We start from the raw sequence: 57671 nt of genomic DNA on the forward strand, positions 1-57671 counted from the left end.
CAAACCTAGAAAAATGCAACAGACTCCACAATTTTTTGACTTGATCCAATTAGTACGGGCTTGATCCGCTTTTTTGCGGTCTGGCGGGGTAGGATGACAGACATGAATTATATAAAATTTAAATGGCAAATGGTGCATAACCTAATTCCCAACTCCTAAACCCTATAGCCTAATCCCTAGCCCCCTAACACCAAAAAAAGCCCAGATTTCTCTGAGCTTTTTGCGGTCTGGACGGGACTCGAACCCGCGACCCCATGCGTGACAGGCATGTATTCTAACCAACTGAACTACCAAACCGTTTTTACTTTTTCCGTTACCAGATCAGTAAATCGTGGTGCAAAACTAGTATTTTTATTTATCATTTCAATACCATTTAGATAAAAATATTATTTTATTTGTGACAAAAATGCGTCCTTTCAACTCAATAAAACTGATTTTGAATTAGTTGTACCCCAAAAAAATAATGAAAAAAATTAAGGATATAATAAATGAATTGGAAAAACTGGCTCCATCCGCCTACCAGGAGGATTACGACAATGCTAGGCTGATCGTCGGGGATGCCCATCAACTTGTGGAGGGCATACTTATCACCCTGGATATTACCGAGGCGGTGGTGGAAGAGGCTATCACTAAAAAATGTAATCTCATTGTGGCCCACCACCCCATCGTCTTTAAAGGGCTTAAAAAACTCACTGGAAGCAATTATGTAGAAAGAACGGTTGCCTTGGCCTTAAAAAATGACATCGCTTTATATGCCATTCATACCAATCTGGATCATGTAGAAAAGGGGGTAAACTGGAAAATAGCAGAGAAACTAGGACTTCAGAACATTCGTATACTGGCACCAAAAGCGCAAATCTTACAAAAATTAACGACTTTCGTACCCACCGACCACGCCCTGGCTGTAAGGCAGGCCCTCTTTGCTGCCGGAGCTGGAGAAGTTGGAAAATACAGTCATTGCAGTTTCAGTACCCAGGGAGTCGGCACTTTCCTACCCGGCGAAGATAGTAATCCTGTAATCGGCAAACAGGGAAGCCTGGAGCATGTTAACGAAATCAGGATTGAAGTAATATTCCCATCCCATATGTCCTCCAAGATATTAGGCGCACTTCAGCTGGCCCATCCCTATGAAGAGGTTGCCTACTATCTACAGAATGTCGAAAACCTCCATCAGCAGGTCGGAGCCGGGGCCGTAGGACAATTACCCGTGCCCATGGATGCAGTCTCCTTTATGGCTCACCTTAAAAAGAGTATGGACCTTCAAACTTTCAAGCATACACCCATAATTTCTGACAAAATACAGACCGTGGCATTATGCGGAGGTGCCGGCAGCTTTTTGCTCCCTAAAGCCAAAGCGGTGCAGGCCGACGTATTTATTACCGCCGATTATAAATATCACGAGTTTTTCGACGCCGAAAAGGACTTGATGATCTGTGATATTGGACATTATGAGAGCGAAGTATTTACGAAAGATTTACTTCATGACTATTTATCGGGAATTTTTAGTAATTTTGCACTCTGTTTATCGGAGACCAATACCAATCCGGTTCATTACTATTCGTAACGAGCGGAACGAATTGGCTACTTCAATAAATGCAATTCAACTATCCGGCGGAACAGTTCCTCGGTAGTTCGGCTGTAAGTTCACATCATAACAGGCATTGAAACAAGTCCATTAAAGACATACATGGAAAATACAATCGCACAAAAATTAGACGCTCTCCTGAAACTTCAGGAAATTGACTCAAGTCTTGACGAAATTCGTAAAACCCGCGGGGATCTCCCAGAAGAAGTAAGAGACCTCGAAGATGAGATCGCCGGGATTGAGACTCGTCTGGCGAAGTTTAAAGGTGAAATTGGCAACCTCAATAGCGAAATTGACAGTTTCAAAAATGCTCAGAAAGACGGTGAGAAACTCATCAAAAAGTACAAAGAGCAGCAGATGAATGTTCGTAACAACCGTGAATACGACGCCATCACCAAAGAAATTGAACTTCAAGAGCTGGATATGCAGCTTGCTGAAAAGAAAATAAATGAGGCCCGGGCCCGGATTCGCTTGATCGAAGAAGATCTGAACCGTGCCGAAACTTCCCTAAAGGATCGGAATGACGACCTTAAAGCCAAGAAAGATGAGCTGGACTTGATAACAAGTGAAAGCGAAGCTGACGAAAAAGATTTATTGACAAGCCGTGAAAAGCATATTAAAAAAATCGAAGAGCGTCTTCTGAAGTCTTACCAACGAATAAGAGGAAACTCAATCAATGGCCTGGCAGTTGTTAATGTCTCTCGTGGAGCCTGCGGAGGTTGCTTTAGCATCGTGCCCCCCCAGCGCCAGGCGGACATTCGCGAAAGGAAGAAACTAATCGTTTGTGAACACTGTGGCCGTATTCTGGCCGATGTGGAAAGTGTGGAGCCTGTAACAGGAAGACGCTAAAAGCACGATTTTTGAAATATTTTGGAAGGTTGCCTACATATGGGCAACCTTTTTTGCATTGTAAATGAGTAGGCCATGAAACCATACCTTAGTCGCCCTAGTCTGGGCTTGCTAATAATGCTAATCCTCGAATTTCTAAGTCCGGCAAGCGCAGAAGCGAAGGCTATATCAACCACCGTAGCTTTCACCCCTGAACTTCAAAAAGCCTATTTCGAAATTCAAAAATTAAGGCTTCAGGGGGCAAGGGAAATTATAGAGCGCAACAAACAAACGGATCCCAATAATACCTTTGTTACCTATCTGGAAAATTATGCTGACCTTCATTATCTCCTGATATCCGAAGACAAACAAGCCTTTAAATCGATGCTGGCTCAGCAAGAAAAACGTCTGGAACATATTGACCAACTGCCAGACAATTCCCCTTACAAACGTTTCTTTCAAGCTGAGATTCGGGTTCATTGGGCATTTGCCAAGCTTAAATTTGGTAGCCAGGTCAGTGGAGCCTGGGAGGTTATTAAGGCCTATCGACTCCTGGAAGAAAATCGAAAACGTTTCCCGGATTTCCTCCCTACTCTTAAAACTTTAGGTCTTTTACATATATTAATTGGATCGGTACCCGATCAATATGGGTGGGTGACCCGGATTCTAGGTCTTAACGGAAGTACGCAGCAAGGTTTAGCTGAGATACAGACCGTCATTCGCCAGGAACCACTTTTTCGCCAAGAGGCTCAACTCATCAATATTCTGATTCACGCATACACCCTCACACTCCCCCCGTCGCTTCTTAACCAACTCTTATCACTGACGGAGGAACAGCCTGACAACTTACTGTTGCATTTCTTTGCCACGACCACACTTATCAAGGAAGCCAGGGGCAGCCAGGCTTCTAAGGTACTCGCTCAGGCGCCTACTGGAAAGGCTTACATCTCCTTTCCGTTTCTCGAGTATTTGCGTGGCGAGCTGGCCCTCCAGAAAGGACAGTATGCAGTGGCTAAAAATGCGTATAGCCAATTCCTAACTCGGTATAAAGGTTTTAATTATATTAAGGATGCGAATTTCAAACTGTTCATCGCCGACTGGCTAACGGACCAGGAAAATCCGGAGAGATACCTCCTAAAGGTACGTTCAACTGGCTCAGCTGTGATTGAAGCCGATCAGTTTGCTTTACGCATGGCCGGTGATTATGAAAAAGGTATCCTCACCACCGAGAACAAGGTTCTCTTTAAGGCTCGCTATGCCTCTGACGGCGGCTATTTCCAGGACGCCTGGGATATCCTGGCTCCTATAAAGGAAAATAACTTTTCCAGCGCGGAGGCCAGGGTGGAGTATCTGTACAGAAAAGGCCGTATACTCCAAAAGACAGGTCAGAATAGCCAGGCCATCCCCTATTATCAAAGGGCCATAGCAGCAGCCACAGAACAATCGGCGGGGCTGGGAGCCTCATCGGCCCTACAGCTTGGCTATATTTACATGGGCAATAAGGATAAAAAACAAGCAACAATTTACTTTAAAAAGGCCCTATCCTACAAAAAGCATGACTATAAAAACAGTATAGACAACAAGGCCCGAGCCTCCTTAACGGCCATGAAAGAATAGGGAGCTATTTCTTGCCCCACTTCTGACGGGCGATAAATATTTAGCTCCGAAGATAAAAAAATAACTGCGATTCCGACAAGACTTAGGTTTGTGACTGGCGTCCTAGTGTATGTCTATCACCTAACTGCACACTGCCATGTCGGATGACTATAATAGTGCTCGAAGAATTCTTAGTTGGGCAGAGGAAGACCGTCCCCGAGAGAAATTACTGCTAAAGGGTCGTACTATCCTTTCCGATGCCGAGTTGATTGCCATACTCATAGGCTCTGGCACCCGGGAGCAGTCGGCAGTAGATGTAGCCAAAGTACTGATGCATGGTGTAGGCAATAATCTGAACCAGTTGGCTAAACTTGGGGTAAAGGAATTAATGAAAGTAAAGGGAATTGGAGAGGCCCGTGCCATTACCATTGTAGCAGCCTTGGAACTAGGCCGTCGCCGCAGCGAAAGCCTAAGCCCATTTCGACATAAGCTTTCAGAATCTCAGAAGGTATATGAGCATATACGCCCTTTTCTGTTGGATAAGGTGGTAGAAGAATTTTGGGTAATTCTACTTAATAGAGCCAATGAGGCGATTCAAACTTGCCAGATCAGCATCGGCGGCGTTGCGGGAACAGTGGCAGACACCAGAATGATCTTTAAACTAGCCTTAGAAAATCTGGCCAGCTCAATCATTCTGGTACACAACCACCCTTCAGGCCAGCTCACTGCCAGCAATGCCGACCTTAAGGTAACAGAACAGATTGCTCATGCGGGCAAAATTATAGATATTCCCGTTTTAGATCACGTGATATTTACGGAGAAGGGCTATCTCAGTTTCCGGGATGAGGGTCTCCTATAACGCCAAAAATCCGCTTCTTGTCTACCATTCCGTTCAAATCACTATAGGGAATTTCCAGGGCTATAGCCCCCCGGACATAAGCGGCAATTTCATATGGATTGTAGTATAGCCTGATTCCTTTCTGAGTGAAGGTAAAATTAGCCGGAAGAAAAAAGGAATGATTCACCAAAAAGTAACCCGCTTCCTCTAAATTTTCTTGAGGACCTAGTTTCTCCAATTTTCTAAATTCACTCTCCACCAGTTTTAAAAGGGCTGTAGAATCTGTCACAAAAGCATAACCATCGATTAATTTTCCTGTCGAGCGATCGAAAATATAGTCCGACTGAAAAGTATTGGGATGAGCGCCTCCGGTATAGGCATAATGTTCCATAACATAGAAAAGAAATTGAGGCGTTGTCATCACCGTATCCCCTTTTATGCCTACCTCCCAGCAACCAGGTGCATCTGGGTATTCACTCTTTAAATCCCGGTAATTCTTATTAAACAATTCATATGCTGCTTCCGCCGAAGACTTGCTAAGGGTATCTTCCAGATCACCTCCGGCATCGCTCAAGATATTATCTATCACCTTTCTCTCTAACGTTTTTTTAATCAGAGAATTAACCGAATCCTTTCCTTCGGGGACCCAGTAGGCAAGTTCAACGCGTGCCCCGCCAGTCGTGTCGCAAATACCCCACTCCTCACTAGCAAATGATCCTTTTAGCTTGGCCTGACCACTGGACAACTGCCCCTGCTCATCCGATCCTCCTCCACAGCCAGTCATTGCAAGACCTAACGCTAATACTCCTCCACATCCTAACCCTAACCACTTTTTCATATCTGTAAATTTGCATTTTATATCCCTGGCTTTACAAACTCATCAGCTCTTTGAAGCGGATCGCTTGCCGCCGGGAAATCTCTATCTTGTCACCACCTTGCAAAGTAACTAGTAATCCGCCACTAAACCATGGTTCTATCTTTTCTATCCAGTTTAAATTTATAATATGCTTTCTATTGGCTCTGAAATATATATTCGAATCCAGGCGCTCCTCTAAATTATTCAGGGATTTAAGCACCAGCGGTTTCTGATCATCAAAGTGAAGCCGGACGTAATTACCCATAGACTCAAAAAGGCGAATTTTATCCAGTTTAACAAACCAACATTTCTCGCCATCTTTTACAAAGACCTGATCATTTATGCCCAAAACCTTATTAGCCCTTTCGTTCGTTTCTGAAGGCACTTCCGTGGGAACCTGGTTCTCTTCCAGTCTATTGATAGCGTCCCGGAGCCGGTCCTGGTCTATGGGCTTCAATAAATAATCCAAGGCATTGAATTCAAAGGCCTTGATTGCATACTCATCATATGCCGTGGTAAAAATAACCTCCGGAGCCTTGCCTTCAATGGCCGTTAACAATTCAAAGCCATTTTTACCTGGCATCTGTATATCTAAAAAAAGAAGCTCCGGTTGAAGAGACTCGATTAGCGGTAGTGCTTCGTCGGCATTAGCCGCCTCGCCAATAATTTCAATCTTATCAAAAGGTTCCAATAATCTTTTTAACTCATTTCGAGCGAGACGTTCATCATCCACAATCAATGTTCTCATGGCTAGGTAGGTTTATATAAAGGGTTGTTGTATATATGCGTTCAATTTGATGAAAATAAGTATCAATTACCAGCAGAATCACTTAAAAAATCTTCAGAGCGAACCGGAATTCTAATTTCGGCTCGAACTACTCCTTCAACCTCTTGAAATATTTTGAAAGAGGCTTCCTTACCATACAGTATAGAAAGTCTTTCGGCGGTATTTTTTAGTCCTACGCCTCCCGAATCGGTACCACCTAATTCCCCGGAATTTCGGATCACGATCAACAGGTGATCCTCCTCTATATCGGTAATAATTTCCACGAAACCACCTCCTACTTCCTTGCTCACCCCATGTTTTATACCATTTTCTACCAATGTTTGTAACATCATAGGCGGGATCTGCCAATAGGACGCCTGCGGATTGGCATTGAGCCTATAATCTAATCGCTCTTCATAGCGAACTTTTTCCAACTCCAGATAATCGATCACCGTTTTTAATTCTTCCTGAAGATCCACCGTCTTACGTCGATCTGCAAGTAAGGAATTTCTTAAGATGTTAGAAAGTTTGGTAATACTCGATTGTGCCCGATTAGGATCTTCAAATACCAGCGCACGAATGCTATTAAGCGCATTAAATGTAAAATGAGGATTCAGCTGAGACCTTAATACTTTCGCCTCTGTTTCTCGCATAGACATTTTGAGCATAATCTTCTCATAACCGACCATTCTGTTTTGCTCGACATAATGGTATACGGTATAGGACAATACCCAAGTAAGCATATTCTTACACCAACTTGAAAAATACCCCCAAAACACAAGGGGTTGATTCATCAGGTTATGCGCAAGAACCTTACGATCTAAAGGCTGGTTAATTAAGGTCATGATAGCTCCTAATAATAAGACAGATCCAATCACCCGCAGCGCTAACCGAGGCAGGGGAAGTGAGGACCAGTTCCATCGTCGAATCACTAATCGATAGAAGTGGGTCAGACTAATGGCCAATAAAATATTGGCCACAGACGAATAAAAGGATGCAGAATCGAAGCCATATTCCAAGGTATAAGGAATATACTCAAACATGATGAGTAGGGTCCAGCCGAGGATTTGAAGTGTCCAGTATACTTTATTTTTGGACATAGGGTCATTTGCCTAAAAGAAGATCGAATTAAAAGACAAATGTAGGATAGCAATTCCTCTGACTCCATAGGATTACACCAAAGGAATTGCTTCTCCACAAGCGGTTGTTACACCGTATGTGGAATTTCGATGGATAGTAGGTGCGTGATATCGTTAGCTACTTCTATCTCAAAGGAATTGGTATCATAGGAATAATTAAGCTTATAAAGGCAAAGGTTGCTATGAGGATAACCATCCATTTCGACCAGGGGCTGCCCCATCATCGTTGTGAGCAATACCCGCATGGCTCGTCCATGCATGGCGATCAGAATATTCCGCTCGTGAGGCCGTGATAATATGGTTTCTAATACTGGAAGCTGACGGGTTTTGACATCCAAGGGGCTTTCTCCACCCTCCGAACTAGCCTCTACCTCACCCCGCAGCCAGGCACCTACCAGCTCCTGATAGTAAGTACTATCACTGGTATTAGGCTCTTTGCCTTCGCGCACTCCCCAAGATATCTCGTTTAATCCAGCATAACTTTCATGCGGAATTCCTAATTTAAGGAAACTATTTACGGTCTGATGGGTTCTTATTAAATCGGAGGTATAAATTTTATCGAAAGGAATATGCTGATAAGCATTGAAAAAGGCCTCAGCCTGTGCTTTACCCCATTCATTGAGCGGTGAGTTAACGCCACTACCCTGAACAATTCCTTTTCGATTTAAATCCGTTTCTCCGTGCCGGATCAAGTATATAGACTTTCTTTTCAAAATATTGTATTATTTAAATATTTATTTTGGAAATACTCTGTATTTGATTAATATAGCCGTTACAAATTTATACATTTTTTATATATGTTCGCAAAAAAGCTATCCCTGGATCAAATTCAGGCCTTTGGAAAAAACACAATGTCCGATCACTTGGGCATTGAATTTACCGAAGTAGGTTCCGATTTTTTGGTAGCAAAAATGCCAGTAGATTCGCGAACACATCAGCCATTTGGCATCCTACATGGGGGAGCATCTCTGGTTTTAGCAGAAACATTGGGATCAGTAGCATCACATTTGTGCCTGAAAGAACCTGAGCTACAGCATGCTGTGGGTCTAGACATCAATGCCAATCACATCAGATCGGTCAAAGAGGGCTTCGTCTACGGAATTGCTACCCCCCTTCACATTGGAAAGAGTACCCATATTTGGGAAATTAAAATTACCAATGAAGACAACAAACTGGTTTGTATCAGCAGGCTGACAGTGGCTATTCTCAACAGTGTATCACCCGCCTGAAATAAAGGATCTCATCATCAAACGAATAAGGAATTAGTGAAAACGCTTGCTGTATTATCTTCAGAGCGAACCCAGTTGGAGCAGTTTAAGTTAACGACCATCTGGAGCGCTGTCCAGAAGCTCGGCTTACCCGCTGCTATATGGAAGTTGCCACATACCCAGAAGATCACCGTACTGATATCACTAAAAAATGATTTGAGTACTGTTGAAGCTGATTTAGTGAAACTTCCTGCCGGTTTTATGATCGCTCCCTTCTCCTGGGATAACCAGGAGCCCGTACCATTTATTGAGGGGGATATACAAATTGACTTTAGCCTCTCGGGAATTAGTCAAGGAATAACTTTCCGAAATGAGGCTGACAAAAACCCTGTTGCGCTGCAATTAGGTACGACGGCCGCAACTGAATCTCTGAAGCCGGAGCGTTCCCCTGCCATCCTCCCATTCCACCTGATTGATCAGAATCAAAACTCAGAAAAGGCCAAGTTTATGAACTCGGTTAAAGCTGCGGTGGAGGCAATCGGACAGCATACATTCCAAAAAGTAGTGCTATCCCGGGCCAAAAAGTTTAAGGTAGAAAAGAGCTTCGAAATAATAAACGCATACCAGAAGTTGATCGGTCAATATGCCCATGCCTTCGTATCATTGGTCAACCTTCCTGAACGGCAGGAGATGTGGCTCGGCGCTAGTCCTGAACTTCTCGTTTGTACAACCTCCGGCGCCGACTTCTCCACTATGTCTCTGGCAGGTACCCAGCCAGCATTTGATCAGGGGGGTATGCTCATCCCCAAGAATGAAATCCGCTGGGGACAAAAAGAGATCGAAGAGCATGCTTTGGTGAGCAGATATATTGTCGAGTGTTTTAAAAAGATCAGACTCCGGGAATATCAGGAAACTGGCCCAAAAACTCAACAAGCGGGCAACCTTTATCATTTGCAGACCGACTTCCATGTAGATATGAAGGCTGTGCATTTTGACGAACTCGGCTCTGTTATGCTCAAGTTGCTTCATCCTACATCCGCTGTTTGTGGTACGCCCAAAGAGGTATCCAAGTCCTTTATCGATAAGCACGAAGATTACGAGCGTTCCTTTTACAGCGGTTTTTTAGGGCCCATACAAATCGAAGGCGCTTCTCACCTGTTTGTAAATTTACGAACCCTTCGGTTGAAAGATGATGAAGCCACTTTCTTCGCTGGGGCAGGTATTACCGAAGACAGTAATGCTTCCAAAGAATGGGAAGAAACAGAAATGAAATGTGACACACTTTTGAAAGTTATAGGAGGATAATTTTCCTGATTTGGTTCCTCAGGCGCAGACGGAAGAGTGAGTAAGCTTTTTATGGCTATTGCTTTTCATTACAGTACCCAATAAAAGACCATATACATCCCAATACATTAAAGAGTACCACGGCCCTAAGCCGAGAAAATTCCCCTTCTATCAAAGAAGGGATTGTACCATTATTGTAAAACTTATTTATATATTATTTTTTTCTCTTTCTAATGACTATTTCTTTACCACACAAGGCAAAAAATGATCCAGGGGCTTTCTGGAAAGGTTCCCGATGGGTACTGATCATCCCAGCCTTACTGCCCTTACTTGGGGGCTGCAGCCAGAAAAAGGACAACTTTGATAAGACCAAGAAAAATGCTCCTACGATAGTCGATGTGATTGTAGCAAGCAAACAATCGATTAGCGAGCGGGTGGAAATTAATGGAGCCGTAGTTGCTAATCACTTCGCAGAACTGAAACCGGAAGTGAGCGGTTTGTTAACATATGTTAACGTCCCCGAAGGAAAGGTTGTACAAAAAGGAACAGTAATCGCCCGATTGAATAATGCCGATTTAATGGCCCAGATGAAGAAGATCGAAGTACAAATCGAATTGGCAAAAAGAACAGAGGCTCGAATTAAAAAGCTTATCGCCGTAAGCGGGGTGAACCAAGCAGAATATGATTTGGCCCTGAACAATCTCAATGCACTACAAGCAGACAAAGAATATACCCAAGCCTTATTGGATAAAACCATTATTCGTGCACCTTTCACAGGATCTATAGGTCTGCGTAAGGTGAGTGAGGGCGCAGTAGTTACACCAGCCACCATTATTGCAACCATCCAGCAGCTTAATCAGCTGCGGGTAGATTTTACCATACCGGAGTTATATCAAGCCTATATTTCCAAAGGAAAACAGGTCCGGATCCGTTTGAATGGAGAGGAGGAAAGGACACATCTTGCCCAGATTATAGCCACTGAGCCTGGCATCGACCCCAGCACTCGTACCATTACGGTAAGAGCCGCTTTGCTCAGTGGACAGGTGAACCCGGGAGCCTTTGTAAAGGTATACTTAGATGCCCGTACTGACAATTCGGCTATAATGGTCCCCACCAACTGCATCATCCCGGAAGCAAAAAGCAAAAAAATTGTTACCGTTAAGAACGGGAAGGCACATTATGTCGTGGTGGAAACGGGCGATCGCCAGGCAGACTATATAGAGGTAATTTCCGGCTTATACCCCGGCGATAGCGTCGTTGTATCAGGTGTACTTTTCACGCGTCCCGATGCACCGGTAAAGGTTCGGAGTGTCAAGGATTTAAATGCCACAAGCACCACAGAATAATGCCTATGGGCCTCATCTCTCTCGTCTCAACCTCATGAACATTTCAGAATTATCGCTTAAAAGGCCGGTATTAGCCATCGTAATGAATCTGCTCATTATCTTGTTTGGTATAGTAGGCTACAATTTTTTATCTCTACGCGACTACCCTGCCATTGACCCTCCCATTGTAAATGTGCGTACGAGTTATACTGGGGCCAATGCCGACATCATCGAAAGCCAGATTACGGAACCCTTAGAAAAAAGCATTAATGGCATCCCAGGTGTAAAGAGTATCAGTTCCTCGAGCCAGATTGGCTCCAGTAGTATTACTGTTGAGTTTAATCTGGAAACAGACCTGGAGGCCGCGGCCAACGATGTTCGGGACAAGGTCAGCCAGGCTCAGCGCAATTTACCTCAGGACATAGACGCTCCACCGGTGGTGCGTAAGGCCGATGCAAATAGTGATTTTATCCTGCTCCTGGCCGTACAAAGTCCGTCTAAAGGACTATTGGAGCTAAGTGACTATGCCGAGAATGTCTTGCAGCAAAGCCTGCAAACCATTAATGGCGTGAGTGCGATCAATATTTTCGGGCAAAAAAGATACGCCATGAGGTTATGGATCGATCCCGACCAGCTGAGTGCTTATAATGTTTCCTTTAACGACATTAGCAATAGCCTGAATCAGGAGAATGTAGAGTTGCCAGCCGGCAAAATATACGGAAATAACACCGAACTCACCATTCGAACCTTGGGCAGACTTAAAACTGAAGAAGAGTTTAAGAATCTGATCATCAAAAATGATGAAACAGGGATAGTGCGCCTAAGCCAAGTTGCCAAGGTGGAAATAGGCCCTGAAAACGAAGAGCAAAGTTGGAAATATAATGGGGTGTATGCGGTAGGTCTGGCAGTCATCCCGCAGCCTGGCGCCAATTACATTCAGATTTCTGAGGAATTTAACAAACGACTCGATGAAATACGACGTACTAATAAATCAGATATCAGCTTCAATGTATTGATTGACAACACCAGCCTGGTCAGACAGTCACTTGAAGAGGTAGAAGAGACGCTCTTTATCGCATTCAGTTTGGTGGTCATTGTTATTCTGTTCTTCTTTAGAAATCTGCTGGTAGCTATTCGGCCGCTTATCGACATTCCCATCTCGTTGATCGCTACCTTCTTTGTCATGTATTTATTTGGTTTCTCCATCAATATTCTGACCTTGCTGGGAATCGTACTGGCGACAGGTTTAGTGGTAGATGATGGTATCGTGGTCACCGAAAACATTTTCCGCAAGCTAGAGTCAGGCCTACCTATCCGGCGGGCGGCACTGGAAGGCAGCAGGGAAATATTTTTTGCTGTAATCTCTACCTCACTTACTTTAGCAGTAGTGTTCCTTCCCGTTATTTTCCTGGAAGGATTCGTAGGAAGCCTGTTCAGGGAGTTTGGAATTGTGGTCGCTTCAGCCGTATTGATATCGGCCTTCGTTTCCTTGACCATCACCCCCGTTTTAAATGTTTATCTGAACAGAAAAAATGCGCAACATGGTTGGTTCTATAATAAAACAGAGCCCTTTTTTACGGGAATGGAAAGCGGTTATAATCGTATGCTAAAAGGCTTTATGCGCATCCGTTGGATGGCCTGGGTATTAGTAGCTGCCTGCGGGGGAATCATCTGGTTCACCTATACCCATTTGCCAAGTGAACTCGCTCCCATGGAAGACCGAAACAGCCTGCGCTTTTCATTGACGGCTCCGGAGGGCACCAGCTTTCTTCAAATGCAAGAAATAACGGATGAGCTTAGCGAATACCTCAACGACTCCATCCCTGAAAAGGAATTTACCTTTACTGCCACGCCAGGTTTTGGTGGGTCGGGTATGAACAGTGCTTTCGGGCGCATTGGGCTAGTGCCGGCAGCGGATCGAATCCGAAGCCAGAACGATATCGCTCAGGCGGTTAGCAAAAAACTTCCGGAATTCAATAATGCCCGGATATTTGCCACCCAGGAACAAACTATAGCGGTAGGGATTGGGTCAAGGGGAGCCGTTCCTGTTCAATTTATATTACAAAATCTGGATTTTGCCAAGCTCAGCGCCATACTTCCTGAATTCCTGGAGGAAGTCAGAAAAGACCCTACCTTTCAAAATGTCGACGCTAATCTGAAATTTAACAAGCCAGAGGTACAGCTTACCATCGACCGCCTGAAGGCAAAAGATTTGGGACTTTCTACCACCGATGTGGCGGCTACGATTCAAGCGGCTTTTAGCGGTCGACGACTCGCCTATTTCATCATGAATGGTCAGCAGTATGAGGTGATTGGTCAGGTTAAAAAATCCAGTAGGATGACTCCTTCCGATATAGAAAGACTATATGTCCGAAATGACAAGGGTCAGAATATACCTTTAACGGCTGTTGTCAATCTGCAGGAAGAAAGTGGACCTCCCACCATTTATCATTATAACCGATATAAAAGCGCAACATTATCGGCATCATTATCCGAAGGCAAAACGGTTGGTGACGGAGTACTGGCCATGAGAGCCATCGCTAATAGACTTTTGGACGAAAGTTTTCAGACTTCTCTAAGCGGGCCTTCCCGGGATTACGAAGAAAGCTCATCTAACACCAGTTTTGCATTTGGACTAGCTTTACTACTCGTTTATCTGGTTCTGGCAGGGCAGTTTGAGAGCTTCACCGACCCTTTTATCATTATGATTACTGTCCCGTTAGCTTTGGCCGGAGCCTTATTAAGTCTTTACCTATTTGGCCTAACTATCAATATTTTCTCACAAATAGGTATGATTATGCTTATCGGACTCGTAACCAAGAATGGTATTCTGATTGTGGAATTTGCCAACCAAAAAAGAGAGCAGGGGTTCAACCGTCTGGATGCTGTCATCGAATCGGCTACGCAACGGTTGCGACCAATTCTTATGACTAGTCTGGCCACGGCCTTTGGGGCCTTGCCTATAGCCATGAGCCTTGGAGCAGCCGCAACGAGCCGTGTCCCCTTAGGCGTGGTTATCGTAGGAGGACTCATGTTTTCACTTCTGCTAACCTTATTTGTAATTCCTGCGATCTATACCTTTATTTCACCAAAGCATGAGATCGTTACTGAGGAAGCAAAAATGGAGCAGGAATTGAACCAAGCACACTAGATTCATTCCAATTATATCTGGTTAATTATTATCAAGCATAGCATTTATATCACTCGTAAAGTTCCTATTACATGAATCCGTTCATTCCCTTTAAATGCCTCCTCACTTTAGGTATGCTAGCCATGCTGTCTTCCGGAGCACAATCTAGATCTCTGACAGCAAACGACACCCTTCGACTTAGCCTGCAAGAGGCCTTAGATTTGGCTGTCAAAAATAGTTTTGAACTCGAGATTGCCAAAAACCAGGTAGATGCCAATACCATTCTCAATAATTATGGGGTAGCAGGAGGACTCCCGTCTGTTAATGGCTCACTGACCAATACCGAACAAATCACCAATCTGAACCAAAAGTTGAATAATGGTACTGAAATTAATAGAAAAGGAGCCACAGTGAATAACACGCAGGCAAGTATTTCTGCCGGCCTTCTACTTTATAATGGTCAACGGGTAGTAGCTACAAAAAAACGACTGGAACAAATACAGCTACAGAGTGAAGCCTCCCTTCGGGCCACATTACAAAATACCCTGGGAGCCGTATCGGCAAGCTACTATGACGTCGTTAGACAGAGAAGTTATATCAATACCATTAAAACATCTATTGCTGCTTCAGAAAAGCGATTGGAAATTTTGAAGGCAAGAAAAGAAGCTGGCATGGCCAATAATGCTGATATTTTTCAGGCTGAAATCGATTTGAATACCCTAATTCAAACACTAATGGAACAGGAGATGGTCGAGAGAACCTCCAAAGTGCAGCTCCAGTACCTACTGGCTACTGAAACGCCAATAGAAATTTCTCTTATGGATTCTATCCGGGTCGAACCTAGTTTCAGCCTGGATGATGTTTTGGCTGGAATCCAAGAGAGTGCCGACTTTCAGGTTGCAGATAGACAGATTCGTATCAATGAATTGCTAGTTCGTGAAACAGCAGCTCAGCGCTATCCTACCGTCCGCCTAAATCTGGGCTACAACTATTCCCGTAATCAAAGTACAGCCGGCTTTACCCTCCTTAATCAGACGGTAGGCCCAAATGCCAACGTCAGTGTATCTATTCCTATTTATAATGGTGGCCTATTCCGCCGCCAACAGCAGGTTGCAGAAATCAACGTTAAAAATGCCAAAGCACAGAAAAATATTATTGCCAGAGATTATAGCTCCGATGCCATTCGCTTATTCGAAACCTTTAATAGTACCCTAGAACAGATAGAAGTTCAACGAAAAAATTACGACCTGAGTCGACAATTATTAGACCTAACCCTGATGCGCTTCGAACTGATTCAGGCAACCATTATAGATGTAAGAGAGGCTCAAAAAAGCTTTGAAGATGCTGGATATAAATTGGTAAATTTAAGCTATGCAGCTAAATCAGCTGAAATAGAATTGAAGCGTCTGAGCAATAAATTATTTTTGTAGTATTTCAAGAAATCGAATTCTATTTAAAAATCTGTAAATCATTACAGATTTTTTTTTGTTGCTCAAGGTAAGGATATGTAACCTTACTAGTTTTATTACTATCTAGTTCTAAATAAAATAGTTGATATAGAAATCAATTCAATCTATTCTCAAAAAAGCCATTTGCTGATAATTCCGGTGAGTCAAATTCAATAAATACAAAGAAACCTAGCTTATGAAAAATCTATATGCATTAATTTGCCTATTCCCTTGCTTCTGGCTTGAAGGCCTGGCCCAAGAAGAACCTATTAAGAAACGTTCTATAGCTGGCAAATTAATCGATAATTCCAGTCAGGCAATTCCTTTCGCAACCCTTGCCTTATTTACCCAGACCGACTCTACTTTAATTACTGGAAGCAACTCCGACATAGATGGCTTCTTTGCTTTGCAAGCTCCCGAAGGCTCCTACTACCTGAAGGTATCCAGCCTCACGCATCAGGATCGTTTCGTAGATATTGAGTTAGCTGGCAAAGATGTGGACCTGGGCCCTCTAACCCTATCCACGGCGACTCAGGTATTAAATGAAGTCTTGGTCAGAGGAGAAAAAAGTCAGATGGAGCTTCAGCTGGACAAACGTGTTTTCAACGTAGGAAAAGACCTCAGTAATATAGGTGGTACGGCATCGATGATCCTGAATAACGTACCTTCGGTAACCGTAGATGTAGATGGAAATGTAGCGCTTCGTGGAAGCCAGAATGTTCGGATTTTAATTAATGGTAAACAGTCAGGAATGATTGGCTTGAATCCGGCAGAGGCCTTAAAACAGATCCCGGCCGATCTTATCGAAAGTATTGAGGTCATTACAAATCCTTCGTCACGCTATGATGCCGAAGGAGAAGTGGGGATACTAAATATTATCATGAAAAAGAACATAAGGTACGGACTTAACGGAACATTTGTGGGTACGCTGGGGCATCCATCTAACTATGCCGGATCATTTAATATCAACTACCGTAAAAACAAAACCAATCTTATTGCCAGTTATGGCCTCTCTTACCGTGAAAGTCCGGGACGAGGGAACTCCCGTCAGGAATATGCCAGTGCCGATACCAGCTTTGTATATGAACAGATAAATAATAGGACAAGGTCCGGTCTTTCTAATACTGGAACCTTCGGGCTCGACTACTTTTTTAATCAATACAATACCTTGACTACAACGGTATCCTTCCGCCATTCTAATAACGATAATCGCTCGAACTTAGAATATCGTGATTTTGATGCCTCTGACCTGTTGACCCGTACCGTGGTAAGAGAAGAAAGAGAAAGAGAGCCGAGTATTAATATAGAGGGGGCAGTAAACTATCGTAAAACCTTTGAAAAAAAGGATCAAAGTTTAACAGTGGATCTCAAATATATCATAAGCGACGAAACAGAAGCTGCCAAATACCGCCAATATACTCTCGATGCCGAGGATTTGCTGCAACAAAGATCATATAATACCGAAGATGAGAAAACCTTCCTGATTCAAGCAGATTATATCCATCCGCTGGGTGAAAATAGCCGCATTGAAGGAGGAATTAAAAGCTCTATACGACTTCTGGATAATGACTTTTCCGTTCATCAGCTTAGTGAAAAGCAAAATTGGCAGATCCTTCCCGATTTCGATAATTACCTGGCTTATGACGAACGTATTCATGCGGGTTATATCATGGGAAGCCATAAGCTCGGAAAGGTATTCGTTCAGGCAGGACTTCGAGGAGAATATTCGGACATCAGAACTTCATTAAAGAAGACCAATGAAAATAATGACCGACACTATTTCAATCTTTTCCCAAGTGTTCACCTTTCCTATGAGGTAGACAAGAAACAAACCTTACAGTTAAGCTACAGTTATAGGCTGAGCCGACCAGGCTTCCGTAACCTCCTACCCTTTTCCAACTTCAGTGATTCCCGAGTTTTCAGAGCAGGAAATCCGCTACTAAATCCGGAATACACGCACTCCTATGAGGCAGGCCATTTGATCAATATGGATAAAGGGACCCTGCTTTCCAGTATCTATTATCGGAAACGGACTGGCGTTATCGAATATATTACCAGTGTAGATAGCACAGGGTTTACTCGTATTACGCCTATCAACCTTTCGACCGGGGATTCTTATGGCCTCGAATTTAACCTTACCTATGACCCTTTCGCCTGGTGGAAACTCAGTGCAAATGCCAATTTGTTCAGGAGTCAGAACAAAGGCGAATATAACGACCGCATTCTACAGAGCGATACCTATTCGTGGAATAGTAGGGTGACCTCCCGTACTACACTCCTAAGAAATGTAGACTTTCAGGCTGCCCTAAATTACCGGGCTCCACGACATACCACCCAAGGGCGTGACTTGGCCATGTATGCTCTGGACCTAGGCTTGGCTAAAGATATTATGAAAGGCAATGCTACGGTGACTTTAAGTGTTCGCGACCTGCTCAACTCTCAAAAAAGGCGTAGAATTGTAGAAAATGAAGGCTACTATTCCCGATCCGAATTTCAATGGCGGGCACGACAAGTACTCCTCAGCTTCTCATACCGCCTGAACCGATCCAAAGAGAGGCCGAAATCGAATAATGACGGGAACTTTGGGGAAGAAGAATGATTTCTATCCCCTGAACTGGTATCTTTGTTCTCAAACTTAATTTAACTGCAGCAATGCTTTTTATAGGAAAATATAATTATCTCACCATAGAGCGGGTTACCAGTGTAGGCATGTTTCTCAGTGAAGTTGAAGGTGAAGAAGTGCTTCTTCCCAATCAATACATTACCGAGGATATGAAAATTGACGATACTATTAAGGTTTTTGTTTATCTGGACTCCGAGCACCGGCCAGTGGCAACAACCGAAACTCCCAAGATCATTCGCAATGAATTCGCCTTCTTAGAAGTCAATGATGTTACGGAGCACGGAGCATTTATGGATTGGGGGCTCATCAAAGACCTTTTCGTGCCCTTCCGCGAACAGAGTACGCCCATGCAAATCGGCGAAAAACATGTTGTGTTTCTATATCTGGATCAAAAATCGTCCAAATTAATCGCCTCTACCAAAATTGACAGGTTTTTGGATAATGAGCGGCTGACCGTTGCAGAGGGGGATGAAGTTGAAGTGCTAGTCTGGAGTAAAACAGACCTCGGATACAACGCCATTATCAATCAGTATCACAAAGGATTGATTTATGAAAACGAGGTATTTGGTAACCTGTCTGTTGGGGACACCGTAAGAGGTTATGTAAAGAAAATTAGAGAAGAAAATAAGCTGGATATCAGTCTTCAAAAAATTGGATACGAAGCAGTAGAACCCAATGCTCAGAAAATTCTGGATAGGGTAAAGTCTGAGAATGGGTTTCTCGACCTTTCAGACAAAAGTTCACCAGAGGAAATTTATGACCGTTTGGGTATGAGCAAAAAGCTATTTAAAAAAGCAATCGGTGGACTTTATAAGCAGGGTATCATCCGAATTGCTGAGGATGGCATCTTTCTTAATCCGCAAGAATAGACTGGAAGGAAGCAGATTTATCCTGATGATCTCCTGCTCCCTTTTTACAAGAAGAAAGCCCAATCGAACTTAAAATACAGAAAGGGCTTTCTTCTATATGACAAGAAAAGAATATTATGCATTATGGCAGCTTCGCTAATGCATCCGCTAGCATTTCAATATATCGCTTCCGATCCAGATCATATAGCACCTCCACATTGGGTGTTTGAGATAGTACATTATAGAAATCCACTACGGTAGTTCCAGTGGTCAGTTGCCCCTGTGTTTCTACCTGAACATAACAGGCCTTAGACTTAAAAATTTCAGGTTCCATAAGCCAGGCAATGGCACAGGGGTCATGCAGGGCGGCTCCACCGTTGAGCTCAAGGCGATTTTCTCTATAAAATTTAGAAAAGAAATCCAGCAGATCGGCCGCCACCTTTCCCGTTTGGGTACCAATTTTTCTAAACTGTATAATGTCTTCTTGAAACACCAGAGCGCGGTGGGTGACGTCCAGACCCGCCATGGTAATAGGCACTCCTGAACTGAAAACGATGGCTGCCGCTTCTGGGTCTGCATAAATATTAAACTCGGCCAGGGGACTTATGTTTCCCCGGAATATCCCTCCACCCATTAAAGATATACGTTCTATTTTATCCTTAATTTGCGGATAGACCGATATTAAGAGGGCTATATTAGTCAGAGGGCCGGTGGGCACTATGGTCAGCTTCTCCTCACTTTGCTGAAGTATCAGTGCCAGTCCTTCAACTGCAGGTATAGGCTCCGCCTCAAAAATGGGCTGAGGAAGGGACGGACCATCCAGGCCAGTTTCTCCATGTACATAATCGGCAATGATCAAATCGCGCAGTAAGGGTTTTTCCGCCCCCCGGAACACGGGTACCCGGCGTTCCATTAGGGTGAGTAACTTAAGCGCATTGGAAACAGTCTTCTCCTGAGTTTGATTACCAGCCGAAGTAGAAATGGCTTTTATATCGAAACGCTCCGACCCAAATGCGAGCATCAGCATGAGGGCGTCGTCGTGTCCCGGATCACAATCAATAATAATAGGAATTCTTTTCATTATTCAAAAGCTGTATGGTCTGTACCTAAACCCTAAGTTAGTACTTCTCATGCAAATGCCCTATCTGGACATTTAAAAATCGCAGGACAGCTCTTAATAGTCCTTGTAAATAATTTGCTGAAAGAAAGTTAGTTCTAGAAAAACGATAAAATACCAAATTAAACATGCTAAAAGTTCCTGAAAACCGTTGTAGTTTTAACCCAATTCCCTGAAGGAATTATGTTGAAGCCACGAACCCTTATTCATGAAAGAGATAGAAAATTTGCCGCCCGACCGTGACGGTTTACCTCCCTTTGTAAAAAGCTGGAGCCAGCTATATCTGTTATTGATGGGCACCTTGGCTACGCTTATTGTTCTTTTCTATTTCTTCATGAAACATTTTCAATGAATTACCTCGATTGGATCGTCCTTGCCCTTACTTTACTTTTTGTCGTATCCTATGGAATCTACCGCAGTCGTCAGAAGCAGACGATGGATTCATTCCTGCTAGCAGGCCAGTCTTTACCCTGGCACCATGTCACCCTCTCGCTAATGGCTACCCAAGCCAGTGCCATCACATTTCTTTCTGCCCCGGGACAAGCCTATACAGATGGGATGCGCTTTGTTCAGTTTTACTTCGGCTTGCCCTTGGCCATGGTGGTGCTTTGTATCACCTTCGTTCCGAAGTTTCACCGCCTCAAAGTCTTCACCGCATATGAGTTTCTTGAAAGCCGATTCGATTTAAGGACGAGAGGGCTTACTGCTATGCTATTTTTGCTTCAAAGAGGCCTATCCACCGGCCTTTCCATATATGCCCCCTCCCTTATATTGTCTACACTCCTTGGCTGGGACATTACCTGGACCAATATTATTTCCGGGGGGCTCGTACTTCTTTACACCATAACCGGAGGTTCTCAGGCAGTTTCCTATACGCACCAGCAGCAAATGGGCATCATTACCCTTGGAATGGTGGTGGCCGGATATATGGTAGTGAAATATCTCCCCGAAGGTATAGGCTTCACCGATGCCATTCATGTGGCCGGAAAAATGGGCAAAACCAATGTCATAGATTTTAGCTTCGACCTCAACAATCGGTACAACGTTTGGTCAGGATTGATAGGTGGTTTTTTCCTGCAACTTTCCTACTTCGGTACAGATCAGTCACAGGTAGGGCGCTTCCTAACCGGCCGCTCCGAAGGCCAGTCCAAGCTAGGTCTGGCCATGAATGGCCTACTCAAAATCCCCATGCAATTCTTAATACTGCTGGTAGGGGTTCTAGTATTTGCCTTCTATCAGTTTACCAACCCACCCTTATTCTTCAACGAGACTGCCGTAAAGGAAGTAAAGAGCAGTGAATATCGTGGCGAATATATGGCCTTGGAAAAACGTCATGATGCCATTCAGGCAGGGAAACACGTGCATGTCATGGCCCTCACCGATGCACTACATCGGGACGACGAAACGGCTGTAGAGGCCTCCAGAGCCGCCCTGGGGAATATTGAAGCAGAAGTAAAAAAAGTTCGTGGGGAAGCCACCACGCTCATCTCCAAGGCTAATGGCTCTGAAGTCAATGATGTCAATTATATTTTCTTACGCTTCGTAATCGATTACCTGCCCATAGGCATGGTAGGGCTTCTTATCGCGGTGATTTTGCTTGCCAGTATGGGCTCGGTTGCCTCGGCATTTAATTCCCTGGCTTCCTGCTCAGTGATTGATATTTATAAAAGAATAATACTTAAAGATGCCGAAGGTATCGACTACGTTAAAACCTCTCGTTGGATCACCTTTTTTTGGGGCGTATTCTGTGTTGGGGTAGCCCAATTTGCCTCCCGTCTGGGCAGCATGATCGAGGCAGTAAATATATTGGGTTCGCTTTTCTATGGAGTCATACTCGGGATCTTTCTAGTGGCCTTCTACTTCCGCAGGATCGGTAGCCGTGCAGTTTTCTGGGGTAGTGTTATAGCAGAAATATTTGTCATCTCCAGCTTCCTTCTGAATCTTACTGCCTTCCTTTGGCTGAATCTGATTGGTTGTAGCCTCGTGATCCTTTTCGCCTGGATTATCGAACTCATTTGGCCAGAAAATCCGTCCGGAACTCCATCCTTTTCCAGCGCCCCTTAGCCCTCTCAAACTACTTTTCCATGTATTAATATTATTATTCCCATCTAACCTGTCAAACGTTCGATTAATTTTAAAAATAAGGAAACTAAACGGGTCCAATTTTCCTTTATTAGTACAATTGATTTAGTCAAGCTTCGAGTAAGTTTGGATAGGGATGTAATACCTATACCGTAAGTATCCAGTCTTGTAAATATTGGTTACTTAATGATCGCATTCACCCTTGCAACTGTACTCGATAAGCATATTGCGCTAACTCATTAAATAACAATTCATTGCGTGACCCACCTAGCACTTACCATAATCTGGGAAGAGCCAAGGTGTTTTTTAAAAAAATCAATTCTAAAATAACCGTTACATGAAGTATCCGTCTATGCAGAGAAAATCTCTGTGGCTGGCAATTGGAATGGCCTTTGTTTTGTCATACTGGCCCAATCCAGTCCAGGCCCAAGTTGAGGGAGCCAATGGAAGCCAACAAACCCTTTCTACCCCTAGCCTTGAGAATATCGTTCAATATGCGTTACAAAATCAGCCTGGCATTCAGCAGTCGGTGCTTGATGAACGAATTACCGAAGATCAGGTAAGGAGCAAACTCGCCGATTGGTATCCACAAATCAATTTTAATTATAATTACCAGCACAACTTTGTGATACAGACCAGTATCATTGGAGGTAATCCGGTTAAGTTAGGGGTAAATAATGTTTCCGCGACTCAATTCACCCTTTCTCAGCAGCTTTTCAATAGGGATGTGTTTCTGGCCAACAGAACCAAGTCAGACGTTCTACTTAGAGCTAGGCAAAATACATCGAATAATAAGATTGATTTAACCGCTAACGTATCCAAAGCATTTTACGATGTATTGTCGACCACCGAGCAGATTAATGTTGCTACTGAGGACATAAGACGACTTGAGAGGAGCTTACAGGACGCAGAAAATCAGTATAAGGCGGGTATAACCGATAAAATTGACTTCAAAAGAGCCACCATTTCACTCAATAATACCAAAGCTAATAAAAAGAGTAATGAGGAAATGCTCAAAGCCAAGGTGGCCTATTTAAAATCTTTAATAGGTTATCCCGACGACCAACCCTTATCAATAGCCTACGACACCCTTCAGATGGAGCGGGAGCTATACTTAGATACGACCAGGGTCCCCGCCTATGCCGATCGAATAGAGTATCAGATCTTAGAAACACAGAAGCGACTGGCGGAGGCTAACCTGCAATACAATAAATGGAGCTACTTGCCAACTGTGTCTATTAACGGGGCTTATAACCTTAATTTCCAGAACAATCAATTTTCAGAATTATATAATAAAAACTATCCACAATCTTATGGCTTGCTAACGGTTTCCTTACCCTTATTTCAGGGAGGCAAACGAAAAGCCAATATTAGTCAGGCCCAGTGGCAAGTAAAAAGAGCGGATTGGGATTTGGTAAATTTAAAAAATAATATTCGTTCTGAATACGCCACGGCCTTGGCCACTTACCAAAGTAACCTGACTAATCTATTGGCACAAAAGGAAAATGTAGAGCTTGCCAAGGAAGTTTATGAAATTGTTCAACTTCAATATAGGTCCGGAATTAAGGCTTATTTGGAGGTCGTCACTTCCGAAACCGATCTACGACTGGCCAGAATCAACTACTATAATGCCCTTTACGATGTATTGGCTAGTAAAATAGACGTCCAGAGAACCCTGGGCCAACTCAATAATCCAGAATAAAACCTAGTGCTTTGTTTTGATCCACCTACTTATCTTATATAGAAATTCAAAAATATGTTACCTCAAATCAAATTAATAGCAAGCTCTACGATTCTGATTACAGCGCTGTGGTCATGTGGCCAGAAGGAGCAGCAAAAACCTACCGCCCCGCAGGAAGTTCCCGTAACACTGATGGAAGTAACCAATGAAACTACTACCTATTTTGATCAGTATCCTGGCACGGTTGTTCCTTTAAATGAAATAGAGTTGCGTCCTCAGGTCTCCGGATTTATCACCGGAATCCACTTCAAAGATGGCGCCAAGGTAAAGAAAGGTCAACTTCTTTATAGCATTGACGCACAACTATATTCGGCAAATTACGATCAGGCAGTTGCTGCATTGCAGGTTCAGGAAGCCAATATGCTTAAAGCCCAAAAGGATGCCGACCGCTACCAGGCCCTAGCCAAAAATGATGCAGTAGCGACCCAGCTGGTAGACAATGCCGAGGCGGCCTTACAGGTAGCCAAGAAACAGGTTGAGGCAGCAAAGGCCAATATTAAAGCGGTACAAACCAATGTTCGATACACCAAAGTTTATGCTCCTTTTAGTGGTACTATTGGCATATCCCAGGTAAAACCTGGATCTCCTGTATCCGCCGGTCAAACCTTGTTAAACACGGTATCCACCGATCAGCAGCTCGCTGTAGACTTCAATGTCGATCAGAAGGAAATTTATCGCTTTACCAACCTGATCAAAGAGAATAAAAAATCCGATTCTACTTTTACCTTGGCTTTCGGCCAAGAAATATATCCATATCCCGGCAAAATAGACCTTTTGGATCGGGCAGTAGACCCTCAGACAGGTACCATCAGGGCTCGACTAACTTTCCCCAATCCCGACAATGCGCTAAGAGCAGGGATGACGGGAAATGTACGGGTTCGAAGCGTTTCAGGAGCTTCTGCCGTATCCATTCCTTTCAAAGCTGTAACAGAACAGCTGGGTGAATATTTTGTATATGTACTAGGCGACAGCAGCAAAGTGACGCAACGTCGCATTGAGCCAGGGCGCACGGTAGGAAGCAAGATCATTGTTGAGAAAGGACTGAATGCAGGAGAGAAAATTGCCGTAGAGGGTATTCAGAACCTTAGAGAGGGTGTAAAAGTTACCACCGCCAGTCCGCAAGCAGCACCTGGGGCTGGCAATAAATAAGCACATAAAAAATTGTTTGTCACGGCCCATTACCTAGCCCTGACTTCACCTGTCAGATAGTACTATTATGATTGCAGACATATTCATCAAAAGACCGATCACGGCCATCGTAAGTTCGGTGGTAATCGTGCTGGTAGGTCTTATTTCCCTATTTAATTTGCCCGTTGCGCAGTATCCTGACGTGACACCGCCTACGGTAACTGTTTCAGGAAGTTTTACTGGAGCGGATGCTCAAACGGTGGAACAGACTACCACAACCCCAATAGAAACCCAGATTAATGGTACTCCTGGCATGACCTATATGTCCAGTAACAGCACCGGTAGCGGACAAAGTAGTATTAACGTCGTATTTGACGTAGGTACAGACGTAAACATAGCTGCTCTGGATGTTCAAAATCGCGTAAGCGTTGCGGAGCCTACCCTACCCGATGCCGTGAAGCGGCTTGGTCTTACTGTCCGTAAACGCCAGCCGTCTATTATGATAGCCCTGGCCTTATATTCTCCTAATGGCTCACATGATGCACAATTCATTGGTAATTATGCCAATATCTACCTAAAAGATGCATTACAACGTGTTAAAGGTGTGGGCGATATTGTAACACGGGCCGACGATTTCAGTATGCGTATTTGGCTGGACCCCGATAAGTTAGCCACGCTTAAAATGGTACCTGCCGATATTTCGGCTGCATTGGCGGAGCAAAACTTGCAGGTGGCAGCAGGAACAGTAGGTGGAAACCCTCAGCCCAACACCCAGTCCTTCGAATATAATGTACTTACCAACAGCCGGCTAAGCACCAAGGAGCAGTTTGAAGATATCGTCGTTAGAAGCTCCCCTACTGAAGGTTCTATTGTCTATCTAAAAGATGTTGCCCGTGTAGAACTTGGGAAATTCGATTATGGGATCAATGCTTTTGTGGATGGAAAACCTGCTGCATTTGTATTGATCTACCAAGCACCCGGCGCCAACGCATTGGATACATATGATGGTGTGATGGCGGCTTTAAAGAAACTTAAGCCCTCTTTCCCCAAAGACTTAGACTATTCTATTCCACTAGAAACGGCCTCTGTGGTGCGGGTATCTATCGAGGAAGTGTTACACACTTTTGCCGAGGCCATGATTCTCGTGATTATTGTGGTATTCCTCTTCCTTCAGAACTGGAGAGCTACTTTGATTCCGATCCTGGCCATTCCGGTATCGCTGATTGGAACTTTTATATTCTTTATACCCTTTGGCTTCACCATCAATACCCTCACCCTTTTTGCCTTCGTGTTGGCTATCGGAATCGTAGTAGATGATGCCATTGTAGTTGTCGAGGCGGTGCAGCATAATATAGATCACGAAAAGTTATCTCCCAAAAAGGCCACAAAAAAGGCCATGAAAGAGATTTCCGGACCAGTAATCGCCATTGCTCTTATTCTTGCAGCGGTATTCGTACCGGTAAGTTTTGTGCCAGGAATAGTAGGCCGATTGTATCAGCAGTTCGCCATAACCATTGCAGTTTCCGTTCTGCTTTCAGCATTTGTTGCCCTTTCGCTTACACCAGCACTCTGTGTTATCATGTTAAAACCTTCTAAAGGGGTGAACGACAAGAAAAACATGCTGGAGCGTTTCTTCGATCGCTTTAACCGGTGGTTCGAACGTTTATCAAGTAAATATACCAATGGGGTTGCCGGATGGATCAAAGCAACCCCTCTGGTACTCGTGATGATGGTATGTCTGTTTGTAGGTTTGTTCTTCTTGTTCCAAAACAAACCCACCGGTTTCATCCCTATTGAGGATGAAGGGCGACTGTATGTAACATACGAAATGCCAGAGGCCACCTCCACCACACGAAATGTAGCTATGATTAAAGATATTATGGCCCGATTAAAGGAGATACCAGAGGTTCGTGTTGTAGGTGGACTGGCAGGACTCAACGTGATTAGTTTTTCTAACAAATCCAATGTTGGTACCATGTTTGTAAACCTGCATCCATGGGCCGACCGTAAGGGAGCTGAGCACCATGTACAGTCGGTCATAGCCAAGATTCGGCAGAAAACCGGGGATATTAAAGAGGCCCGCATTATGCCTATATCACCTCCTGCGATTCCGGGACTAGGATCTACAGCCGGCTTTACCTTCCAGCTACAGCAGGCTACCAGTACCGACAATATTCAGCAGTTTGAAGTAGTGGCCAGGAAATTTCTGGGAGATATTAATGCCAGACCTGAGATCGGCGCTGCATTTACCTTCTTTAACGCACGTACGCCTAGCTATGAACTTGAGGTGGATCGGGATAAAACCAAAAAACTGGGAGTAAAAGTCTCCGACGTCTACAGTTCGCTTTCTACACTTTTGGGTAGTAGCTATGTCAACGACTTCAATTTATATGGCCGGAACTTCCGGGTAATGGTTCAGGCCGATAGTACCTACCGATCGTCATTGGATAAGATCAAGAAGTTTTACGTTCGCAATTCCCAGGGCAATATGATTCCCCTAAGCTCACTCGTAAGCTCCAAATTGATAGAGACACCAGCGCTTATTTCCCATTATAATATATACCGCTCCATCGAAATTAATGGTACTCCAGGAGACGGTTATTCCAGTGGCCAGGCCATCGAAGCCCTTCGGGAGGTCGCTCAGACTCTACCGGAAGGTTACAGTTTCGAATTTTCAGGGATGAGCAGCGAAGAAATTAAGGCGGGTAACAGTACTACCCTAATATTCTCTATTTCCATTCTTTTTGTATTCCTTTTCCTGGCCGCACTCTACGAAAGTTGGTCTATTCCATTCTCTGTACTATTTGCGGTACCTATCGGAGCATTTGGGTCCATTCTAACCCTGACCTTTATGCCCAACCTGACAAATAATATTTATGCTCAGATTGGACTGATCACCTTAATTGGACTTGCAGCCAAAAACGCCATTCTAATCGTCGAGTTCGCCAAAGAAAGGGTAGATAATGGAATGGAACTAGTGGCTGCCACCCTGGAGGCAGTTAAGCTCCGCCTCCGACCGATTATTATGACTTCTTTAGCCTTTATTCTTGGTGTGCTCCCTCTGGCCTTCGCCAGCGGTGCCGCAGCCGAATCTCGTAAGACCATCGGTTGGACCGTATTCGGCGGTATGATTGCCGCCACTTCTCTAGCTATCTTCGTAGTACCTGTACTATTCGTCGCCATAGAGAAAATAGCCATGGGCAAAAAGCTTAAGGCTAGACAAGCAGGTGAATTAGAAGAGGAAGACTAGTAATCATTGAAAACATAAGCATAAGAAAAGGCTGCCATATCCGAAATGATATGGCAGCCTTTTTTTGATATTATCCTGGAGAATTTACCTGGAACAGACCCGTTCGATTGTGCTAGGCGACAATTGATTCCTATTTTTTATTGTATTTTACAGTTGTATAATAAAGCTCAAGCTTAGAATTATTCGGCCCGACTTTAACATTCTGATCGCCTATTACCAACCTGGAAACACCTTTAGCATAATCGGAACGAGCTTCAGGCCACGATCCATTCGCCATAGCAGAAGTATATAAGGCAAGTCCATTCTCTGTTTTATAATCACTAAACATGATGCTGGCTACAAAAGCACTCACATCAAAAACATAATATTGCTCATTATCAATGATATTCTCAACATACTGTCCAGAAATGGCTTCACGTCCGTCTAAGGTTGTCAGGGCTTGAGGAACAAAATTGCCTTCACCAGAAGAGAAGAACTCATTATTTTTATTAATGTAATATAAATACAGTCGCTTAGGTGCATTATACATAGGCGTAACGCTCTGCTGAACCGGATAAATTTTCAGCAAGGCTCTGTTGGCGACCGAATAGTCAACATATTTCAGATTGCTCAGATATGGTAGATCTATTCTGGTGAATACCCCCATCCCTTCCTGAATGAACGATCTGTTATTAGTCTGGCTGGAGGGAATAGCACTAGTTTTGGGCCCTGTAGCCTGTGCCAATTGGGTGCCCTTCCTATCTGTGGAAATCTGATTATAAGAAGCATTCAAAGCAACCACCGATTTATTCTTTGATATACCATCATTACCTACCACATGATAGTGGAGACGTATCCCAGAATTTGTGCCCTGAAGCTTAATACCAATAACTGCCCCTTGATCCTGATCGCTTACCCGCAGCGTAATACCTTGAATAACTTGATACCAGTCGTCTGCTGTTTTCATGAGATTACTCTCCGCCAGATCGAAAATCTTCTTTCCTAATTCATCTGAAAGTCTGATTTTCAAAGAATCTGTATTGGGCATTGGTTTAAACTTCAAAGTTCCTAAAGGTTTAGCATCAAAAGGAAGCGTTGAGGTATTAAAATAGGACGACCGAAGGAAGATATCCTTAGTTACCGCATGTACCGAAAGGTTCATGGTTTTGGTGGTGTCACCATAATAATATCCGTCATATTCTAACAACACGTCTAACGAGTCATACACCGCTTTTTCGGGGAGTACGATAGAGCCCTGAAGCTGGGGTTGGGTATAGCCCTGTGCTGTGACAGTCCCGAGCAACGGATCCTGATATCTTCCCGTCAGCAGGCGGTCCACGCCGCCGGTCATTAAAGAATCGTAAACGACGGTACTAAACTTTACCGTATTGGTATCGCTATAAAGAACGGCGAAGTCGTCGGGATTGGGCTGAACCAATGAAACAATCTCATCTCCCCAGTCACAGCTCGACAGAGAAGTCGCCAAGCCTAGGGCCAAAGAGATATTAAGAAAACGGGAGATATATGATTTGGGGGTCTTTAAGTTTATGCTCATCTAAGAAAGAAACAGTAAAAATGCAAAATTATGAGTTGTAAACTTAATTACAACATATTTAAACGAAAGAGAATTAATTTAATGAAACCAACATCTTGCTGCAACACAAGCAATGATACCAGCGTAATCCAATTTAGATCAGACTAAACAAACGTCTCAAACCTAGTTATCAATACGATTCGTACCATTTATTTGTGGCATTCATAACAGAAGAAATATATTTTTTCGGTATAGCAAAAACCGTCACTTTAAAAATTATAGGAGATTAAGGGCTTCAGAGGGCCTAAATTTTTAATTTAAAGCAACAAAACAAGGTGCCATGCGTTGAATTCTGGCACCCCGGACAAAAAGAAATATTCAAATTTTGTAAGCATTGCTTTACTAACCAAAGCCAAGATGTTATGTTTGCAGAAAATTTAACTTTGGCCAAGGTATAGGTTGTTCCTATAGATCGTTCAAATTTATAATTTATTTTATCAGTAAAAATTCGTCAAACCATATTATTTTCATGTTCAATACTTTAAAGAAGACGTCATTAGCCCTAATAATTGCCTCAACCGCACTCGTGCAGGTAGGATGTAATAATGATGACCCAGAGGCTGATAAATTGGGTAACTGGTACCGCGATGGCATCCCTGGATTCGGTGGTTCGGCCCGTGCCAGAGCCGTAAGCTTCCTGATTGGCGATAAAGGATATGTGGGTACCGGACTTACCAACGAAACCGTTTCAAGAGTAAAAGATTTCTGGTCCTATGAAGCAAGTTCTAAGATTTGGTCTCAAAAAGCAGAATTCCCTGGAACTGGACGTACGGATGCAGTGTCTTTCGTTATAGGTGGTAAAGCTTATGTAGGTACAGGTTATGACGGCAATACCCAGCTAGACAACGGATATAAGAAGGATTTCTATAGTTACGATCCAGCAAAAAATAGTTGGACTGCTGTAGCAGATTTTGCAGGTGGAACCCGCCAGTATGCTTCTGCTTTTTCTGTTGGTGACAAGGCATATGTTGGCTTAGGCTATAACGGAAGCGGTTTCTATCAGGATTTTTATGAATATAATGCTACTACAGACTCCTGGAGAGAAATTGCTACCTTCACAGGTGGCAAGCGTAGAGGTGCTACTGCATTCACGGTTTCAGGTAAGGGTTATGTAGGCTTCGGTACTTCCAATTCCAACAGTTCAACCAGCGATCTTTATCAATTCGATCCTGCCGGTAATGCTGGTCAGGGAGCATGGACCAAAATGGTTAACGACGACGAAGATTTCCCGAAGCGTACTCACTCGCTGGCCCTGGTTTTCAGCGACAAAGTATACTTGGTTGGAGGAGCTAATCAATCAGATTGCTGGGAGTATGTGCCTGCCACCAATGTATGGACTGAAGTAACCGGATTTGAAGGTGGTCAACGTGGATATGCCGCTGGGTTCGCTGTGGGTAATCTCGGCTACTTCGGAACTGGCAGCCCCTCTGGCTCCGCAGGTTTTGACGACTGGTGGGCATTTGACCCTACAGCCGTAGTGAATGATGAAGACAACTAAATCAAGATAATTTGTGCGTAAGCCTTTCATCATATTATTAGTGATTGCTGGCCTTGTCGGAACCTATTTATGGTTCAACAAGGCCAGCCTTTTTACAGGCCCTGACGACTCTCCGGAGCACGTGCTGCATATTAAAACCTCCTTGGATTCCCTCAATGGTTGGGGATACGAAATATTTGACGATACTACCTTGATCATTCAACAGAAGCACCTCCCCGGTGTCGAGGGTCTCAAAGGTTTTGAAAAGGAGAGCCAGGCTCGGGCTACCGGAGCTCTGGTGGTTCATAAAATCTATACAGGCCAACTCCCCCCTACCATTACACGGCATGAGCTAGACAGCCTGCTGGCATTATAAGACCTGTCAGGGATACAATCCTTACTTTAGTCGATATACCCCAGTCAGAGGGAAATGATCTGAGAAAAAAATATCACGATGTGTTTCGAATTTAACTAGCTCTAGTTTATTGGCATCATAAAATTGCTGGTCGATCCGTATAAAATATGGCAGACTGTTATAGGTAAATCCAAATCCTGATCCGCCTTCTTCGAAGGCATTGGACAACCTTTTCCGCATACGGTTATAGGAGTAGCTATAAGGCGTTTCATTGAAATCCCCTCCGACAATTACCGGGTGTTTAGCCTCTTTTATCCATTCTTCCAGCAAATCTACCTCTCCTTTCCTATGTAAGAAGCCATTTTTTAGTTTGCGCATCACCAGCACTCCTCCTTTTTCAAGTTCTTCTTTGTCTTTCTCTTTGACAAGTTTATCTATTTGAAGGCTCATGGAGAACAAGTGGGTTCCAAAAATAGATAGGGTGTCCTTGCCTATCGCTATGTCGGCCTGAACGATTCCATTTAAGACTTGAAATAATGTGTCTCTGGCGGCCACGATTGGGTATTTCGAAAAAACCGTTAACCGTACCGTATTTTTCAATGCCTTATGCTTTCGATGTTGTAGGGTATGGTAATAGGGATAGGTTTTTCGAATATTGTCCAAAGTACGCCGATGGGTCCAGTTAGAATATTCAGGCAATAAGAGTACGTCGGCCTCCTGCCCCAGGAGCCATTGCAGATAATCGGAAACTTCCTGCCCGCTTTTCGTATAATTTCCTACATTATAGGAAAGCACCGAAATCACCTTTTTATCTTCTGCTTCAGCGTTCTTCGGGGCTGCATCTAGCCGATAGGTTCGGGGTAAGAGCAAAAGAAATGAGCCAAATACCAGCAAGGGCCAGAGCAGATTGCGGGGACTAAAAATAAGTATCAACCCCAGGCAAAACAGATGAAATAGTAAAAGCACCGGATAGCCAAGCCCCAGTACGCCAAGCACCCAGCCCTGGATATACCCCAGATATATTAGAAAAGTTAAAATTATGGTAAAAAAACTAACAAAAGAATAGAGCCTGCGCATATCTAGATAAAACCGTAATAATGATGCTGCAATATAAGGACAAAATTCAGCGTATGTTTTATTTTAGGAAACCCTAGCCCACTTGTAGATCTGATTTAATTGTATTACATTTGTGGCAGAATTCTATTTTGATCGGTTGATTGAGGGGTATTAAACCCCTTTTTTATTTATAGTCCATCTTACATGACAGTTAAAGAACAGTTGGAAGATTTGCTCAATCCGATATTGGAAGCAAGCAATTGTTTTCTTGTCGATATTTCGTTAAAACCTTCCAAAATAAGTCAGAAAGTAATTATTTTAGTCGATAGCGACGAGGGAATTACCATACAGCAGTGCACGTCTGTGAGCCGGCAGCTGGCCAAACAACTTGAAGAAATGGAGTTTTTCGCCGAGGCTTATACCCTAGAGGTGTCTTCTCCCGGCTTGGACCAGCCCTTGGTATTGCCCCGTCAGTTTATAAAAAACATCGGTAGGAGTTTAAAAATCACAGACAACTCAGGAGAAATGTTTACGGGAGAGCTTTTAGAAGTAGGGGAAAAGGAAATCACCCTCCAGGTTCCCGCTCCGAAGAAGAAACCGAAAGTCCCTGTCGAGGAGGCCTCCCTGCGGAAGGTGATCGCCTTCGACCAAATAGCCAAAGCACTTGTAGTGATTTCACTCAAGTAAAAATTAAGCTCCGGGCCTAAGGCCAGAGTAGAATGAAAGATAAAATTGTACAACCTAAGATCAGCAAATATTCATACTAAATACAATGGATAGCGGAATATTAATAGAATCATTTGCAGAGTTTGCAAGCTCTAAAAACATTGATCGTCCTACGATGATCAGCGTATTGGAGGAGGTTTTTAGAACCATGATTCGTAAAAAATACGGCACCGATGATAACTTTGACGTCATCATTAACCCGGAAAGTGGTGATTTAGAAATGTGGCGTACCCGTGAGATTGTCGATGACAACTCAGAGGATATTTGGGAGTACAACAAAATACCCCTTAACGAAGCCCGTAGAATCCAAAGCGACTTTGAAGTCGGCGAGGAAGTGGCCGAGGAAGTAAAACTAGAAGAATTTGGCCGCCGCTTGGTTCAGACGGCCCGCCAAACCCTGATACAGCGTATCAAGGATATGGAGAAGGAGATCATGTATGAAAAATACAAGGATCAGGTTGGAGAGATGATCACGGGCGAAGTGTATCAGACATTGCGTCACGAGGTAATTATAGTAGACAGTGAAGGAAACGAACTTTCTTTACCACGTGTTGAACAGATATCTAAAGATCGCTTCCGCAAAGGAGAGTCGGTTAAAGCGGTAATTCATAAGGTAGACATGAATAATGGCTCCCCAAAAATTACTCTGTCCCGGACCTCCCCCATGTTCTTAGAGCGCCTGTTTGAAGTAGAGATTCCTGAAATTTATGATGGAATTATTGCTGTAAGAAGAGTTGTACGAGAGCCAGGCGAAAGAGCGAAGGTAGCTGTGGAATCCTTCGATGACCGCATTGATCCGGTAGGAGCCTGTGTGGGAATGAAGGGATCCAGAATCCATTCTATCGTGAGGGAACTGGGTAACGAAAATATTGATGTCATCAATTTTACCGAAAACCTGGAGTTACTTATAAGCAGAGCGTTAAGCCCGGCCAAAGTTAGTTCCATGCAGATTGACAAAGATGCCCGCCGGGTTTCTGTCTTTTTAAAGCCCGATCAAGTATCTTTGGCAATTGGTAAAGGTGGCCAGAACATTAAATTGGCTGGTAAACTTGTCGGAATGGAGATCGATGTGTTCCGTGATATCGAAGAACAGAATGATGAAGATGTAGATTTGTCTGAATTCTCAGATGAAATCGAGAGCTGGATTATTCAGGAGCTTCATAAGATTGGCTTAGATACTGCCAAAAGTGTTTTAGCCCTTAGCACGGAAGAACTGGTACGTAGAACCGATATGGAAGATACTACCATCGAAGAGGTCCTGGAGATCCTTCGTAAAGAATTTGAGTAAAATAAAATGAAGCATGCCTGGTGGCATGTTTTAGGAATGCAAAACTTTTTCTACTGATTGCTAATATGGCAGAAGATAAAATGATGCGCCTTAGCCAAGTGGCACGGATCCTGAACGTGGGAATTACTACGATCGTGGATCATCTGTCTGCCAAAGGGTTTAAGGTGGAAAGTAACCCCAATACTAAGATTAATTCGGATCAAATCGACTTTTTGGCCAAGGACTTCAAATCGGAGGACCTGAAAAGCTCTATGGCGCCAAAGCCAGTTTCGACCGAGAAAGCGGAGGAGGTAAAGGAGCAGAAAGTGAAAAGTGATGTTGATGAAATCCTTTATTTTCGCAGTTCGCCAAATAAGCCTGCTGAGGAGAGCAAAACTCCCCCAGAGGCTCCTAAGGAGGAAACTGCGGTTACTGAAAATAAATTACCCGGCATTAAGGTGGTCGGTAAGATCGACCTGAACGCCAAAGGACCTGCTGCACCAGCACCGAAGCCTGTAGCTCCCGCTGCTGAGAAACCAGCAGCTGCCCCGGCTCCGGAGAAACCTGCTGAAGTTCAGGAAGCTCCTAAAGAAGTGGCGCCTACACCTGAGCCCGTAAAAGAGACTCCAGCTGTTCAAGAGCCCAAAATTGAGGAGAAGCCTAAAGAAGTAAAAGTTACTGAGCCTGCTCAGGAGCCTGAAAAAGCACCGCTTCCCGCAGCCGAAGCTCCCAAAGCCGAACCTGCGCCAATAGTGCCTGCAGCACCTATAGCGCCGGTTGCTGCCCCCTTGGCAATGCCTAAGGATGAGCCTAAAGCTGTGGAGGCAGACCCTACCCCCGATACGAAACAACCTAATATAGAACCAATAGTAGCGAACAACCCAAAGGTTCCGGCATCTGAAAGCGGACCGGAAACTACAGAATCGAACGAATCCAAGCTGATTGAAGCCCGTGGGGAACAATTGAGAGGATTAAGAGTGATCGGAAAGATTGAGCTGCCTTCTGACAAGAAGAAGAAAGATCCCGTTGCGTCCAGCGATTCTGCATCAGACAAGAAAAGACGCAGGAAGCGCAAGCGCATCCGTGATGGTGCACCAGCTCCAGCAGCAGGTGCCGCCAAGCCAGCAGGCACCGACGCATCAGGTACGACTGCAAGGTCTACCGATGGTACCGCCAACAAACCTGCCAGTAAACCGGCAGGTACTCCAGGAGCATCGACAGGGACAGACTCCCGTAGCTCGTCCGCTCGAGGAGGTGGACGCGACCGCAACAAACGTGGTGGTAAAAGAGAAGAAGTTTCTGACAAGGAAGTTGCCAGCAACATTAAGGCTACTATGGCCCGAATGGGTGGCACAAATGCCAAAACAACGAGTAGAGGAAAATCCCTTCGCCGTCGTGACCGTGCCGATCGCAACGATCCAAACGGAATGGAAGACGAAGAAACTAAGGTATTACGTGTGACCGAATTCGTTTCGGCCAACGACCTTGCCTCGCTGATGGACGTTACCGTTCAGGAAGTAATCTCGGTTTGTATGAGTATGGGCATGTTTGTTTCCATCAACCAACGCTTAGATGCAGAAGCTATTACCTTCATTGCCGACGAGTTTGGCTTTGAGGTTGCCTTTATCTCTGCCGAAGAAGAAGTTCAGAATGACGTAGTAGAAGAAGTAGACGACGAAGAAAGCCTGAAGGAACGTGCACCTATCGTTACCATTATGGGTCACGTCGATCATGGTAAAACCTCTCTACTCGATTATATCAGACATGAAAACGTTGCCAGTGGTGAGGCCGGTGGTATCACCCAGCACATTGGAGCATATAGCGTAAAAACCAAGACTGGTAAGCAGGTAACGTTCCTAGATACACCGGGTCACGAGGCTTTTACAGCCATGCGTGCTCGTGGAGCTAAAGTTACGGATGTTGTTATCATCGTAATTGCGGCAGACGACAGTGTCATGCCTCAAACACGTGAAGCAATTAACCACGCTCAAGTAGCCGGTGTTCCAATCGTATTTGCCTTTAGTAAGGTAGATAAGGCTGGTGCCAACACTGAAAAAGTAAGAGAAGAACTCGCCAACATGAATTTATTGGTAGAAGAATGGGGTGGTAAATATCAAACTCAGGAAATCTCTTCTAAATCTGGATTGGGTATCGACGAGCTACTAGAGAAAGTATTATTAGAAGCCGAGTTGCTTGACCTTAAAGCCAATCCTTCCAGAAGAGCTCTGGGTACTGTCGTAGAAGCTTCCCTGGATAAGGGACGTGGCTATGTAACGACCATTCTGGTGCAGACCGGAACCCTAAGAGTAGGTGACTCTGTACTGGCAGGTGCGCATTACGGTAAGGTGAAAGCCATGACCGACCACCTAGGTCGTAAGTTGAAGTCAGCAGGACCATCAACCCCGGTACAACTTTTGGGACTTAATGGAGCCCCGCAAGCAGGTGACCGCTTCAACGTATTTGAAAACGAAAGGGATGCCCGTGAGATCGCTACCAAAAGGGAGCAGATCCAACGCGAACAGACGATCCGTACCCGTAAGCATATTACTCTTGAAGAGATCGGGCGGAGAAAGGCCATTGGTTCATTCCGGGAGCTTAACCTGATTGTTAAAGGAGATGTGGATGGATCGGTTGAAGCCCTTTCAGATTCGCTTCTGCAACTATCAACCTCCGAAGTTCAGGTAAATATTATTCATAAAGCGGTTGGTCAGATATCTGAGTCGGACGTTAACCTCGCCATTGCCTCCGATGCCATCATTGTAGGCTTCCAGGTACGTCCTTCTGCTAATGCCAAGAAAATGGCCGAGCAGGATCAGATCGAGATACGCCATTACTCTGTGATTTATAATGCGATTGAAGAGATTAAGGATGCCATGACGGGTATGCTTGCTCCTACCATCGAAGAGATTATCACGGGTAATATCGAAATTCGTGAGGTCTTCAAGATCAGTAGAATCGGTACGATTGCTGGATGTTACGTGACCGACGGTTATGTGAAACGGAATAATAAAATCAGAATTATTCGGGATGGTATCGTACTCCATACAGGGGATATCGACTCACTGAAACGATTTAAAGACGATGTTCAGGAAGTTCGTACTGGTTATGAGTGCGGGGTGAGTATCAAGAATTATAACGATATAGAAGTCGGTGATATCATCGAAAGCTTTGAATTTAAAGAAGTAAAACGCACCATGCTGTAAGCAGCTGGAATGCGGTAAATATGAAAAAAGAGATGGCCTTAACGGCCATCTCTTTTTTCATATCCAAGATGTCTCGCCCTGGATATGCGATTTATTTTTGATGTAGATCATACCTACTCTTCTTCCAACTGATACCGATATATTTTTTGGGATGGTATTTGATAAAGAAGGATCAGTCCCAGGAGAAATATCACCAATAAGGTAAGTATACTGTTACGCATTGAACCCGTAACCTGCTCGACCAAACCATAGAGAAAGGTACCTAAAACGATGGCACATTTCTCGGTGACATCATAAAAGCTAAAATATGAAGCAGTATCGGAAATGTCCTCAGGAATTAGTTTAGAAAAAGTAGCCCGTGACAGGGACTGTAAGCCTCCCATAACCATCCCTACGGTACAAGCTAAGATATAGAATTCCATGGCTTCGGTGGTGTAATAGGCGCCCATACAAATACCAATCCATATCACTACCCCCACCATCAAAGCATATATATTGCCTATTTGACCCGAAAGCCAGGCGAAGGAAAAAGAGCCTACTATCCCTACCAGTTGTATAAGAAGCACGGTAACAATCAAGCTCTCAGAAGGCAATTTCAGTTCCGAAGCTCCAAATATTGTGGCCACATACATCACTGTCCTTAACCCCATGGTGTAGACGAAAAATGCCAGGAGAAATTTCGACAAATATGGTTGTTTCTGTAAATGCTCATACACTTTTTTCAAGGCTTTAAATCCCGACCAAAGGGCAGTCCGGTTAAGTTTCTTCCTTGCGACCTTCGTATTTGGTAAATATCGAAACGGAATCTGTGCAAAAAGAATCCACCAGATCCCGACACTCAAAAAAGAAATACGGGCCGGTAAAGCCTTGTCAGTTATACCATACCACTGGGGAACCATGATCATGCTCAGATTGAATAATAATAAGAACACGCTGCCAAGATATCCCATCGAAAAGCCCTTTGCACTCACCCGGTCATATTGGTCTTCGGTAGCTATCTCAGGAAGGTAGGAGTCATAGAACACAATGGATCCGCTCCATCCCACCAAGCTTATACCAAACAGAATGACTGATATCGTAATGGTATCCTTTGTAAAAAAGAATAAAGACATACAGCTCAGTGCGCCGAGATAGCAGAAAAACTGCATAAATAACTTCTTTTTTCCTGTAAAATCTGCGATGGCCGTACAAAATGGAATAATGGCCGCAGTTATCAGAAAAGCAAGCGAAACGGTATAAGAAAATAAGACAGAGTTTTTGATTTCCCACCCTAGAAATTGAATGTCGGGCGATCCAAAGGCTTTAAGGGTGGTGGCATTGAAATAAACGGGAAATATACTGGAAACAATGACGAGTGCATGTACCGAATTGGCCCAATCGTACATACACCATGCATTGATTACTCTGGAATTATTCTTACTCATATTCAGGGTCTATTTGCTAGTAAATAGGAACGTTTCCTCCGTCTACAATAAAGGCCGATAGCGTTGTTCAATAATATTACGATGGTGTACCGCATGCCCGACTATGACAAAACCTAAGGATAGTGGAGACATATATTGTCCATTTGCTAGGCCTTCCCGAAGCATCATCTCGGGGGTCATGTTTCTATACAATGCCAATGTCCCCCCGCGCACAATCTGGAATTCTTCCATAATATCTTCCAGCGTACGATTCCTTGCATTGCTATTGGCAGCCATTATATTCTCTTCATATCCAGGTAAGGCAGTGAGCTCGTTTCTGGAAAAACGCAGGGCCCTATAACACATGATACGCTCATTGTCGATTACATGCTGCAGGATATCTTTTATAGTCCACTTGCCAGGAGCATAAATTTTATCCCCAATTTCCCGGAGCATGTCCAGAGAAAAAACTTGGTCTGGTGATGTCTTCTCAAGCGCCAATAATAACGAAATGTCATCGCATAGGTTGATATAACGATCGAAGAAGGAGGGCATTCGACTAATTTCAGACTTTTTCACGATTCTACATGGTTAAGTAAATAATAAATATACATCCATATCGCAAAAATGACAACCATCAGACTTCTGCCCAGCCTTTCAATTGGATGGGTCCCGATTATTCGCAAAGGGAATAACAGACAATTTTAAATTTTATTAGCCCGGTTTGCAAGAATTTCTTCGAGGATAGCGTCCCAAAGAAAGAGGCGATTTTGCAGACTTATAATGGCTCCCTGCCTGGCTTCAACCCATTTATCTTCCTGATCTCCGCAGAGTACTGAAGTCATCCGCAAGGCTAGATGACTATGATGATCACCATCCACCTCTATATGGCGATCCAGATAATATTTAAATAAACCAACACTTTCAGGAAAACGGGTATTCAGATCGTTGATGATGGATAAAAACATATTAGGAATCAAATCCTCCCGACCAAAGGTAAAGACCGCCGCCTGTTCGTGCAGCTTGCCGCCTTCGATTACATCAAAGGTATTGGTTACAAATTCCCGGGCGGCCTTGGGGATTCCCTCCCCTTCCAAAGCTCGTTCCACCGCTACCCCTTGCCGCAACGCAAGAATGAAATTCTGAACGGGCTCCATGTCACAGCCAATCTGGGTCATGGCATCCAAATACATTTCAAAATGACTTTGCTTCCCTCCGGCATCATTGATGTCTGACTCCTCACCGGCGACAATTTCATTGATCAAGCTTCTTGTTTCGGCGTCTCCTACGGGTAACCAGGGTACCGTTGTGCATGTTAACCCGTTCTGCAGCGTTTTCAATAAGGACATAAAGTCCCAAACAGCATATACATGATACTGCATAAAAACCTGGAGATCTTCCAGATCTTGAATGGATCGGTAAACAGAATGTTGAATAATTTGCTGACGAAGACTGGCTATCTCCGAATTAATTGAATCTATTTGAGCTTGCATGCTTTAATTGAATGGTACAAAAATTTGCCGGCTTTCAGTCTTTTCAGGACCAATAGCCGGCTACAAAAGTACGTTCAACCACAGTAAATAGATGATTAATATCCCATTTTTTTATCGGTTTCCCGGGTTTTCAAATAAACAAACCCTCATAATGTTCCGAAGAGTCCAGAATACCTCCGCTTCTAGCGTAAAATGTATTATTGGTCGGATATACTCCCTTTTGAGTCTTAACCCAACTCTGCTGAGCCATGGGATGAAAGTCCACTAATTTATCCCAATTTTTATAATACTGATGCCCATTGGTTTCTTGCAGACCTACATGCATCCCAGGGAATGGCTGCAAGCGTGCCGCAACATTTTTATTCCAATCTACCAGAATAGGATTGACCGTGAGATCGGCACAAAAACAGGGAATATTCTTTTCGTAAGCTAGCTGAGCGATTTTCATCGTCATACTCATCGTTTTGGCAATGGCCTTTAATGCTAGTGCGGTGTAGCCAAGCTCAATTCGATGCGCCGCATCCTGCACAGTATGAGCACTCTCGTCAGAAGCTACTCTCACCCCCAGATCGCCTACGTACGATTCATTATGTTCTTCGAAGGGCTCTTCTATGACGGCTATCTGATCGAAAGCTCCGATTTTTTTGGCATGATCCAAAAAACGCATTAAAGTCTCCTTTTTTTCATACCGCCCATTGGCATCGAAATAGTACGGAATCTTTCCATTATGGGTATGCGGAGTTTCTATATGCCCAATAGCCTTGTGTACGGCTGTAAGAAATGCAATATCCTTTTCGATCATTTCCTTTTGAGTTCCAGCCGCCCCAGTCTTTAATTTCATGATAAAGTATCCCTCATCGGCAGCGGCCTTAATACGACTTGCCTCGGTACCCACGGCGAATGAAGGGATGCTCGCTACCTGAGCGTGTTTATAGGATAGGCCGGGCTTATAGGCAGCAGGGATCATCTCATCAAAATTATGGAGCCCATTTTCCCGGGCATATAAGATCCAAGCCGCATTGTCGACCGCTACCAAGGCATTCAAAGCGAAAGTCTTTCGTAAGTCAGGGTTTCCGGTGATACGCTTACCATAGGCCCAAACTTCTGGGAATAGGCTATCAAGAAGAGCTACCGGATTTGTAAAAGATTCGCCTTTCAGCATTTGAGTGGCACGCTCGGTCATGGCATACATAATGGCATTGCCCCCACTCTCCGAATGGGCTGCAAATACCTTTGAGTCGGACCATAATACTCCCTGCGTGCCCAGGCCTACCGCATGCTGGCCACCTTCTGATGCTAGACGGACCGCAGACTGCCAACTATCGGTAATCGCACTCCCCTTAAATCGGTAGGGATATAAAGGTTCCCTTTCAAAATTGGCACTTACCTCCGAGATAATTATCCGTTTGTCCCCCTTTACTGGCTCTCCTGCTTCTTCCAGCGGATTGAGTTGGAGGGTTAAGGCGGAAGCCATGCCTGCCTTTGCTATAAATTCTCTTCTATTCATCGTAGATGTGTTCGATATAGGTTAAATGCCAAAATTATGAATCCCCATATCCTACCTACCCTACTGCCCCATAAGCGTAACCAGTATGTTTCGATTACCCCCATAGTTTCGGTGCTCACAAAGATAAATGCCCTGCCAAGTCCCAAGTGCCAATGCGCCATCTTTTACAGGTATCATTACCGATGCACCGAGTATGGCGGCCTTCAAATGAGCAGGCATATCGTCGGATCCTTCATAGTCATGACGATAATCCGGGTCATTCTCGGGTACATATTTGTTAAAATATGTTTCAAAATCTATTCTAACCGTTGGATCGGCATCTTCATTGAGAGCTAGAGAAGCAGAGGTATGCTGTATAAAAATCTGGCATATCCCCACCTCTATAGGCAGCGGGTTCCCCAATAGCCTTCGTATGTCGTCCGTTATGCTATGGAACCCCCTGGACCTTGCTCTTAGGGTAAGCGACTTCTGTATGATCTTCACGGAAATAAGCTAGAATTGATTTAGGCCATAAATGAAACAAAAATATAATTTACATCATAAAAAAACCCGTCATTATCTGTTGACAAGGACGGGATCTATATAAATAAAACGGAAGGCTAAAAGACGAAGTAGGCTCCAACATAGGCCGAAGAGCTTTTATTTCGAAATCGATTATTAGGCTCCGGCAGGGTTTGCACCGTAGTGGTGGTGCGAAGCTCATTGAACAAATACTGGTAAGCAACCTTGGCACCAAATCGTTTGGAAAACTTGTATTTTACATAAAATTGAGAATTCAAGGATCCATTGTCCCTATCCCCAATCAACAGGTAATTTGGGGAGGTAGGTTTGGCACTCACCGTTCTATACTTTCCGTTGCTTATATATCGTGGTGATTCCGTTGGACCGAAAGAAAACCCAACCAGGTCAATTGAAAAACCAGCCTGCCATTTGTCCGTGATGCGATAGCCCAAATTTAACATCAGATTGGCAGCATACACCCGAGGTGAAGAAACTAAAAGTGTATCAATATTGGCATCGTTAGACGTAAGATTGGCTGGTGCCGTAGTGAAATTTAGGTCAGAGCCCGAAAATCCAGTAAATCTTAATCCGGTTCCTACAATTATTCTATTGTTCTTACCAAAATAATGGTCATACTGAAAAGCGCCCATCCCACTAAAATTGGATGAACCAACAGCCACCCCTGCATCAATTAGGAACTGATGACGTAAAGAATCCTGAGCATAGGATACTGGTATATAAATAAAAATAAATCCGAAAAGTAAAGCTATCTTTTTCATGACCCGTTTACTGAAATTAATTTAATGGTTAACGTTAGTGATTCTCCCACCAATACGTATACTACCCAGTAAACGTTGCACAACGGTCAGAAAAAGGGTATAACGTCTGGCAAACAGGCCAGACGCTATAGATCTTAATTGAGAAAAGTGAAGAACTGATCTCTGGGTGTCCTTACTTTTTTAAGGTTCACCAGCCAGTCTTCAGAGCTATCCCGATAGCCCAGTGGCAGGATAGCGGTACTCTTTAATCCCCTGGCTTCCAATCCTAAAAGCGTATCCAGAGCATTGGCGTCAAATCCTTCCATCGGCGTTGCGTCTACTCTGACTTCCGCCGCAGCGGCCATGGCCAGGCCTAAGGATATATAGGCCTGTTTTGCCGTATGGGCAAAATTCTCAGCCTCACTCCTACCGGATAGGATATTTAGCAGATTCTTTCTGTAGGCATCTGTGGCCGTATTCGGCAACCCCCGCTCTTGATTCGCCCTACTGAAAGTATCATTTACACGGTCTACCGTATAGTTGTCCCAGGCCGCAAAAACGAGCAGATGCGAAGCATCTACAATCTGACTTTGTCCAAATGCTATGGGCTGTATTTTCTCCTTAAGTTCCTGATTGCTGATCACGATTATTTCGAACGGCTGTAACCCCGATGAAGAAGGTGCCAGATGTGCGGCCTCCAATATCACTGCCAATTTCTCCTCCGAGACACGCTTGCCATTCATTTTCTTGGTTGCATAGCGCCAATTTAGATTTTCTATTAAACTCATTATTTTTAAAATTCATTTACATGTATCAACATATAAATGAATCTCAAGCATAATAAGTTCAATAAGCGCCCGGTTAGGAAAGGGAGGAAGGAAGAAAACTATCGGATATCATTAAATTTCCCTTGGCTCAGATCTCCCGTTTCAAATCCCTTCTTAAACCAATACATACGCTGTTGCGAACTACCATGAGTAAAGGCATCTGGAACTACATAGCCCTGCGATTGTTTCTGGAGTTTATCATCTCCAATAGCATTTGCGGCATTGAGAGCCGCTTCCAGATCACCCGGTTCCAAAATATTACTTTGCTTATGAGCATGGTAGGCCCACACACCAGCCAGGAAATCTGCCTGGAGCTCCAGTTTCACTGATAATTTATTATAATCGGCCTGACTCATTCTTCCGCGTTGATTTTGAACCTGATCGGAAATGCCCATTAGATTCTGAACATGATGGCCAACTTCGTGCGCTACCACATAAGCTACTGCAAATTCACCAGGCGCCTTAAATTTCGTCCGGAGCTCTTCGCAAAAAGAAAGGTCGATATATACCTGTTGGTCAGCAGGGCAATAGAAGGGCCCCATCGCTGCAGATGCTCCGCCACACCCCCCTTGGGTTACCTGCTCAAATATTTGCAGCGTAGGCGCTTGATAACGACCTCCGTTTTGGGCATAAATTTCTGTCCACACATCTTCAGTACTTCCTAAAACTGCAGAGACAAAATCGGCGGTGCGGTCGTCGGGGCGAGGCCCTGCTGGGCGACTCGTAACCTGCTCGCTTCCCTGCATACCTTGCAGATTAGATAACATTTCTCCAGGGTCGCGGCCAGTGAGCAGGCTTAACACTACCACTATCACCACCCCAACGCCACCAATGGCTACTTTGCCAGTACCTGACATTCCACGTCGATCATCAACATTATTACTTCTTCTCAGATTTTGCCAACGCATGTTATTTAATTTATGGTCCTTACAAAATGTTTGTACAATGTACTGCAAATGGCAATAAAGGTAACAATTCGATCCTTAAAAAACCTGTACCTAAATCGGCTCCTTGAAGCAAAAAATAGCCTCGGAGAGTATCCTTTCTGGGTAATGGCATACAAATTGCCTGAATTTAGTGAAGATTCTTAATAATTAATCCAGGAATACCTATGCTTCAATCAAGAAATTCACGCTATCTCACAGCCACAATCGTGTTGGGTGGTATTTTAGCCTCCTTTTGGGGAAGCCGTAAGGGCGGTAGTAATCAGAATAACCGAACGGTTAAAAAAAGACAAAATAAGCTGGATAGAAACCTTCTTACCCCTGCTAATGCTACATTTGGTATTGCCTGGGGTGTAATCTACTCAGGTACAGCAGCCCTGATATTCCATCAGGCTAGCTCTAGGCAGCTCTCTAACCCCCGGTATGCCAGGGCTCAAAACTGGCTTAGAGCCAATTATATACTGGGCGCCCTATTCGGTTACTTTTTCTCCCGTTCCGATCGGACGGGACGAGTGGGCGCAGCATTGACCACCATGAGCATGCTGCCTGCAGCCCTGGGTCTACATCGTGCCTTGGCTATTGGTCAATTCACTCCCCCTCAACCCGAGCGCACGCTTCAAAAATCAGTAAGTCTTTATACTGGATGGTTAGGAGCTGCAAGTGCTATCAGTTTGATCAACCTGCTTCAGGAAGCGGGTTATTTTACCAAAAAAAAGGCCGCAGTAAGGATATCTCAATATGCCATACCGACCTTAGCTACTGGTGCAATAGCCGCATCAAGGAGCTTGCGCGATCCATATTTACTGATTCCCATAGCCGGTGCCTTGCTTGGGATCGCAGCAAAACAACAGCATTCCAATAAATCAGTAGCCCAACTGTCCTTAACCATTGCTGGTACCATATTAGCCGACCTGCTGAATAATTTAGGAACAAATGGAAAAGTTATCCCGGTAAAAGCCCCATCTACTTAGCAATTCATTCATATCGGTCAGGATCTAAGCGATAAATCCGCTCATAGTCCTGCCAGAAGGTATCTTCCCCTTCGGGGCGGAGAAATGACTCAGGGTTAGCAGGGGGGCTAACCTCCTCCCTGCCCTGACGATAGTCCAGGTATAATCGGGCCGCCCCCCAGGCGTGCTGAAGGGTACAGTTGAGTCGATAATGTCGCTCTACGGCTTCAGCCATTTTTTGGAAATAATGAGCATTGGCTTCCACCAGATCCCGCTCATTCATCCAATCGGAAGCTTTTAACCGCGACCCTACCATGTATATCAGACTATGAATAATATGTACCTGTACAGAATACAGTTTCTTGCCCGCTTGCTCCACTTCCTTTTCCATTCTCCAGAAATTAAATTCAAATGATATTTTCAGTATCAATACTACAATACACAATAGTATCAATTCTTCAATTCTTTTCCTAATACACTCCTTATAAATTCTTAGAAGAAGACAGAGGATAGTATTCTATTCATAAAATATCAGATTAAGACACCAGATATTCCAAAATGCTTAAACATATATATAACCAGAACCCACGATTCCTTAACTTTCGGAATGGCGTTGTTAAAGAGCTAGCTCCCTCCATAATGAGGTGAATCTAAAAAGCAAAAGACTGATTTTCGCCAACGAATCCTATTGAACCTATACGACCATCTATAACCTAGATCATATGAATTATTTGGATGAGTTTAAAAAATTCATTTCAAGTCATCAGCTAAGTGCGGGAATACGAATCACATTAGGCGCCGTATTGCCAAGCCTTATATTACAGCATTACGGTATACTGAGCGAGTATATTGCTTTTCCGTTGGGCACGCTACTGCTTGGGGCGACCGATTCTCCTGGTCCTTTCACCCGTCGGCGCAATGCCCTTTTACTGGCCATATTCACCTATTTTATGGTGGCGCTCATCACAGGCTATCTTCGGCAGTATGAATTTGCAGTATATGCGGAAATAGTCTTATTTGGCATCTTCTTCTCCCTGGCCGGAGTATACGGTAACCGCGCCAATAGCATAGGGTTGATCGCCCTGCTCGTTTTTGTATTTAATATTGACGATCACCTTAGTCATGACCTAGGCTTACGAACCGTTTTTATTTTCTCCCTGGGTGGAATCTGGTATTTAATTTTGTTTTTGATATTACAAAAATTAAGACCCTATGTCTTAATCCGCCAGCTGTTAGGAGAAAATTTCATCGAATTGGGTAAGCTTTTGTCCATCAAAGCTGGCTACTACGTGGCTAAGCCCAAATATGAGGATCTGTTTAGCCAAATGGTCCATCAACAAGTTATCCTAAGAGAAAACCATCAAAATTTGAGGGAGATATTATTCAAGACCAGGGAGTTTGTCAATGAGTCCAATACCACCAGTCGAACCCTGATGTTGATGTTCCTGGACAGTATCGACCTGTTTGAGCGTATCTTAAATGCCCAGCAAGATTATCATCACCTTCATAAGTCCTTCGACGATAGTCGGATTCTACGTCTTTTTGGCACTTACCTCAATTGGCTGGCCGCTGAAATTCAACAGATCGGGATTGCAGTACAGAGTGGTGTGCCCTCAAAGCCCAAACATGACCTAGATCTTTCTATCAATAAATGTATACGAGCCTTCGATAGTCTGAGAAGTCGGCGCCTGACAGAAGCTAACGTCGAAGACTTTATGATGCTCAGACAGATCCTCAACCGAATGCAGGACATCACCGAAAGGGTAAAAAAACTTCACCGGGCTACCACTTATGACACCAAAATCAGTAATGAACTCGAAGTAAATGTCAATCTTGAAAATTTCATCCCCAAACAAGATTACCACCCACGGATTTTATTGGATAATATTTCCTTAAAATCAGGACATTTCAGGCATGCTTTACGTGTAACCCTGGCCTTATTGATAGCCTATTCCATTTCGCTAAGCTTCGATTTCGGCCATGGATACTGGGTCTTGCTGACGGTGGTTACCATTATGAAACCGGCCTTTAGCCTAACAAAACAACGTAATATTTATCGTATAGGAGGAACATTCACGGGGTTAACGGCAGGATTCCTGCTACTATACTGGGTACACGATGGTACGGTACTTTTTATGGCTCTGATGTTCGCTATGATATCGGCATATACCTTCCTGAAAAGCAATTACTTTATAGCCTCGACCTCCATTACCCTATATGTGATTCTCTGTTTTTACTTTCTTAATCCTGCTAATTTAAACGGAGTACTACAGGATAGAGCCATTGATACTTTATTAGGATCAGTCATCGCGTTTCTGATCTCTTCTTATGTACTTCCCGTTTGGGAACATTCTCAGATCAACCAATATATCGGGGAGGCCATCCGCGCTAACAGGCAGTATTTCGACACAATAGCCGCGCGCTTTACCGGCCATTCCATAGATCTGGGGGAAGTAAAAGAAGCAAGAAAAAACGCTATAATCGCCTTGGCAAACCTTTCCGATAATTTTGAAAAAATGCTTTCGGAGCCCAAAAATCAGCAGCCTAATATGGCTGAATACCATCAGTTTGTAGCGTCTAGCCATATGCTCACCTCCTATGTCGCTTCCTTATCATTTTACGTTGAAACCGGTTCCTTTCAGGAATTTGCTCCTGAGTTCGAACGCATGCTGAAACAGATAGACCGCCAATTTGAAGCCGGGCTTCATATTCTGGAAGGCAGGATTGAGGGAAATATTGAGGTGGCACGTGAAGCCCTTCCACCTAACCAGAAACTGATTGATCTATTAACCATTCGTAAGAAAGAGATAAAGGAGCTGGGAATTGAACTATCGGCACAGTCTCCCCAACGGCGCCTGTTGTCCGACCTTAAAACAATCAATGGACTCTTTGAGCTAATCAGCACCATTACCATCGATGAGATTAAGATTTTGCAATCTATTGCCCAGAAAAATCCCGTTTTGAATCAATCCGAAATTCCGACATAAGGGAGACAGCGTAAATATTCTATAAACCATATATAAACACCAATGTTAACAGGTACAGAAAGAAAAAACATTAGCATAGGAGCAGCCGTATCCATCGTTTTGAAGCAACATCAGCGTACAGGCCAGCTCACCGAAGGGGTGGTTCAGGCCATACTCACCAAGTCTCCACAACATCCTCATGGAATAAAAGTACGGCTGGAGAGTGGGCAAATTGGCCGCGTAAAAGAAATACATGAAGAATAAACTAGCAGTACTTCCAAAATTAAAACTTCAATATTCAACCATGAAAACTTTATTTTCAAGTTATCAATTAAAAAATATCACTCTAAAAAACCGAATGGTCGTTTCGCCCATGTGCCAGTATTCGTCGGTTGACGGTTATGCTACCGACTGGCATTTGGTACATCTGGGTTCCCGTGCTGTTGGAGGAGCGGCTCTGGTCTTTACTGAAGCCACGGCCATTTCGCCGGAAGGGCGCATTTCACCGAATGACTTAGGTATCTGGCGTGACGAACATATCGAAAAACTCTCTCAGATAACGGACTTCATTAGTCAACAGGGGGCCGTCCCAGGTATTCAGTTGGCTCACGCTGGTCGCAAAGCCAGTACATTTGCCCCTTGGAAAGGAAGAGGACAAGTGCCCCTGATACAGGGTGGGTGGAAAACTTTGGCCCCCTCTCCCATTCCCTTTCGAGACCAGGAGGACGATCCCGAACAATTGCAAAAAACCGGTATTGTCAATCTGATAAATAACTTCGTAGCTGCCGCCAACAGGGCCCTGATCGCGGGTTTCAAAGTAATAGAAATCCATGCGGCACACGGGTATATGCTGCATCAGTTCCTTTCCCCCCTGAGCAACCAACGCTCAGACCCTTACGGAGGTAGTTTTGAAAACCGGACCCGATTATTATTGGAAATTGTAGAAGGTATTTCGGCCATTATCCCAGAAGATACGGCCTTGTGCGTACGAATATCAGCCAGCGATTGGGCTGAAGGAGGCTGGGATTTGGACCAATCCATACGTCTCTCGCATCTGTTGAAAGAAATGGGCGTGGATTTGATTGATGTCTCCAGTGGAGGATTAGCGGCTCATCAGCAAATCACCGTTGGACCCGGGTACCAGGTGCCTTTTGCGAGTAGCATCCGAAAAACAGTAGGAATTCCTACCGGAGCAGTTGGACTGATTACCGAGGCCTTACAGGCAGAAAGTATCTTGGCAGAAGGGCATGCAGACCTGATATTTATGGCCAGAGAACTCCTGAGAAATCCATATTTCCCATTGACAGCTTCCAGTGAACTAGAAGAGGCAGCTGCCTGGCCTAATCAGTATATCCGAGCCAAGCCCTGATGCAGAAGGTATCCTGAAGTTATAATTTGCAGGAATAATTAGCCTCGGCCAATAAGGCCTCAGCAGGCACCCCTATCCCGCAAGGCTCAGTACGCTTACTGGCCTTAGGACGACAAAAGAGAAAATGGTGAAAGACTGGTCAGACATTTCGTTGACGATCAGTTTCTTATTTCAGGAAGATACACGTAGAAGGTAGCTCCTTCCATTAATTTGCCTTCTGCATGAATGACCCCAGAATGATTTTCTACTATTTTTTTACAGATAGACAAACCTATTCCGGTTCCTTCGTAGGCCGTTTTACTATGAAGGCGCTGAAACACCTGAAAGATTCGATCCTGGTATTCCTGATCGAAACCTATACCGTTGTCAGAGATGCTAATACAATAGTATTGTTTATCCGAAACAAGTTGAAGTTCGGGGTGTTGATAACCCCATACCAATTCACTCTTGATATGAACAACGGGAGGACAATTCTTTCTTGTGAATTTCAAGGCATTGCCTATTAAATTAGTAAATAACTGCTCCATCTGGAAAGGTATCACTTCTAAGGTAGGCATTTCGTCGGCTATTACAGTAGCTTCATTTCTAAGAATGGTCTCCCAAAGTTGTTCCCGAACCCGGTGCAAAATGGTTTCTAAAGAAGTCCATTCGAAATGTTTCTCAGCGGCACTGGATCCTGAATAAGCGATCAGGTCGGCTATTAGCTGTTGCATACGTGTAGAGGAGGCCCGCATCCGGCTAAAATAGTCCTTACCCCGATCGGACAATTGATCGAATTCGGTATCTAATATCCGGCTGGCAAAGGTCTGTATTTTCCTTAGTGGCTCCTGCAAATCGTGGCTGGCCACATACGCAAACTGGGCTAGCTCCATATTCGTACGGGTCAGTTCGTCATTCATCACCGTCAACTCCTTGGTGCGCTGAGCCACTTTCAACTCCAGCTCATCGGTAAACAATCGCCGGTCATGGATATCCGTACTAGTTCCTACCCACATTTGTATTTTACCATTTGCATCCTTTTGTGCCACCGCCCGGCTCAGCTGCCAGCGGTAAACGCCGTCATGGCGGCGAAAGCGATGCTCTATCAGGAAATCATTTCCGGTGCGAACGGCATCCATCCATTTCACCACATTATCAGTCCGGTCGTCGGGATGAACTATTCCTATCCAACCACCACTCTGCATCTGTTCGAAAGTAAGACCCGAAAACTTGAAAACGGCATCATTCCAATAGTTCAATTCTCCCTCCTTGTCGGCCGTCCATACGAACTGAGGCATGGCATTGGCCAGGGTGCGAAACTTCCCTTCACTGGTTTTCAAGGCCAGCTGGGATTCTTTCTCTTCGGTAATATCCAACATTGTACCCAGCATACGCAGTGGTTTCTGCTGGTCGTCAAATATAATCTTTCCCTGGGTTCTGATCCAGCGCAGTCCACCATCGGGCATCATGATCCGTGCCTCGTACTGGTATATTCCTGTTATTAATGCCCTTTCAAAACTTGGTAGTAGAACAGTACGAAGATCCTCAGGTAAGACTTGTCGTCGCATTTCGGCATGTGTGAGTTTAGCATCCGGTTCTCGACCAAAAATCAGCGGTAATCGGGAGGAATAAATAATGTCATGATTTAACAAATTCAAATCCCAGGTAGCTAATTTTGTCCCTTCCGTGGCTAAGGAAAGCCTTTCGACAGCTTCGGAAATCCCGTTCCGAAAAGTCACTTTCTCCGTAACATCATTGGCCGATACCATTACAGAAGACACGGTTCCATCGGGCTCAAAAATAGGCCCATATTGAAAATCCAGATAATAGGCTTTTATCCCGTCCCGGGCTTCAATCTCGACATAGGCCTCGTTTTCCCGGTGTATCTCCCCTGTTTCAAAAACCTCCTTTAATATCCTTATAAACTTCTGTCCACTTAGTTCAGGAAATACTTCCAGGAGCCTCTTACCTTCTACCTCTTCCATGGTACGGCGCCACAGTTTGTTTAGCATGGCATCGTTGGCCAAGGTGATGATCATCTCTGGGCCCGAAATAACTGCCTTAGCAAAGGGTGATTGGCTCACCAGGTTACGAAACTGCATCTCACTCCGCTCCAGTGCAATTTTGGACAATACCTGAGCGGTTACCTCACTCACCACAACAATGATAGCAGTGGTCTCATCCGAACCTATTTCCTTATAAGGTTTGGCAATATAATCGAAATATCCAGCCCTTTCCTGGCCATCCCTATCGATGACTACTCTGACCTGATTGCCATGATAAGGAACAGAGGTGGCTAAAACCTTTTGCAGGTGCAATCCTACAGTATTTTTAGAGTCCGGAATAATATCATAAAGAGATCTTCCCAGCAAAGCCTCCTTGGTTTGGCCTATCATGGCGACATAGGTGGCATTTACCATTTCAAAAATCATTTCAACACCCCTGAAAATGACAATTCCTACCGGCGCTTGTTCGGTAACATTCAGGAATTTCTCTTCATTCTCCAAGGCCCTCTCATGCGCCTTCTTCGTAATTTGTGTCTGTTCTCTGATGCGGTCGTGAAGCTCACTCTGCATATTATTAAGCTCCAGCAACTCGATATAGTTAACCTTAAGCTCATCCAGATTATTACTAAAATCAGGTGCTATGCCCGAGGCTATAACTCGATCTTTAAGAAAATTTAGCTGATCAATAAGATGACTTCCCAACTCTTCAATCTCACTTAACCTCTCCCGTGCTTCTGTTTCCTCTCCCCTGCGATATTGTGCAATTAGCTCGCCTGCTAACCGATGTATCTGAATATGCAGCGCATCTAAGGCATGGGTTTCATCGAACTCTCCAAATTCCGAAAGGGCTCTTCCACGTATCCACTCTCCCAAAGAACATGCCTCTGGGCATATCACAGTATGATCATCGATGGAAGCGCCGTAAAGAATAGATCTTAAGCGGGTTTTGAATAATAAATGCCTCCCTTTGGCCCGTTCAAAATCTAATTCAATTTGATACATGAAGGATTTCTTTCTTTTTCAACAATTACGAATACAACGGAAAAATCTAGCTATAACTATTATGCCAGAACCGGAAAATGTGCTCGTTTTTTTACTATCTACAGAAGTGTTATTCAATTCAAGTTGGGGATTCAGATCAGACTGATACTAGAGGGGGACCAGGAATGAGTTTTCCAGTCAATAGCTAAAACTTCCTCTATGGCCTGCTTTAGCTTAGGAAAAGACCCTGGCTTTCTTATAAAATAGTTGGCTCCCGTTTCATACACTTTATTGATCATTTCCTCTTGCCCAGTAGTAGAAAAAATAACTACAGGAATATTTCGCCAGGAGGAATTGTTCTTAATTTGCTGCAAGCATTCGAATCCATTCCTTTTGGGCATGTTCAGATCCAAGAAAATAACGTCTGGATTGGGTACTGGCATCGACTCCAGAAGTTGAATTAACTCTATACCATCGTTGGCGGTCGTTAATACGGTTTCGGACGACACCTCCATGAGTGCATCTTGAAAAAGAACGCAGTCGTCTAGATCATCATCCGCCAAAAAAATTAGTTTTCTTGAAGTCATATCAACAAAGTTAATCATTTTGGGCAATGGATATCTGTCGGAGAGTCCAATTATGAAAATTATTTCTAGAAGAACTACGATAGCAATCTCAGAATCAAGTTTTTTTTTAAAAAATACTACAAGGCCTGATCAAGAAGTTCAGTCACTAGAATTCGGACTCTAAAGTTGTTTTAGTTTTCTTTTTAGCCTGATGCAGCCTATAATTAAGCGTTAGATTAATCTGTCTTAATCGACCTTGTGATATTGAACTGCTGTAAAAATTACTCCCCTCTGTAATATCCCGGTACTTTCTGGAATTAAATACATCTACAATGCTTAATGTGAGGGTACCGTTATTCTTCAAAATGTCACGGGTGGCGGCCAGATCCATGGTTGCCAGTTGCTTTCTTCGCCCCTGAGCAGTTTTCTGAGGCGCTTCATAATTGGCTCTAAGCTGAATGTCGGTGCTCTGCCATACGGTAAATCGCGAAAGAGTACGCGCAAACCAGCTGTAGGTATCACTATGAAAGGCTTCGTTAGAGCCCGTTCCTTCGGTAATGGCTCTGAAAAAATTGAGACTTCCGTCCAGTTTCCACCAGGAAAACCAATTAAATGAACCCGTAAACTCTGCGCCATAAGCCTGCTCAATACCTAAGTTTTCCGGCCTGGTATAGGAATTGCCAGTATCATCAACCGTTTTAATCCGTAAAATTTTATCGGAAGTATTTCTATAATATAGCGATGAGGTGATAGTCCCCTTAGTTAAATATTTGATATGCCCCAGTTCATAAGCATTGGTATATTCCGGATTTAAATCAGGATTTCCACTCCAATAATTGCGGTTATCACTGTAGGTCATAAATGGACTCAAATCATTGTACTGAGGCCTACGGATACGCCTGCTAAAGCTTAATTGCATCGCATTTTGCTTGGGCAGCTCATAAGAAGCATGCATACTCGGAAAAAGATTAGCATAATTTCTGGTATTGATTTCCTCCGTCAGCCTCAGCTCGGTGGAAATCCCTGTCCACTCCGCCCGTAATCCTGCCTGAACGGAAAACTTGTCCCATTTTTCGGCAATGATCCCATAGGCAGCCGAAATGCGCTCTTCATACAGAAAGTCATTGGTCAGCCCGGGAAGATCCTGCCAGCTTCCATCTGCCTTCTCTTCGGTTACACTGTAATCATTGGTCATATCCCTGGAACTGATTCTGGCCCCGGTTTCTAATTTGCCTTCCTTGCCAAAAGGGTGGATATAGTCTACCTGAAATAAAAGTTGCTTTTCCGTTTCAAAATTAACTGCACGCTGTAATATCGCAGGTTCCTGCGTGGGCAAGCCATTGATGCCATAAGACCTCTGGTTATAATATTGATCAGAGTCTTCCCAGTTATTCAGAAACCGGACGTCGGCCGTAAATTCCTGGCCTTTACGGTCAAAATTTTTCTTATAGGTTAAGGCATATTCCGCATTGGGCTCCGTCTCCGTTTCATCCTGGGTTCGGGAGGTACTGCCTAATGGATTCCCTTTATTCCCTAAATAATCCTCATATTTAAGATCGGAAAAGCGCTTCCCCTTGCTGGTACGCCAAGTGTAGGCAGCTGTGAGTATATTTTTGTCATTGAAATAATAATCTAAGCCTCCCCTGGCACTGTTATTCATCCCCTTTAACTTACTGTACATGCTTCGTTCGGTGATAAAAGTGCTGTCGTTCCGATATAATTCTTGATAAATAAAATTTTGTCCCGGAGTGTTACGATACGCAAGCGTATAATTAATAAAAAAATTCAGGTTCTTCTTTCTGTAATTAACATTGGCAGCAACGCCATAATTGGTAGGATGACCTGCTATCAAGTCAAATGATCCGTTAATACCTTCCTTGCGTTCCTTTTTCAACACGATATTGATGATCCCCGCCATCCCTTCTGCCTGGTAACGCGCCGATGGATTGGTAATCACCTCCACCCTTTCTATCATACTTGCCTGTAGTTGTTGAAGACCACTGGAGCCTTTGATACTCACCAAACCCGAAGGTTTTCCATCAATTAATATCGTTACGTTACCGCTCCCTCTTAGGCTTACATTCCCTTCTACATCTACGGCAACAGCAGGCACATTCGTTAAAACATCCACGGCTGAGCCTCCAGCATTGGCCAAATCTTTGCCAACATTAAAAATCTTCTTGTCCAGGGAGAGCTCCATCGTGCTTTTCTCCCCTTGAATAACCACCTCACCCAATTCGTTGGCTGCACCAGTAAGCTTGATGGTACCCACATCCTTAACCGGACTACTCTGGTCCACTACGATTGAAGACTGAACCTGTTGAAGGTATCCAATAAACTCTGTAAGAAGATAATACTTCCCAGGAGCCACCTTTATGGTGAACTGTCCCTGTTGATCAGTGGCCGCGCCGTCGACCAAGGAGCTGTCGGCCGATCGGAACAAGCGTACACTAGCGTATTCTAACTTTTGACTCGTACCCGCGTCTACTACTTCTCCATGTAGTGTTATTTGCTGAGCTAGCAACATAGACGGGCCCAACAACAATAAGCATATTGTCCAGAAACAAATTTGTAAAATGCTAGATTGATTTTTTGTTGGCTGGCAGAAGAAGATCGGTTTCATGAAATTTTTAAATTACAAGAGCAGTTTTATTAAGGACTATTGTAAGCATCCCAACATATATAAAGCGCAGTTAAACCCCGTGTTACTCCATTTAAAGTCATTTAATATTTATCTATCGACTCAATCTGGCCTATTATACCGTCAGTAACTTAACTTGAAACTTCAAGGTTTCGTCATGTCTCAACGGTTTAAGTTGTCTATCTTTGTGGCCCCATTTCAAGGGTTAGTATTTGGCAGAATGAAAAACGAAGCATCACAAACATTAAAACTTGCCTTTCCAATCGTCATCGGAGAGCTGGCCCAAATGGCCCTCCACCTCATCGATACGGCTATGGTGGGCGCAGTAAGT

45 protein-coding genes and 1 tRNA gene (1 of these 46 running past the window's edge) are annotated in these 57671 nt (G+C 44.0%); 26 read left to right on the forward strand and 20 right to left on the reverse strand.

Translation table 11 applies throughout. From position 1 onward, the window contains the following. Positions 1–223: 223 nt before the first annotated feature. Positions 224–297 (reverse strand) — tRNA-Asp (locus X939_RS0111945). 166 nt (positions 298–463) lie between these two features. Here X939_RS0111945 and X939_RS0111950 point away from each other — a divergent pair. The 4 genes from X939_RS0111950 to radC all read left to right on the forward strand — a co-directional run bounded on the left by X939_RS0111950 (position 464) and on the right by radC (position 4868). Continuing rightward, on the forward strand, positions 464–1564 hold the full coding sequence (locus X939_RS0111950) for a Nif3-like dinuclear metal center hexameric protein (protein WP_025763507.1): 1101 nt from the start codon (positions 464–466) through the stop codon (positions 1562–1564). Between the two features lie 123 nt (positions 1565–1687). Next, positions 1688–2434 carry a zinc ribbon domain-containing protein gene (locus tag X939_RS0111955; protein WP_025763508.1) on the forward strand — a complete coding sequence of 249 codons (747 nt, stop codon included), beginning with the start codon at positions 1688–1690 and terminating at the stop codon, positions 2432–2434. 75 nt (positions 2435–2509) lie between these two features. Beyond that, positions 2510–4030, forward strand: coding sequence for a tetratricopeptide repeat protein (locus tag X939_RS0111960; protein WP_025763509.1), 1521 nt, complete (start codon positions 2510–2512; stop codon positions 4028–4030). Positions 4031–4166: 136 nt separating this feature from the next. Further along, positions 4167–4868 (forward strand): RadC family protein, encoded by a 702-nt coding sequence (gene radC, locus X939_RS0111965; RefSeq protein ID WP_025763510.1) that lies wholly within the window; start codon positions 4167–4169, stop codon positions 4866–4868. On the opposite strand, the gene X939_RS0111970 is transcribed toward radC, so the two are convergent. The 4 genes from X939_RS0111970 to X939_RS0111985 all read right to left on the reverse strand — a co-directional run bounded on the left by X939_RS0111970 (position 4840) and on the right by X939_RS0111985 (position 8321). Next, a complete protein-coding gene (locus X939_RS0111970; protein ID WP_025763511.1) occupies positions 4840–5685 on the reverse strand; it encodes a PdaC/RsiV family protein in 846 nt (281 codons plus the stop codon). The genes radC and X939_RS0111970 overlap by 29 nt on opposite strands. Before the next feature lie 31 nt (positions 5686–5716). Continuing rightward, positions 5717–6451, reverse strand: coding sequence for a LytR/AlgR family response regulator transcription factor (locus X939_RS0111975; protein ID WP_025763512.1), 735 nt, complete (start codon positions 6449–6451; stop codon positions 5717–5719). 62 nt (positions 6452–6513) lie between these two features. Beyond that, positions 6514–7569 carry a sensor histidine kinase gene (locus X939_RS0111980; RefSeq protein WP_025763513.1) on the reverse strand — a complete coding sequence of 352 codons (1056 nt, stop codon included), beginning with the start codon at positions 7567–7569 and terminating at the stop codon, positions 6514–6516. Positions 7570–7676: 107 nt separating this feature from the next. After that, positions 7677–8321: a histidine phosphatase family protein gene (locus tag X939_RS0111985; protein ID WP_025763514.1), complete on the reverse strand. Its 645-nt coding sequence runs from the start codon at positions 8319–8321 to the stop codon at positions 7677–7679. 84 nt (positions 8322–8405) lie between these two features. Between X939_RS0111985 and X939_RS0111990 the strand changes: the two genes are divergently transcribed. The 7 genes from X939_RS0111990 to X939_RS0112020 all read left to right on the forward strand — a co-directional run bounded on the left by X939_RS0111990 (position 8406) and on the right by X939_RS0112020 (position 19495). After that, positions 8406–8837, forward strand: a complete 432-nt coding sequence (locus tag X939_RS0111990) for a hotdog fold thioesterase (protein WP_025763515.1) — start codon at positions 8406–8408, stop codon at positions 8835–8837. A 36-nt stretch (positions 8838–8873) separates the two neighbouring features. Continuing rightward, the gene (locus X939_RS0111995; protein WP_025763516.1) at positions 8874–10121 is read left to right on the forward strand and encodes a chorismate-binding protein; all 1248 of its coding nucleotides are present in this window, start codon (positions 8874–8876) and stop codon (positions 10119–10121) included. Positions 10122–10333: 212 nt separating this feature from the next. Then, the gene (locus tag X939_RS0112000) at positions 10334–11446 is read left to right on the forward strand and encodes an efflux RND transporter periplasmic adaptor subunit (protein WP_025763517.1); all 1113 of its coding nucleotides are present in this window, start codon (positions 10334–10336) and stop codon (positions 11444–11446) included. Positions 11447–11480: 34 nt separating this feature from the next. After that, positions 11481–14576 carry an efflux RND transporter permease subunit gene (locus X939_RS0112005; protein ID WP_025763518.1) on the forward strand — a complete coding sequence of 1032 codons (3096 nt, stop codon included), beginning with the start codon at positions 11481–11483 and terminating at the stop codon, positions 14574–14576. A 71-nt stretch (positions 14577–14647) separates the two neighbouring features. Then, positions 14648–15985, forward strand: coding sequence for a TolC family protein (locus tag X939_RS0112010; protein WP_025763519.1), 1338 nt, complete (start codon positions 14648–14650; stop codon positions 15983–15985). Between the two features lie 214 nt (positions 15986–16199). Further along, the gene (locus X939_RS0112015) at positions 16200–18602 is read left to right on the forward strand and encodes a TonB-dependent receptor (RefSeq protein ID WP_025763520.1); all 2403 of its coding nucleotides are present in this window, start codon (positions 16200–16202) and stop codon (positions 18600–18602) included. A 53-nt stretch (positions 18603–18655) separates the two neighbouring features. Further along, a complete protein-coding gene (locus X939_RS0112020) occupies positions 18656–19495 on the forward strand; it encodes a CvfB family protein (protein WP_025763521.1) in 840 nt (279 codons plus the stop codon). A 121-nt stretch (positions 19496–19616) separates the two neighbouring features. Here the strand turns inward: X939_RS0112020 and X939_RS0112025 are convergent, their stop codons facing one another. Further along, complete coding sequence (locus tag X939_RS0112025; protein WP_025763522.1) at positions 19617–20555, reverse strand: nucleoside hydrolase; 939 nt, start codon at positions 20553–20555, stop codon at positions 19617–19619. 244 nt (positions 20556–20799) lie between these two features. Here X939_RS0112025 and X939_RS23790 point away from each other — a divergent pair, with 244 nt between their 5' ends. From X939_RS23790 to X939_RS0112050, 5 genes are all read left to right on the forward strand, one after another. Next, positions 20800–20943 (forward strand): hypothetical protein, encoded by a 144-nt coding sequence (locus X939_RS23790; RefSeq protein ID WP_198034408.1) that lies wholly within the window; start codon positions 20800–20802, stop codon positions 20941–20943. After that, positions 20940–22655, forward strand: coding sequence for a sodium:solute symporter family protein (locus X939_RS0112035; protein WP_025763523.1), 1716 nt, complete (start codon positions 20940–20942; stop codon positions 22653–22655). The genes X939_RS23790 and X939_RS0112035 overlap by 4 nt, the downstream gene beginning before the upstream one ends. A gap of 355 nt (positions 22656–23010) precedes the next feature. Continuing rightward, the gene (locus tag X939_RS0112040) at positions 23011–24375 is read left to right on the forward strand and encodes a TolC family protein (protein WP_025763524.1); all 1365 of its coding nucleotides are present in this window, start codon (positions 23011–23013) and stop codon (positions 24373–24375) included. Positions 24376–24429: 54 nt separating this feature from the next. After that, a complete protein-coding gene (locus X939_RS0112045) occupies positions 24430–25563 on the forward strand; it encodes an efflux RND transporter periplasmic adaptor subunit (protein WP_025763525.1) in 1134 nt (377 codons plus the stop codon). Positions 25564–25630: 67 nt separating this feature from the next. Then, positions 25631–28792 (forward strand): efflux RND transporter permease subunit, encoded by a 3162-nt coding sequence (locus X939_RS0112050; protein WP_025763526.1) that lies wholly within the window; start codon positions 25631–25633, stop codon positions 28790–28792. 130 nt (positions 28793–28922) lie between these two features. Here the strand turns inward: X939_RS0112050 and X939_RS0112055 are convergent, their stop codons facing one another. After that, entirely contained in the window at positions 28923–30326 is a 1404-nt protein-coding gene (locus tag X939_RS0112055) for a DUF4270 family protein (protein WP_025763527.1), read from the reverse strand. A 508-nt stretch (positions 30327–30834) separates the two neighbouring features. On the opposite strand from X939_RS0112055, the gene X939_RS0112060 reads away from it, so the two are divergent. Continuing rightward, the gene (locus X939_RS0112060) at positions 30835–31863 is read left to right on the forward strand and encodes a Kelch repeat-containing protein (protein ID WP_025763528.1); all 1029 of its coding nucleotides are present in this window, start codon (positions 30835–30837) and stop codon (positions 31861–31863) included. A gap of 13 nt (positions 31864–31876) precedes the next feature. Next, positions 31877–32218 (forward strand): DUF4907 domain-containing protein, encoded by a 342-nt coding sequence (locus tag X939_RS23070; RefSeq protein WP_084299461.1) that lies wholly within the window; start codon positions 31877–31879, stop codon positions 32216–32218. 21 nt (positions 32219–32239) lie between these two features. On the opposite strand, the gene X939_RS23075 is transcribed toward X939_RS23070, so the two are convergent. After that, positions 32240–33274, reverse strand: a complete 1035-nt coding sequence (locus X939_RS23075; RefSeq protein ID WP_025763530.1) for an endonuclease/exonuclease/phosphatase family protein — start codon at positions 33272–33274, stop codon at positions 32240–32242. A gap of 183 nt (positions 33275–33457) precedes the next feature. Between X939_RS23075 and rimP the strand changes: the two genes are divergently transcribed. The 3 genes from rimP (at position 33458) to infB (ending at position 38449) form a co-directional block, all read left to right on the forward strand. Continuing rightward, positions 33458–33940, forward strand: a complete 483-nt coding sequence (rimP, locus tag X939_RS0112075) for a ribosome maturation factor RimP (RefSeq protein WP_025763531.1) — start codon at positions 33458–33460, stop codon at positions 33938–33940. An 85-nt stretch (positions 33941–34025) separates the two neighbouring features. Next, positions 34026–35267, forward strand: a complete 1242-nt coding sequence (gene nusA, locus X939_RS0112080) for a transcription termination factor NusA (protein WP_025763532.1) — start codon at positions 34026–34028, stop codon at positions 35265–35267. 65 nt (positions 35268–35332) lie between these two features. Continuing rightward, positions 35333–38449 (forward strand): translation initiation factor IF-2, encoded by a 3117-nt coding sequence (gene infB, locus X939_RS0112085; RefSeq protein WP_025763533.1) that lies wholly within the window; start codon positions 35333–35335, stop codon positions 38447–38449. A 113-nt stretch (positions 38450–38562) separates the two neighbouring features. On the opposite strand, the gene X939_RS0112090 is transcribed toward infB, so the two are convergent. The 8 genes from X939_RS0112090 to ypfJ form a co-directional block, all read right to left on the reverse strand. Continuing rightward, complete coding sequence (locus X939_RS0112090) at positions 38563–39873, reverse strand: MFS transporter (protein WP_025763534.1); 1311 nt, start codon at positions 39871–39873, stop codon at positions 38563–38565. A 42-nt stretch (positions 39874–39915) separates the two neighbouring features. Beyond that, a complete protein-coding gene (locus tag X939_RS0112095) occupies positions 39916–40431 on the reverse strand; it encodes a DinB family protein (RefSeq protein WP_025763535.1) in 516 nt (171 codons plus the stop codon). A 125-nt stretch (positions 40432–40556) separates the two neighbouring features. After that, on the reverse strand, positions 40557–41345 hold the full coding sequence (locus X939_RS0112100) for a DUF3050 domain-containing protein (protein ID WP_025763536.1): 789 nt from the start codon (positions 41343–41345) through the stop codon (positions 40557–40559). Between the two features lie 130 nt (positions 41346–41475). Continuing rightward, positions 41476–42852: a mandelate racemase/muconate lactonizing enzyme family protein gene (locus X939_RS0112105; protein ID WP_044199336.1), complete on the reverse strand. Its 1377-nt coding sequence runs from the start codon at positions 42850–42852 to the stop codon at positions 41476–41478. Positions 42853–42912: 60 nt separating this feature from the next. Then, positions 42913–43335 carry a secondary thiamine-phosphate synthase enzyme YjbQ gene (locus X939_RS0112110; RefSeq protein ID WP_025763538.1) on the reverse strand — a complete coding sequence of 141 codons (423 nt, stop codon included), beginning with the start codon at positions 43333–43335 and terminating at the stop codon, positions 42913–42915. Positions 43336–43451: 116 nt separating this feature from the next. Further along, positions 43452–44132: a hypothetical protein gene (locus X939_RS0112115; RefSeq protein ID WP_025763539.1), complete on the reverse strand. Its 681-nt coding sequence runs from the start codon at positions 44130–44132 to the stop codon at positions 43452–43454. 134 nt (positions 44133–44266) lie between these two features. Continuing rightward, positions 44267–44899, reverse strand: coding sequence for an NAD(P)H-dependent oxidoreductase (locus tag X939_RS0112120; RefSeq protein WP_025763540.1), 633 nt, complete (start codon positions 44897–44899; stop codon positions 44267–44269). A 98-nt stretch (positions 44900–44997) separates the two neighbouring features. Beyond that, positions 44998–45846, reverse strand: coding sequence for a KPN_02809 family neutral zinc metallopeptidase (gene ypfJ, locus X939_RS0112125; RefSeq protein WP_025763541.1), 849 nt, complete (start codon positions 45844–45846; stop codon positions 44998–45000). A gap of 203 nt (positions 45847–46049) precedes the next feature. Here ypfJ and X939_RS23080 point away from each other — a divergent pair, with 203 nt between their 5' ends. After that, positions 46050–46853 (forward strand): TspO-related membrane protein, encoded by an 804-nt coding sequence (locus X939_RS23080; protein WP_025763542.1) that lies wholly within the window; start codon positions 46050–46052, stop codon positions 46851–46853. Between the two features lie 4 nt (positions 46854–46857). On the opposite strand, the gene X939_RS0112135 is transcribed toward X939_RS23080, so the two are convergent. Next, positions 46858–47223 (reverse strand): hypothetical protein, encoded by a 366-nt coding sequence (locus tag X939_RS0112135; protein ID WP_025763543.1) that lies wholly within the window; start codon positions 47221–47223, stop codon positions 46858–46860. Positions 47224–47554: 331 nt separating this feature from the next. Here X939_RS0112135 and X939_RS0112140 point away from each other — a divergent pair, with 331 nt between their 5' ends. Genes X939_RS0112140 through X939_RS0112150 form a run of 3 tightly spaced genes read left to right on the forward strand, consistent with a single transcriptional unit; the run spans position 47555 to position 51167 of the window. Continuing rightward, positions 47555–49819 carry an FUSC family protein gene (locus X939_RS0112140; RefSeq protein WP_025763544.1) on the forward strand — a complete coding sequence of 755 codons (2265 nt, stop codon included), beginning with the start codon at positions 47555–47557 and terminating at the stop codon, positions 49817–49819. Between the two features lie 42 nt (positions 49820–49861). Further along, positions 49862–50062 (forward strand): YwbE family protein, encoded by a 201-nt coding sequence (locus X939_RS0112145; protein ID WP_025763545.1) that lies wholly within the window; start codon positions 49862–49864, stop codon positions 50060–50062. Positions 50063–50102: 40 nt separating this feature from the next. After that, positions 50103–51167 carry an NADH:flavin oxidoreductase/NADH oxidase gene (locus X939_RS0112150; RefSeq protein ID WP_025763546.1) on the forward strand — a complete coding sequence of 355 codons (1065 nt, stop codon included), beginning with the start codon at positions 50103–50105 and terminating at the stop codon, positions 51165–51167. A 158-nt stretch (positions 51168–51325) separates the two neighbouring features. On the opposite strand, the gene X939_RS0112155 is transcribed toward X939_RS0112150, so the two are convergent. From X939_RS0112155 to X939_RS0112165, 3 genes are all read right to left on the reverse strand, one after another. After that, a complete protein-coding gene (locus tag X939_RS0112155; protein ID WP_025763547.1) occupies positions 51326–54154 on the reverse strand; it encodes a PAS domain S-box protein in 2829 nt (942 codons plus the stop codon). A 131-nt stretch (positions 54155–54285) separates the two neighbouring features. Next, positions 54286–54720: a response regulator gene (locus X939_RS0112160; RefSeq protein WP_025763548.1), complete on the reverse strand. Its 435-nt coding sequence runs from the start codon at positions 54718–54720 to the stop codon at positions 54286–54288. A gap of 145 nt (positions 54721–54865) precedes the next feature. Then, positions 54866–57226, reverse strand: coding sequence for a TonB-dependent receptor (locus X939_RS0112165; protein WP_025763549.1), 2361 nt, complete (start codon positions 57224–57226; stop codon positions 54866–54868). Between the two features lie 334 nt (positions 57227–57560). On the opposite strand from X939_RS0112165, the gene X939_RS0112170 reads away from it, so the two are divergent. Then, positions 57561–57671: the 5' end (the start) of an MATE family efflux transporter gene (locus X939_RS0112170; RefSeq protein WP_025763551.1), read on the forward strand. 1221 nt of this gene lie beyond the right edge of the window; 111 of the gene's 1332 nt are visible here — the first part of the coding sequence; its start codon is at positions 57561–57563; its stop codon lies beyond the right edge, outside the window.

Origin of the sequence: Dyadobacter tibetensis Y620-1, from assembly GCF_000566685.1 — a bacterium.
GTDB lineage: Bacteria > Bacteroidota > Bacteroidia > Cytophagales > Spirosomataceae > Dyadobacter > Dyadobacter tibetensis.

Excerpts from the sequence above, each read along its gene's own strand:
- X939_RS0111970 (WP_025763511.1), bottom strand. The coding sequence starts at position 5,685 with ATGAAAAAGTGGTTAGGGTTAGGATGTGGAGGAGTATTAGCGTTAGGT.
- X939_RS0112000 (WP_025763517.1), top strand. The coding sequence starts at position 10,334 with ATGACTATTTCTTTACCACACAAGGCAAAAAATGATCCAGGGGCTTTC.
- X939_RS0112145 (WP_025763545.1), top strand. The coding sequence starts at position 49,862 with ATGTTAACAGGTACAGAAAGAAAAAACATTAGCATAGGAGCAGCCGTA.
- X939_RS0112005 (WP_025763518.1), top strand. The coding sequence starts at position 11,481 with ATGAACATTTCAGAATTATCGCTTAAAAGGCCGGTATTAGCCATCGTA.
- X939_RS0111950 (WP_025763507.1), top strand. The coding sequence starts at position 464 with ATGAAAAAAATTAAGGATATAATAAATGAATTGGAAAAACTGGCTCCA.
- X939_RS0112100 (WP_025763536.1), bottom strand. The coding sequence starts at position 41,345 with ATGCAAGCTCAAATAGATTCAATTAATTCGGAGATAGCCAGTCTTCGT.
- X939_RS0112105 (WP_044199336.1), bottom strand. The coding sequence starts at position 42,852 with ATGAATAGAAGAGAATTTATAGCAAAGGCAGGCATGGCTTCCGCCTTA.
- X939_RS0112060 (WP_025763528.1), top strand. The coding sequence starts at position 30,835 with ATGTTCAATACTTTAAAGAAGACGTCATTAGCCCTAATAATTGCCTCA.
- infB (WP_025763533.1), top strand. The coding sequence starts at position 35,333 with ATGGCAGAAGATAAAATGATGCGCCTTAGCCAAGTGGCACGGATCCTG.
- X939_RS0112035 (WP_025763523.1), top strand. The coding sequence starts at position 20,940 with ATGAATTACCTCGATTGGATCGTCCTTGCCCTTACTTTACTTTTTGTC.
- radC (WP_025763510.1), top strand. The coding sequence starts at position 4,167 with ATGTCGGATGACTATAATAGTGCTCGAAGAATTCTTAGTTGGGCAGAG.
- X939_RS0112155 (WP_025763547.1), bottom strand. The coding sequence starts at position 54,154 with ATGTATCAAATTGAATTAGATTTTGAACGGGCCAAAGGGAGGCATTTA.
- X939_RS0112055 (WP_025763527.1), bottom strand. The coding sequence starts at position 30,326 with ATGAGCATAAACTTAAAGACCCCCAAATCATATATCTCCCGTTTTCTT.
- X939_RS0111955 (WP_025763508.1), top strand. The coding sequence starts at position 1,688 with ATGGAAAATACAATCGCACAAAAATTAGACGCTCTCCTGAAACTTCAG.
- X939_RS23080 (WP_025763542.1), top strand. The coding sequence starts at position 46,050 with ATGCTTCAATCAAGAAATTCACGCTATCTCACAGCCACAATCGTGTTG.
- X939_RS0112045 (WP_025763525.1), top strand. The coding sequence starts at position 24,430 with ATGTTACCTCAAATCAAATTAATAGCAAGCTCTACGATTCTGATTACA.
- X939_RS0112140 (WP_025763544.1), top strand. The coding sequence starts at position 47,555 with ATGAATTATTTGGATGAGTTTAAAAAATTCATTTCAAGTCATCAGCTA.
- X939_RS0111980 (WP_025763513.1), bottom strand. The coding sequence starts at position 7,569 with ATGTCCAAAAATAAAGTATACTGGACACTTCAAATCCTCGGCTGGACC.
- X939_RS0112150 (WP_025763546.1), top strand. The coding sequence starts at position 50,103 with ATGAAAACTTTATTTTCAAGTTATCAATTAAAAAATATCACTCTAAAA.
- X939_RS0112165 (WP_025763549.1), bottom strand. The coding sequence starts at position 57,226 with ATGTTGCTAGCTCAGCAAATAACACTACATGGAGAAGTAGTAGACGCG.
- rimP (WP_025763531.1), top strand. The coding sequence starts at position 33,458 with ATGACAGTTAAAGAACAGTTGGAAGATTTGCTCAATCCGATATTGGAA.
- X939_RS0111990 (WP_025763515.1), top strand. The coding sequence starts at position 8,406 with ATGTTCGCAAAAAAGCTATCCCTGGATCAAATTCAGGCCTTTGGAAAA.
- X939_RS0112050 (WP_025763526.1), top strand. The coding sequence starts at position 25,631 with ATGATTGCAGACATATTCATCAAAAGACCGATCACGGCCATCGTAAGT.
- X939_RS0112115 (WP_025763539.1), bottom strand. The coding sequence starts at position 44,132 with ATGAAAAAGATAGCTTTACTTTTCGGATTTATTTTTATTTATATACCA.
- ypfJ (WP_025763541.1), bottom strand. The coding sequence starts at position 45,846 with ATGCGTTGGCAAAATCTGAGAAGAAGTAATAATGTTGATGATCGACGT.
- X939_RS0112025 (WP_025763522.1), bottom strand. The coding sequence starts at position 20,555 with ATGAAAAGAATTCCTATTATTATTGATTGTGATCCGGGACACGACGAC.
- X939_RS0112040 (WP_025763524.1), top strand. The coding sequence starts at position 23,011 with ATGAAGTATCCGTCTATGCAGAGAAAATCTCTGTGGCTGGCAATTGGA.
- X939_RS0112135 (WP_025763543.1), bottom strand. The coding sequence starts at position 47,223 with ATGGAAAAGGAAGTGGAGCAAGCGGGCAAGAAACTGTATTCTGTACAG.
- X939_RS23790 (WP_198034408.1), top strand. The coding sequence starts at position 20,800 with ATGAAAGAGATAGAAAATTTGCCGCCCGACCGTGACGGTTTACCTCCC.
- X939_RS0111975 (WP_025763512.1), bottom strand. The coding sequence starts at position 6,451 with ATGAGAACATTGATTGTGGATGATGAACGTCTCGCTCGAAATGAGTTA.
- X939_RS0111960 (WP_025763509.1), top strand. The coding sequence starts at position 2,510 with ATGAAACCATACCTTAGTCGCCCTAGTCTGGGCTTGCTAATAATGCTA.
- X939_RS0112090 (WP_025763534.1), bottom strand. The coding sequence starts at position 39,873 with ATGAGTAAGAATAATTCCAGAGTAATCAATGCATGGTGTATGTACGAT.
- X939_RS0112020 (WP_025763521.1), top strand. The coding sequence starts at position 18,656 with ATGCTTTTTATAGGAAAATATAATTATCTCACCATAGAGCGGGTTACC.
- X939_RS0112120 (WP_025763540.1), bottom strand. The coding sequence starts at position 44,899 with ATGAGTTTAATAGAAAATCTAAATTGGCGCTATGCAACCAAGAAAATG.
- X939_RS0112010 (WP_025763519.1), top strand. The coding sequence starts at position 14,648 with ATGAATCCGTTCATTCCCTTTAAATGCCTCCTCACTTTAGGTATGCTA.
- X939_RS0112015 (WP_025763520.1), top strand. The coding sequence starts at position 16,200 with ATGAAAAATCTATATGCATTAATTTGCCTATTCCCTTGCTTCTGGCTT.
- nusA (WP_025763532.1), top strand. The coding sequence starts at position 34,026 with ATGGATAGCGGAATATTAATAGAATCATTTGCAGAGTTTGCAAGCTCT.
- X939_RS0112160 (WP_025763548.1), bottom strand. The coding sequence starts at position 54,720 with ATGACTTCAAGAAAACTAATTTTTTTGGCGGATGATGATCTAGACGAC.
- X939_RS23075 (WP_025763530.1), bottom strand. The coding sequence starts at position 33,274 with ATGCGCAGGCTCTATTCTTTTGTTAGTTTTTTTACCATAATTTTAACT.